Annotated in this window: 57 protein-coding genes (2 of these 57 running past the window's edge); 48 read left to right on the top strand and 9 right to left on the bottom strand. The window is 61.0% G+C overall.

Translation table 11 applies throughout. The features are described 5' to 3' along the window. Window positions 1–1037 carry the start of an acyl-CoA dehydrogenase gene (locus ACMDB8_RS20670; RefSeq protein ID WP_409078948.1) on the bottom strand. The gene continues 1411 nt to the left of window position 1, outside the view, so the window shows 1037 of its 2448 coding nt (coding positions 1–1037); the start codon lies at window positions 1035–1037; its stop codon lies beyond the left edge, outside the window. Window positions 1038–1241: 204 nt separating this feature from the next. Here ACMDB8_RS20670 and ACMDB8_RS20665 point away from each other — a divergent pair, with 204 nt between their 5' ends. From ACMDB8_RS20665 to ACMDB8_RS20650, 4 genes are all read left to right on the top strand, one after another. Beyond that, on the top strand, window positions 1242–1901 hold the full coding sequence (locus ACMDB8_RS20665; RefSeq protein ID WP_056727240.1) for a transglutaminase-like domain-containing protein: 660 nt from the start codon (window positions 1242–1244) through the stop codon (window positions 1899–1901). A 43-nt stretch (window positions 1902–1944) separates the two neighbouring features. Beyond that, window positions 1945–2568 carry a glutathione S-transferase family protein gene (locus ACMDB8_RS20660; protein WP_409078935.1) on the top strand — a complete coding sequence of 208 codons (624 nt, stop codon included), beginning with the start codon at window positions 1945–1947 and terminating at the stop codon, window positions 2566–2568. Window positions 2569–2700: 132 nt separating this feature from the next. Beyond that, a complete protein-coding gene (locus ACMDB8_RS20655) occupies window positions 2701–3633 on the top strand; it encodes an ABC transporter ATP-binding protein (protein WP_056727238.1) in 933 nt (310 codons plus the stop codon). Continuing rightward, window positions 3630–4409: an ABC transporter permease gene (locus ACMDB8_RS20650; protein ID WP_008054107.1), complete on the top strand. Its 780-nt coding sequence runs from the start codon at window positions 3630–3632 to the stop codon at window positions 4407–4409. The genes ACMDB8_RS20655 and ACMDB8_RS20650 overlap by 4 nt, the downstream gene beginning before the upstream one ends. A gap of 97 nt (window positions 4410–4506) precedes the next feature. Here the strand turns inward: ACMDB8_RS20650 and ACMDB8_RS20645 are convergent, their stop codons facing one another. Further along, window positions 4507–5022, bottom strand: a complete 516-nt coding sequence (locus ACMDB8_RS20645) for a DUF2062 domain-containing protein (RefSeq protein ID WP_409078934.1) — start codon at window positions 5020–5022, stop codon at window positions 4507–4509. 135 nt (window positions 5023–5157) lie between these two features. On the opposite strand from ACMDB8_RS20645, the gene ACMDB8_RS20640 reads away from it, so the two are divergent. From ACMDB8_RS20640 to ACMDB8_RS20585, 12 genes are all read left to right on the top strand, one after another. Then, a complete protein-coding gene (locus ACMDB8_RS20640) occupies window positions 5158–7392 on the top strand; it encodes a DNA internalization-related competence protein ComEC/Rec2 (protein WP_409078933.1) in 2235 nt (744 codons plus the stop codon). A gap of 98 nt (window positions 7393–7490) precedes the next feature. Further along, the gene (locus ACMDB8_RS20635) at window positions 7491–8126 is read left to right on the top strand and encodes a MotA/TolQ/ExbB proton channel family protein (protein ID WP_056727235.1); all 636 of its coding nucleotides are present in this window, start codon (window positions 7491–7493) and stop codon (window positions 8124–8126) included. After that, window positions 8123–8551 (top strand): ExbD/TolR family protein, encoded by a 429-nt coding sequence (locus ACMDB8_RS20630; RefSeq protein ID WP_056727234.1) that lies wholly within the window; start codon window positions 8123–8125, stop codon window positions 8549–8551. The genes ACMDB8_RS20635 and ACMDB8_RS20630 overlap by 4 nt, the downstream gene beginning before the upstream one ends. After that, on the top strand, window positions 8551–9561 hold the full coding sequence (gene lpxK, locus ACMDB8_RS20625; RefSeq protein ID WP_056727233.1) for a tetraacyldisaccharide 4'-kinase: 1011 nt from the start codon (window positions 8551–8553) through the stop codon (window positions 9559–9561). Before ACMDB8_RS20630 ends, lpxK begins: the two co-directional genes overlap by 1 nt. 24 nt (window positions 9562–9585) lie before the next feature. After that, the gene (locus tag ACMDB8_RS20620) at window positions 9586–9771 is read left to right on the top strand and encodes a Trm112 family protein (RefSeq protein WP_003179363.1); all 186 of its coding nucleotides are present in this window, start codon (window positions 9586–9588) and stop codon (window positions 9769–9771) included. After that, window positions 9768–10532, top strand: coding sequence for a 3-deoxy-manno-octulosonate cytidylyltransferase (gene kdsB / locus ACMDB8_RS20615; protein WP_056727232.1), 765 nt, complete (start codon window positions 9768–9770; stop codon window positions 10530–10532). The genes ACMDB8_RS20620 and kdsB overlap by 4 nt, the downstream gene beginning before the upstream one ends. Beyond that, window positions 10532–10996, top strand: a complete 465-nt coding sequence (locus ACMDB8_RS20610; RefSeq protein WP_056727231.1) for a low molecular weight protein-tyrosine-phosphatase — start codon at window positions 10532–10534, stop codon at window positions 10994–10996. The genes kdsB and ACMDB8_RS20610 overlap by 1 nt, the downstream gene beginning before the upstream one ends. Beyond that, window positions 10993–12012, top strand: coding sequence for a UDP-N-acetylmuramate dehydrogenase (murB, locus tag ACMDB8_RS20605; protein WP_056727230.1), 1020 nt, complete (start codon window positions 10993–10995; stop codon window positions 12010–12012). Before ACMDB8_RS20610 ends, murB begins: the two co-directional genes overlap by 4 nt. Before the next feature lie 249 nt (window positions 12013–12261). After that, the gene (locus ACMDB8_RS20600; RefSeq protein WP_015096391.1) at window positions 12262–12732 is read left to right on the top strand and encodes a (2Fe-2S)-binding protein; all 471 of its coding nucleotides are present in this window, start codon (window positions 12262–12264) and stop codon (window positions 12730–12732) included. Next, on the top strand, window positions 12729–15050 hold the full coding sequence (locus ACMDB8_RS20595) for a xanthine dehydrogenase family protein molybdopterin-binding subunit (protein WP_409078932.1): 2322 nt from the start codon (window positions 12729–12731) through the stop codon (window positions 15048–15050). Before ACMDB8_RS20600 ends, ACMDB8_RS20595 begins: the two co-directional genes overlap by 4 nt. Beyond that, complete coding sequence (locus tag ACMDB8_RS20590; protein WP_409078931.1) at window positions 15050–16033, top strand: XdhC family protein; 984 nt, start codon at window positions 15050–15052, stop codon at window positions 16031–16033. Before ACMDB8_RS20595 ends, ACMDB8_RS20590 begins: the two co-directional genes overlap by 1 nt. Further along, complete coding sequence (locus ACMDB8_RS20585) at window positions 16030–16620, top strand: nucleotidyltransferase family protein (RefSeq protein WP_409078930.1); 591 nt, start codon at window positions 16030–16032, stop codon at window positions 16618–16620. Before ACMDB8_RS20590 ends, ACMDB8_RS20585 begins: the two co-directional genes overlap by 4 nt. Before the next feature lie 139 nt (window positions 16621–16759). Here the strand turns inward: ACMDB8_RS20585 and rne are convergent, their stop codons facing one another. After that, complete coding sequence (gene rne, locus ACMDB8_RS20580; protein WP_056727226.1) at window positions 16760–19990, bottom strand: ribonuclease E; 3231 nt, start codon at window positions 19988–19990, stop codon at window positions 16760–16762. 702 nt (window positions 19991–20692) lie between these two features. Between rne and rluC the strand changes: the two genes are divergently transcribed. Genes rluC through ACMDB8_RS20565 form a run of 3 tightly spaced genes read left to right on the top strand, consistent with a single transcriptional unit; the run spans window position 20693 to window position 23318 of the window. Then, window positions 20693–21655, top strand: coding sequence for a 23S rRNA pseudouridine(955/2504/2580) synthase RluC (rluC, locus tag ACMDB8_RS20575; RefSeq protein ID WP_056727225.1), 963 nt, complete (start codon window positions 20693–20695; stop codon window positions 21653–21655). Further along, window positions 21642–22304, top strand: coding sequence for an HAD-IA family hydrolase (locus ACMDB8_RS20570; protein ID WP_056727224.1), 663 nt, complete (start codon window positions 21642–21644; stop codon window positions 22302–22304). Before rluC ends, ACMDB8_RS20570 begins: the two co-directional genes overlap by 14 nt. A gap of 24 nt (window positions 22305–22328) precedes the next feature. After that, window positions 22329–23318: a S49 family peptidase gene (locus tag ACMDB8_RS20565; protein ID WP_223541064.1), complete on the top strand. Its 990-nt coding sequence runs from the start codon at window positions 22329–22331 to the stop codon at window positions 23316–23318. 86 nt (window positions 23319–23404) lie between these two features. On the opposite strand, the gene ACMDB8_RS20560 is transcribed toward ACMDB8_RS20565, so the two are convergent. Further along, a complete protein-coding gene (locus ACMDB8_RS20560) occupies window positions 23405–23983 on the bottom strand; it encodes a Maf family protein (RefSeq protein WP_223541065.1) in 579 nt (192 codons plus the stop codon). Between the two features lie 105 nt (window positions 23984–24088). Between ACMDB8_RS20560 and ACMDB8_RS20555 the strand changes: the two genes are divergently transcribed. The 22 genes from ACMDB8_RS20555 (at window position 24089) to araH (ending at window position 44023) form a co-directional block, all read left to right on the top strand. After that, window positions 24089–24616 (top strand): YceD family protein, encoded by a 528-nt coding sequence (locus ACMDB8_RS20555; RefSeq protein WP_008050439.1) that lies wholly within the window; start codon window positions 24089–24091, stop codon window positions 24614–24616. A 13-nt stretch (window positions 24617–24629) separates the two neighbouring features. Next, on the top strand, window positions 24630–24812 hold the full coding sequence (rpmF, locus tag ACMDB8_RS20550; protein ID WP_003179396.1) for a 50S ribosomal protein L32: 183 nt from the start codon (window positions 24630–24632) through the stop codon (window positions 24810–24812). Between the two features lie 4 nt (window positions 24813–24816). Then, window positions 24817–25827 (top strand): phosphate acyltransferase PlsX, encoded by a 1011-nt coding sequence (plsX, locus tag ACMDB8_RS20545; protein ID WP_082563017.1) that lies wholly within the window; start codon window positions 24817–24819, stop codon window positions 25825–25827. 125 nt (window positions 25828–25952) lie between these two features. Continuing rightward, a complete protein-coding gene (gene fabD, locus ACMDB8_RS20540; protein ID WP_409078929.1) occupies window positions 25953–26891 on the top strand; it encodes an ACP S-malonyltransferase in 939 nt (312 codons plus the stop codon). A gap of 16 nt (window positions 26892–26907) precedes the next feature. Further along, window positions 26908–27648, top strand: coding sequence for a 3-oxoacyl-ACP reductase FabG (gene fabG / locus ACMDB8_RS20535; RefSeq protein WP_007987168.1), 741 nt, complete (start codon window positions 26908–26910; stop codon window positions 27646–27648). Between the two features lie 196 nt (window positions 27649–27844). Further along, window positions 27845–28081, top strand: coding sequence for an acyl carrier protein (gene acpP / locus ACMDB8_RS20530; RefSeq protein WP_003175607.1), 237 nt, complete (start codon window positions 27845–27847; stop codon window positions 28079–28081). Window positions 28082–28190: 109 nt separating this feature from the next. Beyond that, the gene (gene fabF / locus ACMDB8_RS20525) at window positions 28191–29435 is read left to right on the top strand and encodes a beta-ketoacyl-ACP synthase II (protein ID WP_056727219.1); all 1245 of its coding nucleotides are present in this window, start codon (window positions 28191–28193) and stop codon (window positions 29433–29435) included. Next, the gene (gene pabC, locus ACMDB8_RS20520; protein ID WP_223541066.1) at window positions 29435–30250 is read left to right on the top strand and encodes an aminodeoxychorismate lyase; all 816 of its coding nucleotides are present in this window, start codon (window positions 29435–29437) and stop codon (window positions 30248–30250) included. The genes fabF and pabC overlap by 1 nt, the downstream gene beginning before the upstream one ends. A gap of 3 nt (window positions 30251–30253) precedes the next feature. After that, window positions 30254–31486 (top strand): endolytic transglycosylase MltG, encoded by a 1233-nt coding sequence (mltG, locus tag ACMDB8_RS20515; RefSeq protein WP_056727217.1) that lies wholly within the window; start codon window positions 30254–30256, stop codon window positions 31484–31486. Window positions 31487–31505: 19 nt separating this feature from the next. Next, window positions 31506–32138, top strand: coding sequence for a dTMP kinase (gene tmk, locus ACMDB8_RS20510; protein WP_056727216.1), 633 nt, complete (start codon window positions 31506–31508; stop codon window positions 32136–32138). Then, entirely contained in the window at window positions 32131–33117 is a 987-nt protein-coding gene (locus ACMDB8_RS20505; protein ID WP_056727215.1) for a DNA polymerase III subunit delta', read from the top strand. The genes tmk and ACMDB8_RS20505 overlap by 8 nt, the downstream gene beginning before the upstream one ends. Window positions 33118–33189: 72 nt before the next feature. Beyond that, on the top strand, window positions 33190–33975 hold the full coding sequence (locus ACMDB8_RS20500; RefSeq protein ID WP_409078928.1) for a TatD family hydrolase: 786 nt from the start codon (window positions 33190–33192) through the stop codon (window positions 33973–33975). Between the two features lie 342 nt (window positions 33976–34317). Then, window positions 34318–34956 carry a TetR/AcrR family transcriptional regulator gene (locus ACMDB8_RS20495; protein WP_007977040.1) on the top strand — a complete coding sequence of 213 codons (639 nt, stop codon included), beginning with the start codon at window positions 34318–34320 and terminating at the stop codon, window positions 34954–34956. A gap of 137 nt (window positions 34957–35093) precedes the next feature. After that, window positions 35094–36062: a GTP 3',8-cyclase MoaA gene (locus ACMDB8_RS20490; protein WP_409078927.1), complete on the top strand. Its 969-nt coding sequence runs from the start codon at window positions 35094–35096 to the stop codon at window positions 36060–36062. A 168-nt stretch (window positions 36063–36230) separates the two neighbouring features. Then, a complete protein-coding gene (locus tag ACMDB8_RS20485) occupies window positions 36231–36839 on the top strand; it encodes a DUF4823 domain-containing protein (RefSeq protein ID WP_409078926.1) in 609 nt (202 codons plus the stop codon). Between the two features lie 16 nt (window positions 36840–36855). Beyond that, the gene (locus ACMDB8_RS20480; protein WP_056727211.1) at window positions 36856–37416 is read left to right on the top strand and encodes a DUF1285 domain-containing protein; all 561 of its coding nucleotides are present in this window, start codon (window positions 36856–36858) and stop codon (window positions 37414–37416) included. A gap of 140 nt (window positions 37417–37556) precedes the next feature. Continuing rightward, window positions 37557–38273, top strand: coding sequence for a FadR/GntR family transcriptional regulator (locus tag ACMDB8_RS20475; protein ID WP_056727210.1), 717 nt, complete (start codon window positions 37557–37559; stop codon window positions 38271–38273). A 45-nt stretch (window positions 38274–38318) separates the two neighbouring features. Beyond that, complete coding sequence (locus tag ACMDB8_RS20470) at window positions 38319–39194, top strand: SMP-30/gluconolactonase/LRE family protein (protein ID WP_409078925.1); 876 nt, start codon at window positions 38319–38321, stop codon at window positions 39192–39194. Between the two features lie 273 nt (window positions 39195–39467). Then, the gene (locus tag ACMDB8_RS20465) at window positions 39468–40286 is read left to right on the top strand and encodes an SDR family oxidoreductase (RefSeq protein WP_056727208.1); all 819 of its coding nucleotides are present in this window, start codon (window positions 39468–39470) and stop codon (window positions 40284–40286) included. Window positions 40287–40428: 142 nt separating this feature from the next. Continuing rightward, entirely contained in the window at window positions 40429–41433 is a 1005-nt protein-coding gene (locus ACMDB8_RS20460) for a substrate-binding domain-containing protein (RefSeq protein WP_056727207.1), read from the top strand. Between the two features lie 64 nt (window positions 41434–41497). Then, entirely contained in the window at window positions 41498–43042 is a 1545-nt protein-coding gene (araG, locus tag ACMDB8_RS20455; protein ID WP_056727206.1) for an L-arabinose ABC transporter ATP-binding protein AraG, read from the top strand. 12 nt (window positions 43043–43054) lie between these two features. Further along, window positions 43055–44023, top strand: coding sequence for an L-arabinose ABC transporter permease AraH (gene araH, locus ACMDB8_RS20450; protein WP_056727447.1), 969 nt, complete (start codon window positions 43055–43057; stop codon window positions 44021–44023). Window positions 44024–44184: 161 nt separating this feature from the next. On the opposite strand, the gene ACMDB8_RS20445 is transcribed toward araH, so the two are convergent. From ACMDB8_RS20445 to ACMDB8_RS20435, 3 genes are all read right to left on the bottom strand, one after another. Continuing rightward, on the bottom strand, window positions 44185–44565 hold the full coding sequence (locus tag ACMDB8_RS20445; RefSeq protein ID WP_056727205.1) for a Rho termination factor N-terminal domain-containing protein: 381 nt from the start codon (window positions 44563–44565) through the stop codon (window positions 44185–44187). A gap of 19 nt (window positions 44566–44584) precedes the next feature. After that, window positions 44585–44908 (bottom strand): hypothetical protein, encoded by a 324-nt coding sequence (locus tag ACMDB8_RS20440; RefSeq protein ID WP_056727204.1) that lies wholly within the window; start codon window positions 44906–44908, stop codon window positions 44585–44587. Between the two features lie 81 nt (window positions 44909–44989). Beyond that, complete coding sequence (locus ACMDB8_RS20435) at window positions 44990–46195, bottom strand: MFS transporter (RefSeq protein WP_409078924.1); 1206 nt, start codon at window positions 46193–46195, stop codon at window positions 44990–44992. 199 nt (window positions 46196–46394) lie between these two features. Here ACMDB8_RS20435 and ACMDB8_RS20430 point away from each other — a divergent pair, with 199 nt between their 5' ends. The 6 genes from ACMDB8_RS20430 (at window position 46395) to ACMDB8_RS20405 (ending at window position 52268) form a co-directional block, all read left to right on the top strand. Beyond that, the gene (locus ACMDB8_RS20430; protein WP_056727202.1) at window positions 46395–46877 is read left to right on the top strand and encodes a GNAT family N-acetyltransferase; all 483 of its coding nucleotides are present in this window, start codon (window positions 46395–46397) and stop codon (window positions 46875–46877) included. 214 nt (window positions 46878–47091) lie between these two features. Next, window positions 47092–48084 (top strand): 2-dehydro-3-deoxygalactonokinase, encoded by a 993-nt coding sequence (locus ACMDB8_RS20425; RefSeq protein ID WP_409078923.1) that lies wholly within the window; start codon window positions 47092–47094, stop codon window positions 48082–48084. 19 nt (window positions 48085–48103) lie between these two features. Then, window positions 48104–48724, top strand: coding sequence for a 2-dehydro-3-deoxy-6-phosphogalactonate aldolase (locus ACMDB8_RS20420; RefSeq protein ID WP_056727200.1), 621 nt, complete (start codon window positions 48104–48106; stop codon window positions 48722–48724). A 48-nt stretch (window positions 48725–48772) separates the two neighbouring features. Further along, complete coding sequence (gene dgoD, locus ACMDB8_RS20415) at window positions 48773–49921, top strand: galactonate dehydratase (protein ID WP_008047041.1); 1149 nt, start codon at window positions 48773–48775, stop codon at window positions 49919–49921. 172 nt (window positions 49922–50093) lie between these two features. Further along, window positions 50094–51404, top strand: coding sequence for an MFS transporter (locus tag ACMDB8_RS20410; protein WP_056727199.1), 1311 nt, complete (start codon window positions 50094–50096; stop codon window positions 51402–51404). Window positions 51405–51464: 60 nt separating this feature from the next. Beyond that, window positions 51465–52268, top strand: coding sequence for an IclR family transcriptional regulator (locus ACMDB8_RS20405; protein WP_056727198.1), 804 nt, complete (start codon window positions 51465–51467; stop codon window positions 52266–52268). Here ACMDB8_RS20405 and ACMDB8_RS20400 read toward each other — a convergent pair. Next, window positions 52265–53317, bottom strand: a complete 1053-nt coding sequence (locus tag ACMDB8_RS20400) for an NAD(P)-dependent alcohol dehydrogenase (RefSeq protein ID WP_409078922.1) — start codon at window positions 53315–53317, stop codon at window positions 52265–52267. The genes ACMDB8_RS20405 and ACMDB8_RS20400 overlap by 4 nt on opposite strands. Window positions 53318–53508: 191 nt before the next feature. On the opposite strand from ACMDB8_RS20400, the gene ACMDB8_RS20395 reads away from it, so the two are divergent. Then, a complete protein-coding gene (locus ACMDB8_RS20395) occupies window positions 53509–54399 on the top strand; it encodes an AraC family transcriptional regulator (protein ID WP_056727196.1) in 891 nt (296 codons plus the stop codon). Between the two features lie 198 nt (window positions 54400–54597). Here ACMDB8_RS20395 and ACMDB8_RS20390 read toward each other — a convergent pair whose 3' ends face one another. Next, window positions 54598–55928: the 3' portion of an electron transfer flavoprotein-ubiquinone oxidoreductase gene (locus tag ACMDB8_RS20390; RefSeq protein ID WP_056727195.1), read on the bottom strand. 334 nt of this gene lie beyond the right edge of the window; only the last 1331 of its 1665 coding nucleotides appear in the window; its start codon lies off the right edge, out of view; the stop codon is at window positions 54598–54600.

Raw genomic sequence — 55928 nt, 5'->3', positions numbered from 1 at the left:
TTGCCCGAGTTCGGGCCGTTCATGAAAGCCGCGCCCAACGGCAGATGCCGACGGCCGATGTCGACACCGGCGGTGTCGGTCGGAATCAGCGCCAGGCTGATGCCCAGGTCTTCCTTGTCGCCCAGCAGGTGATCCGGATCGTAGGCCTTGAAGGCCAGGCCGAGGAGGGTGGCCACCGGGCCGAGGGTGATGTAGCGCTTCTCCCAATTCAGGCGCAGGCCGAGGACTTCCTGGCCTTCCCATTGACCTTTGCAGATCACCCCGGAGTCCGGCATGCCGCCGGCGTCGGAGCCGGCCAGCGGACCGGTCAGGGCAAAACACGGGATGTCGTCGCCGCGCGCCAGGCGGGGCAGGTAATGGTTGCGTTGTTCGTCGGTGCCGTAATGCAGCAACAGTTCGGCCGGGCCGAGGGAGTTGGGGACCATCACGGTGGAGGCGAGGTCGCCGCTGTGGCTCGCCAGTTTCATCGCCACTTGCGAGTGGGCATAGGCGGAGAAGCCTTTGCCGCCAAACTCCTTGGGGATGATCAGGGCGAAAAAGCCGTTGTCCTTGATGAAGGTCCAGGCTTGCGGCGGCAGGTCCATGGTTTGACCGAGCTGCCATTCACTGACCATGGCGCAGAGTGTTTCGGTCGGCCCGTCGATGAAGGCCTGTTCCTCTTCATTCAATTGCGCCTTGGGATAGGACAGCAGTTTGCTCCAGTCCGGACGGCCACTGAACAGTTCGCCGTCCCACCAGACCGTACCGGCGTCGATGGCATCGCGTTCGGTTTGCGACATCGGTGGCAGGGTTTTCTGAAACCAGTTGAACATCGGCGCGCTGAACAATTTGCGGCGCAGGTCGGGCAGCAACAGGGGGGCTGCGACGGCGGCGATCAACACCCAGAAAACCAACAGCAACCAGCCCGGCGCGCGGCTGAAAGCGCCCATGGCCACGACATAGACGGCCACGATGATTAGGGCGGGCATCGGGGCGATGCGGCGGTGAGCCAAATAGGCAATTGCGACCAGCAGAACCAGTATCCACAACAACAGCATATTCATTCCTCCGTGAAACCAGGGCGAACCAGCCCACAGAGCTTAGACGGCATCCGCGAAACAGGCTGGTTGGAGCGACGTGATTGAAATCGTGGGAAAAGCGTTCATCGAGCAAGCGGCAAAGCGCCCATGTTTGGCCGAAACGTCGTTATCTCTGTGCTGAAGCTCTCGTTAGACTCAAGGCTTCCCCAGGAGATTATTCTGATGCACGAGTATCTGAGTCCCGGCCGCTTCATCGATAGTGACCATCCGTCCGTCGTGGAGTTCGCCGAACAACACCGTGGCGTCAGTCGCGATCCGCTGGAGCAGGCGATCAGTCTCTATTACGCCGTGCGCGAAGCGGTGCGCTACAACCCGTACACGTTCAGTCGCGATCCGCAGACCTTGCGCGGCAGTTATGCGCTGGCGACCGGTGAGAGTTACTGCGTGCCCAAGGCCACGCTGCTGGCAGGTGCGGCGCGGCATTGCGGGATTCCCGCACGGATCGGCCTGGCGGATGTGCGCAATCATCTGTCGACGCCACGGCTGCTCGAATTGCTCAAGAGCGACATGTTCGCCATGCATGGCTACACCGAATTCTATTTGCAGGATCGCTGGGTCAAGGCGACACCAGCGTTCAACCGCAAACTCTGCGACCTGTTCAATGTGGCGCCGCTGGAATTCGACGGGGTCAACGACAGCGTTTTCCATCCCTTCAACCGCGATGGCGCGAAGCTGATGGAGTACCTCGTCGATCACGGCCAGTTCGCCGACGTACCTGAAACGTTCTTTTTCGAACACCTGGAAAAGTGCTATCCGCACCTGTTCGGTGAGCAACAGCAACCGCTGCTGGGCGACATGCAGAGCGATTTGAGTCGCGCCTGATCCGGCGTATGCTGCCTGCCCACTTACCGAAAAAGAGGCGGTCATGCTGAAGATCTGGGGTCGGAAAAACTCGTCGAATGTCAGAAAGCCATTGTGGGCCGCCGAAGAACTGGGACTGGCCTACGAGGCTATCGATGCCGGTGGCGCCTTTGGTGTCGTCGATACGCCCGAGTACCGCGCCATGAATCCCAATGGTCGCGTGCCTGTCATTGAAGACGGCGGTTTTGTGTTGTGGGAATCCAACGCCATCGTGCGTTACCTGATGGCCTTACATGCTGACGACACGGCCTGGTACCCGAAAAATCCAAAGGCCCGCGCCACTGCCGACAAGTGGATGGACTGGACCACCTCGAGCTTTGCCGGCCCGTTCCGTACTGTGTTCTGGGGTGTGCTGCGTACCCCGGCAGACCAGCAGGACTGGCCCGCCATCAAGGCGGCGATCAAGGAATGCGACACGTTGCTGGCGATGGCCGATCAGGCGCTGGCCGCCACACCCTACCTGTCCGGAGACGAGATCGGCATGGGTGACATTCCCCTGGGCAGTTTCATTTATGCCTGGTTCGAAATGCCGATCGAGCGTGCACCGCAACCTCATCTGGAGGCCTGGTACGCGCGGTTGAAACAGCGTCCGGCGTATCAAAAGGCGGTCATGACCGCGTTGACTTAATACTCACTATCGACACGCTTGACTGTACTTGTGTGGCGGCGACAAGCACCATTGTGCCAGTTCGCTGCGGTTGTATTGTTCGCCGCCGCCCATACTTATTCCTTTCTTCCCTTCTTGGTGCGTAAATCAGATATGAGTTCCGCTCTGTCCATCCGGCAGCTAACCAAAACCTACGGCAACGGTTTCCAGGCCCTGAGTGGTATCGATCTGGATGTCGCCGAAGGTGACTTCTTCGCCTTGCTCGGCCCCAACGGCGCCGGCAAATCCACGACCATCGGCATTCTCTCGACCCTGGTGAACAAGACCAGCGGCACGGTGAATATCTTCGGTCACGACCTGGACAGGAATCCCGCGCAGCTCAAGCGCTCCATCGGCGTGGTGCCTCAGGAATTCAACTTCAACCAGTTCGAAAAGACCTTCGACATCGTCGTGACCCAGGCCGGCTACTACGGCATCCCGGCGAAAATCGCCAAGGAACGCGCCGAACAGTACCTGACCCAGCTCGGCCTGTGGGACAAGAAGGACGTGCCGTCACGCTCGCTGTCCGGCGGCATGAAGCGTCGCCTGATGATCGCCCGCGCGCTGGTTCATGAACCGCGCCTGCTGATCCTCGACGAACCGACCGCCGGGGTGGACATCGAACTGCGTCGTTCGATGTGGAGCTTCCTCACCGAGCTGAACCAGAAAGGCATCACCATCATCCTCACCACCCACTACCTGGAAGAGGCTGAACAGCTGTGCCGCAACATCGGCATCATCGACCACGGCACCATCGTCGAGAACACCAGCATGAAGCAGTTGCTCAGCCAATTGCATGTGGAAACCTTCCTGCTGGATATGAAGAACACGTTGCAAGTGGCGCCGCAGTTGCTCGGCTACCCGTCCCGGTTGATCGACAGCCACACCCTGGAAGTCCAGGTGGACAAGTCCATGGGGATCACCGCGCTGTTCACCCAGTTGGCGCAGCAGAACATCGAAGTACAGAGCCTGCGTAACAAAACCAATCGCCTTGAGGAGTTGTTCGTGTCCCTGGTGGAGAAAAATCTGTCGAAGGTGGCAGTATGAGTTCCGAACTGCGCCCCAACCTCGTTGCCCTCAACACCATCGTTTATCGTGAAGTCCGGCGTTTCACCCGGATCTGGCCGCAGACCCTGCTGCCACCCGCGATCACCATGGTTTTGTACTTCGTGATCTTCGGTAATCTGATCGGTCGGCAGATCGGCGACATGGGTGGCTTCACCTATATGGAGTACATCGTGCCGGGGCTGATCATGATGTCGGTGATCACCAACTCCTACGGCAACGTGGTGTCGAGTTTCTTCGGCAGCAAGTTCCAGCGGTCCATTGAAGAACTGATGGTCTCACCGCTGTCGCCGCACACGATTCTGATCGGCTACACCCTGGGCGGTGTGCTGCGCGGGTTGATGGTGGGGATCATCGTGACTCTGCTGTCGCTATTTTTCACCCATTTGCAGGTGCATCACCTGGGCGTGACCATTCTGGTGGTAGTGCTGACCGCGACGATCTTCTCGCTGCTGGGCTTCATCAACGCCGTGTTTGCGCGCAACTTCGATGACATTTCGATCATTCCGACTTTCGTGCTGACGCCACTGACCTACCTGGGCGGGGTCTTCTACTCGATCACCTTGCTGCCGCCGTTCTGGCAGACCGTGTCCCTGGCCAACCCGGTGCTGCACATGGTCAACGCGTTCCGTTACGGCATCCTTGGCGTTTCGGATATCCGCATCAGCGTGGCCATCGCCTTCATGCTGGTTGCGACCGTGGTGCTGTATCTCGGCAGTGCGCGGTTGCTGGTGAGTGGACGCGGGATGCGTACCTGACCCGCAGCAAACCCTTGTAGGAGCTGGCTTGCCAGCGATGGCGTCAGCCCAGCCACCGAAAAAAAACGGCCTCCCAAGTGGAGGCCGTTCTGCATTCTCACATCCGGCTTTTCTTGCGCCGCTTCCACTGCCTGGCCACCCACCAGCGCCAATACATCATCACCAGGAAGTAGGCCAGTGCTCCAAGTGCGAGCCCCGTCACTACCGAACCCAGCAGAAACGGTTGCCACAGGGTCGAGATTTCACCCCTGATCCATTCCCAGGTCAGTGAGTCCGGCAACTGCCGGGTGGGAACGTCCATCAGCCAGGCGCCGGTCTGGTAGGTGCAGAAGAACACCGCAGGCATGGTGATCGGGTTGGTCAGCCAGACCAGGCTCACGGCAATCGGCATGTTGCCACGCACGATGATGGCGAGGATTGCCGCCAGCAGCATCTGCATCGGGATCGGCAGGAACGCGGCGAACAGGCCCACCGCCATGGCGCGGGCAACGGAGTGGCGGTTGAGGTGCCACAGGTTCGGGTCATGCAGCAGCGTGCCGAGAAAGCGTAAGGATTTGTGTTCCCTGATACTCATCGGGTCTGGCATGTAACGTTTGAATAAGCGCCGGGGCATAAGGCTTCTCGGTCGGTCAAGGCGGCAAGTATGTCTGGATTCCATGAACTACCCATTCAGACTTTGTGACAATTAATAACGGCGCTGGCGCGATGGGCGGGCTAAGCCTTGGAGGGGACTTTCAAGGACGGGCTTATGCGCACAGGGATGATGGCGCTGGCGCTGGGTCTGTTGACCTTGCGTTTTTTACCGGTATTACCGCCGGTCTGGTTGTGGCTGGCGATGCCGGTGGCGGGTCTGATGTTGCTGCCGTTCAGGACCTATCCGGTGGCGTTTTACCTGTTCGGCTTGAGTTGGGCCTGCGCGAATGCGCAGTGGGCGCTGGATGACCGGTTGCCGCCGGCGCTGGATGGAGAAACCCGCTGGGTCGAAGGCCGGGTCACAGGCTTGCCCCGGCAGGACGATGGCGTCGTGCGTTTCGAATTGACCGACATCCAGTCCCGACGGACCCGGCTGCCGCGGCAAATGCGCCTGGCCTGGTATGGCGGACCGCCGGTGAGCGGTGGCGAGCGCTGGCGGCTGGCCGTCAAGTTGAAGCGCCCGGTCGGGCTCCTCAATCCGCAGGCCTTCGACTATCAGGCCTGGTTGTTGGCGCAACGCATCGGGGCCACCGGGACGATCAAGCAGGGCGAACGCCTTGCGCCAGCCCGATGGGCCTGGCGCGATGCCATCCGCCAGCGTTTGCTGGCGGTGGATGCCCAAGGGCGAAGCGGCGCGTTGACGGCATTGGTACTCGGGGACGGCGCCGGGCTGAGCCGCGAAGACTGGCAGGTATTGCAGGACACCGGCACGGTGCATCTGTTGGTGATTTCCGGGCAGCACATCGGATTGCTGGCGGGCGTGGTGTATCTGTTGATCGCCGGCCTGGCCCGCTTCGGGTTATGGCCGAACCGTCTGCCATGGTTGCCCTGGGCGTGTGGCCTGGCATTCGCCGCTGCGCTCGGTTACGGGATGCTGGCCGGTTTCGAGGTGCCGGTGCGGCGGGCCTGCCTGATGATTGCAATGGTGTTGTTGTGGCGTCTGCGGTTCCGTCATCTCGGTGCATGGTGGCCACTGTTGCTGGCACTCGACGGCATATTGCTGCTGGAACCGCTGTCGAGTCTCCAGCCTGGTTTCTGGCTGTCTTTCGCGGCCGTGGCAGTCTTGATATTGACCTTCGGCGGACGTTTGGGGCCTTGGCGCTGGTGGCAGACCTGGACCCGTGCCCAGTGGCTGATTGCAATCGGTCTGTGTCCGTTGTTACTGGCGCTGGGGTTGCCAATCAGTCTCAGCGGGCCGCTGGCCAATTTATTTGCGGTGCCCTGGATCAGTCTGGTGGTCCTGCCGCCGGCGTTGCTCGGGACACTGTTGCTGCCGGTGCCTTACGTGGGTGAGAAGTTGCTGTGGCTGGCCGGTGGCCTGATCGATGGCTGGTTCAGGGCGTTGGGGCTCGTCTCCGGCCAGGTTCCCGCGTGGGTGCCCGCGGCAGTCCCGCCATGGGCTTGGGTAATCGGTGCCATTGGCGCCTTTTTGCTATTGCTGCCGCGAGGCTTGCCGATGCGCCCGTTAGGTTGGCCCATGCTGTTGATGCTGGTTTTTTCGCCCAGGCCGATGTTGCAGGAGGGCATGGCCGAAGTCTGGCAACTGGATGTGGGGCAGGGCTTGTCAATCCTGGTACGCACTCGGCATCACACGTTGCTGTACGACGCCGGCCCGCGTTTCGGTGAACTCGACCAAGGGGAGCGGGTGGTGCTGCCGGCATTGCGCAAACTGGGGGTGAAGGGGCTCGACATGATGCTTATCAGCCACGCCCATGCCGATCATGCCGGCGGTGCCCCGGCGATTGCCAGGGGCTTGCCGGTGAAACAGGTGGTCAGTGGTGAACCGTCAGACTTGCCTGCGCAATTGCAAGCCGGGAGCTGTGAGAGCGGTCGGCAATGGACCTGGGATGAAGTCGATTTCCAGCTCTGGCACTGGCCATTGGCCGGCGACAGCAACCAGAACTCCTGTGTCTTGTTGATCGAAGCCAATGGTGAACGGTTGCTGTTGAGTGGCGACATTGATGCCGCCGCCGAAAGAGCCCTGCTGGACAGCGCGTTGGCCCGGCCCACCGATTGGCTGCAGGCGCCACACCACGGCAGTCGCAGTTCGTCGTCCAATGTCCTGTTGGATGTCCTGCGACCCAAAGGGGGGCTGATCTCTCGCGGGCAAGGCAATTCGTTTGGCCATCCGCATCCTACGGTCATCGCGCGTTATCAAAAACGTGGAATGGCAATCTACGACAGCGTCGAACAGGGTGCCATTCGTCTGCAACTGGGACGCTTCGAGTCGCCGTGGTCAATGCGCCAGGAACGGCGTTTCTGGCGCGATCCGCCGCCCTTGAATCCATAAACGAGCATTATAAAGGCACGACCGGATGCGACATCACGGTCTTCGGTGCTTGCACCCCCTATGTTAGAGTGGCGCACTTTTTCGAGGGGGCTGTCACTGTGTGGGAATTGGTCAAATCCGGCGGCTGGATGATGCTGCCGATCATTTTGAGTTCCATCGCGGCCATGGCGATCGTTGCCGAGCGTCTGTGGACCCTGCGGGCCAGCCGCGTGACCCCGGAGCACTTGCTCGGGCAGGTCTGGGTCTGGATCAAGGACAAGAAACTCAACAAAGACAGACTCAAGGAACTGCGCGCCAACTCGCCGCTGGGTGAGATCCTCGCCGCGGGCCTTGCCAACTCCAAGCATGGTCGCGAGATCATGAAAGAGTGCATCGAAGAGGCTGCTGCGCGGGTCATCCACGATCTGGAACGTTACATCAACGCCCTCGGCACTATTGCTGCCATGGCCCCGTTGCTGGGCTTGCTTGGTACCGTGCTGGGCATGATCGATATTTTCAGCGCGTTTACCGGCAGTGGCATGACCACCAACGCTTCGGTGCTGGCCGGTGGTATTTCCAAGGCCCTGATCACCACGGCCGCCGGTTTGATGGTCGGTATCCCGGCGGTATTCTTCCATCGATTCCTGCAACGCCGGATCGATGAGCTGGTGGTAGGGATGGAGCAGGAAGCGATCAAACTGGTCGAGGTAGTGCAGGGCGACCGCGACGTGGACCTGGCCGAGGGCAAAGCGTGAAATTCCGCCGCAAACCACGGGAAACGGTGGACATCAACCTCGCGTCGCTGATCGACGTGGTGTTCATCCTGCTGTTGTTTTTTGTCGTGACCACCACCTTCACCCGTGAAACCCAGCTACGCGTCGATCTGCCGGAAGCCGTCAGCGGCGCGCCGGCCGACGATCAGAACAAGTCATTGGACATCGCCATCAGCGCCGACGGCGTGTTCTCGGTGAACAACCGGATTTTGCCGAAAAGCGACCTGGCTTCGCTGATGGACGCGCTGCAAAAAGAAGCCAATGGCGACACCAGCCGACCGCTGTCCATCAGCGCTGACGGCAAGACTGCGCATCAGTCCGTGGTGACAGCCATGGATGCAGCCGGCAAGCTCGGCTTCAGTCATTTGCGCATGACCACCATCGAGGCGGCGCCCCCGGCGCCCTGATGGCCATGTCCGATCGATTGCTCGCCGCGTGGTACGCAGGTCATCCGGCCCTGAAACTGCTGCAGCCGCTGGAATGGTTGTACCGGCGCGTGGTCATGAACAAGCGCAAGCGCTTTCTGGCGGGTGAGGGCGAGATCTATCAGCCGCCGGTGCCGCTGATCGTGGTCGGCAACATCACCGTGGGTGGCACCGGCAAGACGCCGCTGATTCTGTGGATGATCGACCACTGCCAGCGTAGCGGCCTGCGGGTCGGCGTGGTCAGCCGGGGCTACGGCGCCAAACCGCCGCAATTGCCATGGCGGGTCGAGGCCGAGCACAGCGCCGACGTCGCCGGTGACGAGCCGTTGCTGATCGTCCAGCGCACAGGCGTGCCGCTGATGATCGACCCCAATCGCAGCAATGCCGTCAAAGCCTTGCTGGCCAGCGAGCCGCTGGACCTGATCCTGTCCGACGACGGCATGCAGCACTACCGCCTGGCCCGTGACCTGGAACTGGTGCTGATCGATGCCGCCCGCGGCCTGGGCAACCGCCGTTGCCTGCCTGCCGGGCCATTGCGTGAGCCGGTCGAGCGTCTGCAAAGCGTCGACGCGGTGCTCTACAATGGTGCCGCATCTGACCGAGATGATGGATTTGCCTTCCAGTTGCAACCCACCGCGCTGGTCAACCTGCGCAGCGGCGAACGACGTCCCCTTGACTACTTCCCCAGCGGCCAGGCCCTGCACGCGGTGGCCGGCATCGGCAATCCGCAACGTTTCTTCAAGACCCTCGAAACGCTACACTGGCAGCCGGTTCCACATGCGTTTGCCGACCACGCCGAATACAGCGTGCAGGCGTTGAATTTCACGCCGTCATTGCCGTTGGTGATGACGGAAAAGGACGCGGTGAAATGCCGTGCCTTTGCCGCCGCCGACTGGTGGTACCTGGCGGTCGATGCCGTGCCGTCGCCGGCCTTCGTGGCCTGGTTCGACACACAGTTGATGCGCCTGCTGCCGGCTCGTTTGTTGCCTTAACTCCGTTTTTTCCAGGGAATGCTCATGGACACCAAATTGCTCGATATCCTCGCTTGCCCGGTCTGCAAAGGCCCGCTCAAGCTCAGCGCCGACAAGACCGAGCTGATCAGCAAGGGTGCAGGCCTGGCCTACCCGATTCGCGATGGCATCCCGGTGATGCTCGAATCCGAAGCGCGCACCCTGACCACCGACGAGCGCCTGGATAAATGACCACAGCCTTTACCGTCGTCATTCCATCGCGTTACGCCTCCACCCGCCTGCCGGGCAAGCCGCTGCTGCTGATCGCCGGCAAGCCGATGATCCAGCACGTCTGGGAACAGGCGAGTAAAAGCAGCGCCGGGCGTGTGGTGGTGGCCACCGACGACGCGCGCATCGTCGAGGCCTGCAAAGGCTTTGGTGCCGAAGTGGTACTGACCCGTGAAGACCACAACTCCGGCACTGATCGCCTGGCCGAAGTCGCGATGAAGCTGGGCCTGGCGCCCGACGCCATCGTGGTCAACGTCCAGGGCGACGAGCCGCTGATCCCGCCGAGCGTGATCGATCAGGTCGCCGCCAACCTGGCGGCCCACGCCGAAGCGCGCATGGCCACCCTGGCCGAGCCGATCGAAGACGCGGACACCCTGTTCAATCCCAACGTGGTCAAGGTCGTCAGCGACCTCAATGGCCTGGCGCTGACGTTCAGTCGTTCCACTTTGCCTTGGGCGCGGGATGCATTCGCCGTGAACCCTGAGCAGTTGCCCGAAGGTGTGCCGTATCGCCGCCATATCGGTATCTATGCCTACCGCGCCGGTTTCCTCCAGGATTTCGTCAGCTGGGGCCCATGCTGGCTGGAAAACACCGAGTGCCTGGAACAGCTGCGTGCCCTGTGGCACGGCGTGCGGATCCACGTGGCCGACGCACTGATCGCGCCGCCAGCCGGCGTCGATACCGTTGAAGACCTTGAGCGCGTTCGTCGCCTGCTGGAGGCGTGATGCGGGTTCTGTTTGTCTGCCTGGGCAACATCTGCCGTTCCCCCACGGCCGAAGGCGTGCTGCGGCATAAACTGCGCGAGGCCGGCCTGGCCGATCAAGTTGAAGTGGCCTCCGCCGGCACCGGTGACTGGCATGTCGGCAAGGCGCCGGACAAGCGCAGTCAGGCAGCGGCGAAGCTGCGCGGTTATGACTTGTCCGCCCAGCGCGCCCGGCAAGTCAGCCGTGCCGATTTCGCCACCTACGACCTGATCCTGGCGATGGACAATAGCAACCTGCGCAACCTCAAGGCCTTGCAGCCGGCCAAGGGCAAGGCCGAACTCGACCTGTTCCTGCGTCGCTACCAGTCGCCGGTCGATGAAGTACCGGATCCGTACTATGACGGCGAGCAGGGCTTCGAGCAGGTGCTGGACCTGATCGAACGCGCCAGTGATTTGCTGGTGATCGAATTGAAGGGACGGTTATGAGTTTGCAGGTTCAATCGCAGGTTTCGCTCAAGCCGTTCAACAGCTTTGGCGTGGATGTCCAGGCCCGGTTCTTTGCCGAGGCCCATAGCGACGCCGATGTGCGCGAAGCCTTGGCCTACGGGCTGGAGCGCAAGGTCCCGGTGCTGGTGATCGGCGGCGGCAGCAACCTGCTGCTGACGGCGGATATCGATTCACTGGTGCTGCGCATGGCCACCCGCGGGAGTCGCGTGCTGAGCGATGAGGGCGGTAAAGTGGTGGTCGAGGCCGAGGCGGGCGAGCCCTGGCATCCTTTTGTGCAACACACACTGTCCATGGGTTTGTCCGGTCTGGAAAACCTCAGCCTGATTCCCGGCACTGTCGGTGCGGCACCAATGCAGAACATTGGCGCTTATGGGGTCGAGATCAAGGACGTCTTCGCCGGCCTCACTGCCCTCGATCGCCAGACCGGCGAACTGCGCGATTTCACATTGCAAGAGTGCAACTTCGCTTACCGCGACAGCCTGTTCAAACAGGAGCCGGGGCGCTGGTTGATCCTGCGCGTACGTTTCGCCCTCGACCGCGCCGCGCATCTGCACCTGGAGTACGGCCCGGTGCGTCAGCGCCTGACCGAACAGGGCATCGAGCATCCGACCGCCAGCGATGTCAGCCAGGCCATTTGCAGCATCCGCAACGAAAAACTTCCGGACCCGGCCGTACTCGGCAATGCCGGCAGCTTCTTCAAGAACCCTTTGGTGTCGGCGGCGCTGGCTGCACGACTCAAGGGCGAATACCCCGACCTGGTGGCCTATGCGCAACCCGACGGGCAGATGAAGCTGGCCGCCGGTTGGCTGATCGAGCGGGCAGGGTGGAAGGGGTTCCGTGAGGCTGATGCTGGCGTGCATAAATTGCAGGCGCTGGTGCTGGTCAATTATGGCGGCGCGACGGGCCTGCAACTGCTGAACCTGGCGCAGCGCATCCAGAAAGACATTTCCGAGCGTTTCCATGTCGATCTGGAAATGGAGCCAAACCGCTATTGAGAACGCCCCCTAAGCTTCCAGGACAGATCAAAAAGCCCTGCACAATGTTTATTGTGCAGGGCTTTTTTGTTAATGCTCGGTTAACTTAGTCAGCTAACGATGCACACTCTTGCTCCACCAAAGGCCCGGTGCAGACCGTTTTCGTCTGTACAAGAGAGCCCATTAGCCTGAGTCGATCTGCGTGCGACCCACCGAGATCCAGCGGCAGATTGCTCGACCCCATCACTCAAGATCTATGCGGGCGTGCCCATGATTACCCTGAAACTCAATGGTCAAGACCATCAACTCGACGTCACCGAGGACATGCCGTTGCTCTGGGCAATCCGCGATGTGGCCGGTTACAACGGCACCAAATTCGGTTGCGGCATGGGCCTGTGCGGCGCCTGCACCATTCATATCGAAGGGGCTCCGGCACGCAGTTGCATCACGCCCATCGGTTCTGTCGTCGGGCAGAATGTCAGCACCATCGACAACCTGCACGCCGACCCGATCGGCAAAGTCGTGCAGCAAGCCTGGCTCGACACGGCAGTGGCCCAATGTGGCTTCTGCCAGGGCGGGCAAATCATGTCGGCGACAGCGCTGCTCAAGACCCATCCGAACCCGAGCGACGAGCAGATCGAGGAAGCCATGGTCGGCAACATCTGCCGCTGCGGCACCTACAATCGCATCAAGACCGCGATCCGCCAGGCCTCCACTCACCTGAAGGAGGCCAAGGCATGAGCCGGTTACCGAATGATTTCGCCCTGAGCAACCTTAGTCGCCGTGGTTTTCTGAAAGGCGTGGGCGCCACCAGCGCGCTGGTTTTGGCGGCGAGCTGGGGCTGGCAAGACGCTTTTGCCGAGGACAAAGAGAAAAAGTTCGGTGCCGACGGCATGCCTCACGGTTGGGTCGACGATCCGAAAGTCTATGTGAGCATCGCCGCCGATGGCACGGTGACCGTGATCTGCAATCGCTCGGAGATGGGCCAGGGCGTGCGCACCAGCCTGACCATGGTGGTGGCCGATGAACTGGAGGCCGATTGGGCAAGGGTCAAAGTACAGCAGGCCCCCGGCGATGAAGTACGTTTCGGCAACCAGGACACCGACGGCTCGCGCAGCATGCGTCACTGGTACGAGCCGATGCGTCGCTGCGGTGCCGCTGCGCGGGCCATGCTGGAACAGGCTGCCGCCGACCAGTGGAAAGTGTCCGTCGGCGAGTGCCATGCGCAACTTCATAAAGTCATCCATAAACCGTCGGGTCGTGAGCTGGGCTATGGAGCCCTGGCCGCCGCTGCTGGCGCTTTGGCCGTGCCGGCGCGCGACAGCCTGAGACTCAAGCAACCTTCGGAATTTCGATATATCGGCAAGGAAGGCACCAAGGCCATCGACGGTGAAGACATCGTCAACGGTCGTGCGGTGTACGGCGCCGACGTGCATGTCGACGGCATGCTGTACGCGACCATTGCGCGGCCGACGGTGTATGGCGGCAAGGTCAAAAGCTTCGATGGCAGCGCGGCGATGAAAGTCCCCGGCGTGCTCAAGGTGCTGCAGATCGAAAGCCGTCCGTTGCCTTCGGAGTTCCAACCCTTGGGCGGTATTGCCGTGGTGGCGAGCAATACCTGGGCGGCGATCAAGGGCCGCGAGGCACTGAAAATCGAGTGGGACGACGGCCCCAACGCCAGCTACGACTCGATTGCTTACCGCAAGGAGCTCGAAGCTGCCTCGCTCAAGCCGGGCAAGGTGGTGCGTAATGCCGGCAACATCGAAGAGGCCATGGCCAGCGCCGATAGCACCCTGGAAGCCTCCTACTACTTGCCGCATCTGTCACAGTCGCCGATGGAGCCGATGGTCGCCATTGCGCGGTTCAAGGACGGTGCGTGCGAAGCCTGGGGGCCGAGCCAGGCGCCGCAGGTCACCCGGGAGCGGATCGGCGAGCGCCTGGGCCTGTCGTTCGACAAAGTCACGTTCAACGTGACCCTGCTCGGGGGCGGATTCGGGCGCAAGTCCAAGCCTGACTTCATCATCGAAGCCGCCATCCTCGCCAGGGAGTTCCCCGGCAAAGCGGTGCGGGTGCAATGGACTCGTGAAGACGACATCCACTGTTCCTACTTCCACACCGTGTCGGCCGAATATCTCAAGGCCAGCCTGAACAAGGATGGCCTGCCGTCCGGCTGGTTGCACCGTACGGTGGCGCCGAGCATCACTGCGTTGTTTGCGCCGGGCATGAACCATGAGGCGGCGTTCGAGTTGGGCATGGGGTTCACCAACATGGCGTATGCGATTCCCAACATTCGCCTGGAGAACCCCGAGGCAACGGTGCATACCCGGGTGGGTTGGTATCGCTCGGTGTCGAACATTCCCCATGGCTTCGCGATCCAGAGTTTTATCGATGAACTGGCGCACAAGGCCGGGCAGGACCCGCTGAAGTACCAGATCAGATTGCTCGGCCCGGACCGTCAGATCGATCCGCGCACCTTGAGTGAAGAGTGGAACTACGGCGAGTCCCCCGAGCGTTATCCGATCGACACCGCGCGCCTGCGCACGGTATTGGAGACCGCCGCCAAAGCCGCCGGTTGGGGGCGTGAGTTGCCCAAGGGGCGCGGCCTTGGCCTGGCGGTGCATTACAGCTTCGTGACCTATGTGGCGGCGGTGATCGAAGTCGAAGTCAAAGACGACGGCACCTTGGTCGTGCACAAGGCGGATATTGCGGTGGATTGCGGTCCGCAGATCAACCCCGAACGGATTCGCTCGCAGTTCGAGGGCGCCTGCGTCATGGGCCTGGGTAATGCCGTGCTGGGAGAGATCAGCTTCAAGGACGGCAAGGTCCAGCAGGATAACTTCCATATGTACGAAGTGGCGCGCATGTCCCTGGCGCCGAAGGAAGTGGCGGTGCATCTGGTGACGCCGCCGGGCAACGTGCCGTTGGGCGGTGTGGGTGAACCGGGTGTGCCACCGATTGCGCCGGCCCTGTGCAATGCGATCTTTGCTGCCACTGGCAAACGCATTCGCAATCTGCCGGTTCGTTATCAGCTGTCGGGTTGGCAGAAGGCCGACGCCTGATGGACAGCGCCGATCTGAACGTCCTGCGCAGCGTGTTGCAATGGCATCGCGCCGGTCAGCGGGTGGTGTTGTACAGCGTGGTCGAAACCTGGGGCACAGCGCCCCGGGCACCCGGCGCCATGCTGGCCTTGCGCGAAGACGGCATGGTGATTGGTTCGGTCTCGGGTGGGTGTGTCGAAGATGACTTGATTGCCCGGCTGCACGACGGGCGCCTCGCGCTTGACGGGCCGCCGGTGCAATTGATCACCTACGGCGTGACCCGCGAGGAAGCCGCACGTTTCGGCTTGCCCTGCGGTGGCACCTTGCGCTTGACCGAGGAGCGTATCGACGATGGGGATTGGGTCGAACAACTACTCGCTCGATGCGAGACCCATGAAATCGTTGCCCGTGAACTGAACCTGACCACCGGCAAAGTGATTTTGCAGCCGGCCGGTAAAGCTGACGTGTTGATGTTCGACGGGCAGACGTTGCGAGCGATCTATGGTCCGCGCTGGCGCTTGCTGCTGATCGGCGCGGGGCAGCTGTCGCGCTATGTGGCGGAAATGGCCCGGCTGCTGGATTTCGAGGTGCTGATTTGCGATCCGCGTAGCGAGTTCGTCTACGGCTGGGAGGAGCAGCACGGACGATTCGTTTCGGGCATGCCGGATGAGGCAGTATTGAACATCCAGACCGATGAACGCACGGCCATCGTGGCCTTGACCCATGATCCGCGTCTGGACGACATGGCGCTGCTCACAGCCCTGGATTCCAGGGCTTTCTACGTCGGGGCGCTGGGATCGCGGGTCAACAGCCAGAAGCGCCGGGAAAACCTGGCTCAACTGGGGTTGTCGCAATCGGCGATTGACCGCTTGCATGGTCCGATCGGTTTGCACATCGGCAGTCATAATCCGGCGGAAATTGCCTTGTCGCTCATGGCGGAAATCGTGGCGGTCAAAAACGGCATCGAACTGAAGCAGAAGAAAACCCTGCGGGAGGATGTATGAGCAAGTCCATTGGTGTCATCGTGTTGGCGGCGGGGCAGGGCAGTCGATTTCGCCAGGTGGCGGGTGCCGAAAAGGATAAATTGGTGGCCGATTGCACCGGGCGTGACGGCGTGGTGCGGTCCGTCATCGAGCACACGTTGGTCAACCTGCCGGCGGTGCTGGACAAGCGCGTGCTGGTGACCACTGCTGACCGCCCGCAAGTGATTCGCATGGCCCAGGCCTATGGCTGCGAGATTGTACTGATCGAATCGACGGGAATGGGCGACAGCATTGCCGCGGGAGTCGCTGCCTGCAAGCAGCTCGATGGCTGGTTGATGGTGCTGGGAGATATGCCGTTCATTCTGCCATCCAGTATCGAGCAGGTGGTGACAGGTATTGGCGATGACTGTATCAGTGTGCCCGTGCAGGACGGCGTATACGGGCATCCGGTCGGCTTCGGACGGGACTTCGCGGCGGGGTTGATGGCGCTATCGGGGGATCGCGGCGCCAAGCCGCTGTTCGCCCAGGGGCGGGTGGTTGAGGTTGCGGTGAATGATCCCGGGGTTTTGTGGGATGTGGATGTGCCGCAGAAATTGGTTTTTGAGTGAAGTCATAAAGATCGCAGCCTTCGGCAGCTCCTACGTCGATCATCTGTAGGAGCTGCCGAAGGCTGCGATCTTTTGATCTTTACTGAAATAAAAAGCCCCGCCTGGATCACCAGGCGGGGCTTTTCATTGGCCGATGGAATCAGACGAGAGGTTTAGGCTCGTGTTCTTTTTCCTCGGCTTGCTCGTGTTGCTCTACCGCTTCCTGAACGGAGCGCGGTGCTTCGTGGATCACCGACTCAACCGGCTCGGCAGTCACTTCGGCGGCCGGTGCAGGTTCGGCAGCGACAGCCGCTTCAGCAGGAGCCGCAGCGGCAGCCAGTTCAGCTTCCTTCTGCAGACGCTCGGCTTCACGCTTGCGACGACGCACTTCACGCGGGTCGTTAGGCGCACGGCCACTTGGCGTCAGGGAGCTGGCAGGCGCGGCTTCGACTACCGGAGCGGGTGCTTCGGCAACGACCGGCGCTTCAACGACTGGCGCTTCAATCACCGGCGCTGGAGCCGGTTCCGCGGCGGCAACCACCGGCTCGGAAACCATGGCTTCAGCCACTTGGGTCTCAGCGGCTGGTGCAGCGGCTTCAGCGACGGCTGGCTCGGCAACCCAGTTGAATGCGGTTTGCTCTTCGCGAACTTCACGCACGGTTTCAGTCACGGTTTCAACAACCGCGTCTGCAACCTGGGCAGGAGCTTCTACCACTGGCGCTGGCTCGGCAGCCGCTTCAACAGCTGGCTGAGCTTCCGGCGCTGGCGCTACTTCGATTTCCGGCGAGGCGGTGACTTCGACCGGAGTGGTCGCTTCAACGACTGGCGCTTCAACCGGAGCCGCTTCGAGCGTCGCGGCAGTGGCGCGTTCGGCTTGCACATTGGCTTCAGCTTCGGCTGGAGCGCTGATCACGCTGCTTGCAACGGCTGCGGTGACAGCCAGGCCGGCGGCCAGGTCAGCAGTGCTTGGCGCTTCAGCGTTTTCGCCGGATTCGGACTCTTCCGAACCTTCGATCACGTTGCCGTTGGCGTCACGCTGACGCTCGCGACGGTTGCTGCGACGACGCTGGCCGCGGGAGCGGCGGCGTGGACGATCGCCCTCGGCGCCTTCCTGACCGTCTTCCGGCAGTTGCTCTTCGTTGGTGACCAGTTCTTCTTCAGTTGTGGCTGCGGCAGCTTGTTCGGCACGTGGCTGGCGTTCTTCACGCGGTGGGCGTGGAGCGCGTTCTTCACGTGGCTGGCGAGCTGGACGCTCTTCAGCGGTAGCAGCCGTAGCAGCTGTAGCGGCGGCCGGAGCAGCCGGAGTGGCATCCAGGGGCTCGCGCAGTTCACGAACGCGTTCTTCACGCTCGCCACGCGGCTTGCGATCTTCACGCGGAGCGCGCGGTGCACGTTCTTCACGAGGCGCGCGTGGTGCGCGTTCTTCGCGGGCTACTGCTGGCGTTTCTTCGCGGGTCTCGCGAGGTTCACGCACTTCACGTGGCTGACGTTCTTCACGCGGCTCACGTGGTGCGCGCTCTTCACGCGGTGCACGTTCTTCACGAGGCTTGCGCTCTTCATCGCGGCGACCGTTACGGTTGCGGCTCTGCTGGCGACCGTTGCGGCGCTCTTCGTTGCGGGCTGGACGCTCGGTGGTCGCAGGCTTTTCAACCACGGCCGGAGCAACAGGCTCTTCCTTGGTGGCGAACAGGCTCACCAGCGACTTCACCAGGCCTTTGAACAGGCTTGGCTCAGGCACTGCAACCGGAGCAGGGGCTGGAGCGGCCACTTCGGTCGGAACCGGAGCGTTGGCGCGGGCCGGGGCCGTCTTGACCGCGGCTTCCTGGCGAACCAGGGTGCGGGTCGCAGCGGCTGGCTGGACTTCTTCGACTTCGGCAGCGGCAGCGGCGATTTCGTAGCTGGACTGGTTGGTCGCGGCTTCCGGGCTGTCATCACGCAGGCGCTGCACTTCGAAATGCGGCGTTTCGAGGTGATCGTTCGGCAGGATGACGATACGGGCACGGGTGCGCAGTTCGATCTTGGTGATCGAGTTGCGTTTTTCGTTGAGCAGGAACGCGGCCACCGGGATCGGCACTTGTGCACGAACTTCGGCGGTACGGTCTTTCAGGGCTTCTTCTTCGATCAGGCGCAGGATCGCCAGGGACAGCGATTCAACGTCACGGATGATGCCGGTGCCGTTGCAGCGCGGGCAGACGATGCCGCTGCTTTCGCCCAGGGACGGACGCAGGCGCTGACGGGACATTTCCAACAGGCCGAAGCGCGAGATGCGACCGACTTGCACGCGAGCGCGGTCGGCTTCCAGGCATTCGCGGACTTTCTCTTCCACGGCGCGCTGGTTCTTGGCAGGGGTCATGTCGATGAAGTCGATGACGATCAGGCCGCCGATGTCACGCAGGCGCAACTGACGGGCGATTTCTTCGGCGGCTTCAAGGTTGGTCTGCAGTGCGGTTTCTTCGATGTCGCTGCCTTTGGTGGCGCGCGCCGAGTTGATGTCGATGGACACCAGGGCTTCGGTCGGATCGATAACGATGGAGCCGCCGGAAGGCAGTTCGACGACGCGCTGGAAGGCGGTTTCGATCTGGCTTTCGATCTGGAAGCGGTTGAACAGCGGAACGCTGTCTTCGTACAGTTTGATTTTGCTGGCGTACTGCGGCATCACCTGGCGGATGAAGGTCAGGGCTTCGTCCTGGGCTTCAACGCTGTCGATCAGCACTTCGCCGATGTCCTGGCGCAGGTAGTCGCGGATCGCGCGGATGATCACGTTGCTTTCCTGGTAGATCAGGAACGGCGCGGCGCGGTCCAGCGAAGCTTCCTTGATGGCGGTCCAGAGTTGCAGCAGGTAGTCGAGGTCCCACTGCATTTCTTCGCTGCTGCGGCCCAGGCCGGCAGTGCGCACGATCAGGCCCATGTCGGCCGGGGCAACCAGGCCGTTCAGGGCTTCACGCAGTTCGTTGCGCTCTTCGCCTTCGATGCGACGGGAGATACCGCCGGCACGCGGGTTGTTCGGCATCAGCACCAGGTAACGACCGGCCAGGCTGATGAAGGTGGTCAGGGCGGCGCCCTTGTTGCCACGCTCTTCTTTTTCGACCTGAACGATGACTTCCTGGCCTTCGCTCAGGACGTCCTTGATGTTGACGCGACCTTCAGGGGCTTTCTTGAAGTATTCGCGGGAGATTTCTTTGAGGGGCAGGAAGCCGTGGCGCTCAGAGCCGAAATCGACAAAGGCAGCCTCGAGGCTTGGTTCGATGCGAGTAATCCGGCCTTTATAGATGTTGGCCTTCTTCTGCTCGCGTGCACCGGATTCGATGTCCAGGTCGTAGAGGCGCTGGCCATCTACCAGTGCAACACGCAACTCTTCGGGTTGAGTTGCGTTAATCAGCATTCTTTTCATGTAGTACCGTCGGTTTCCGGGCTGCCGGAAACGGCGTTCGGCACACACGACTTCTCACGGTCGGTGTCAGGTGCGTCGGGAGTGGTTGGCCATTTCCCGTGTCCAGCGAAGTCCGGCCAATGTGGGCCTTCATCGCGACGTACGCGTCCTGCTTGCTGTGGCTACTTAAGCACTCAGTCAGGAGGAGGAATCAACCAGCGGCTGTGGACGAGATGAAGCGTCTTGAGAAAGCCTGTTGCTACACAGTCCGGCGGTTGTGCATCTCCACCCTACACGTATCCCTGATAATTCGGGTGCTGCCGCGCGCAGAATCCGCAGCGGGTTGGCATTTACCGTGAGCTCCGAAAGGGGAGGTCACGCATCATGGCTAATTTAGGCGTTGTTTCCGATGCCTTCGCTCGGGGTCATTCGCAGCTGACTGCACTTTGTGAACTGGCCGTGAATATGGCTCGCAAAACGAGTGGAAAACTCTGCTTTGTGGCGTGATTCAGGCCTCATGTCACCTGCGCTCGTTACACCTGCAAACTCCACCGTTACGTAGCGAAAGCCCCGTAGGATGGCCTCGCGTCCTGGTGAATTGCGTTGGTCAGGGCCGGTTTTTGACCGTTGGTCCGCTGTCCAGGCCGCTTTTGGCGGCGTTCGCGACTATAGCAGCAATGATTAAGTGCTTCAATTCCATAAAAAATTGTTATCATCCGCGCCATGACGACGACTACCCCCCCGACTCCAGGCGTACAACTGCTTGAGGTCTCGCCGGAATATGCCGGCCAGCGCATTGATAATTTCCTTCTCGCCCGACTCAAAGGCGTGCCCAAGACCTTGATTTACCGCATTTTGCGCAAGGGCGAAGTGCGCGTGAACAAGGGTCGGATCAAGCCCGAGTACAAGCTGCAGGCGGGCGATATCGTGCGCGTGCCGCCGGTTCGCGTGCCCGAGCGCGACGAGCCGGTACCGCTGGCACAAGGCCTGCTGCAGCGGCTCGAAGCCTCGATTGTCTTCGAAGACAAGGCGCTGATCGTGATCAACAAGCCTTGCGGCATCGCCGTTCACGGCGGCAGCGGCTTGAATTACGGTGTCATCGAAGCCTTTCGTCAGTTGCGTCCCGATTGCAAGGAGCTCGAACTGGTTCATCGTCTTGACCGCGACACCTCCGGCTTGCTGATGATCGCCAAGAAACGCAGCATGCTGCGTCACCTGCACACAGCCTTGCGCGGTGATGGCGTTGATAAGCGCTATATGGCGCTGGTTCGCGGTAACTGGGCGTCCTCGATCAAGCAAGTCCGAGCGGCGCTCGGCAAGAGCAATCTGCGCTCCGGTGAGCGTATGGTCGAGGTCGACGAGGAGGAGGGCAAGGAGTCTGTGACCGTGTTCAAGGTCCTGCGTCGCTTTGGCGACTTTGCCACCCTGGTTGAAGCCAGGCCGATCACCGGCCGCACTCACCAGATCCGTGTCCACACGTTGCACGCCGGGCACTGCATTGCCGGCGACACCAAGTATGGCGATGACGATTTCAGTAAGGAAATCCGTGATCTGGGCGGCAAGCGCCTGTTCCTGCACGCCTACATGCTGACCGTGCCGCTCCCCGATGGCGGTGAACTGAAGCTGCAAGCGCCGGTTGACGATATGTGGGCCAAAACCGTGGAGCGATTGAGTGCGCCCATCTGATTACAAGCTGCTGATCTTTGATTGGGACGGCACCCTGGCCGACTCCATTGGCCGAATTGTCGAGGCGATGCACGTTGCCTCCCGGCGTTCCGGTTTTGAGCTGCGCGATGATCTGGCCGTCAAGGGGATCATCGGCCTGGGCTTGCCGGAAGCGATCCGCACCCTGTACCCCGAAATCGACGATGCCGGGCTGATCGCGTTCCGCGAGCACTATGCCGAGCATTACATCGCGTCGGAGGCTGTGCCTTCGCCGCTGTTCGAGGGTGTGGTCGAATCGCTCGAGGCGTTTCGTGCCGAGGGCTATCATCTGGCCGTGGCGACCGGCAAGGCCCGTCGCGGGCTGGATCGGGTGTTGAAGTCCCATGGTTGGGAGAATTACTTCGATATCACTCGCGCCGCCGACGAGACCGCCAGCAAGCCCCATCCGCTGATGCTCGAGCAGATCCTCGCCCATTGCGAGGTTCGCCCGGAGCAGGCGTTGATGGTCGGTGATTCGTCCTTCGATTTGCAGATGGCACGCAACGCCGGCATGGGTTCGGTGGCCGTCAGTTATGGTGCTCAATCGATCGATGCGTTGAAGTTGTATGAGCCGCGACTGGCCATCGACCGTTTTTCAGAATTGCATGCCTGGCTGAGTCAGCGGGCTTAACCGGTTGTTTTTGGGGTGGATGGCATGGCCGACGAATGGAAGGCGCCCGCCAAGGCGAGCGCAGAGAGCGGTGACGACAAGAGCTGGAAGCTGCTGGAAAAAACGCTGCTGGCTGGCGTGCAGGAGCAGCGCCGGTCCCGTCGCTGGGGGATATTCTTCAAATTACTGACTTTTGTGTATCTGTTCGGCGCAATTGCCCTGTTTTCGCCACTGATGGATATGGAGAAGGCCGCTACCCTCAGTGCCAATTACACGGCGCTGATCGATGTGACGGGCATGATTGCCGACAAGGAATCGGCCAGCGCAGACAATATCGTTGGCAGCCTGCGCGCGGCTTTCGAGGACAAGAAAGTCAAGGGCGTCATCCTGCGCATCAACAGCCCGGGCGGCAGTCCGGTGCAGTCGGGTTATGTCTATGATGAGATCCGTCGTCTGCGTGGCCTGCACCCGGATATCAAGCTCTATGCGGTTATTTCCGATCTGGGGGCTTCCGGCGCTTACTACATCGCCAGCGCGGCAGATCAGATCTACGCCGACAAGGCGAGCCTGGTCGGCTCCATCGGTGTGACGGCAGCCGGTTATGGTTTTGTCGGCACCATGGAGAAGCTGGGCGTCGAGCGGCGCACCTACACCTCTGGCGAGCACAAGTCGTTCCTCGATCCGTTCCAGCCGCAGAAGCCGGAAGAAACCGTTTTCTGGCAGGGCGTGCTCGATACGACCCACAAGCAGTTCATCAGCAGCGTCAAGCAGGGGCGTGGCGATCGCCTGAAGGACAAGGAGCATCCGGAGCTGTTCTCCGGCCTGGTCTGGTCCGGTGAGCAGGCGTTGCCGCTGGGGTTGATCGATGGGTTGGGCAATGCCAGTTCGGTTGCACGGGATGTGATCGGCGAGAAAGAGCTGGTGGACTTCACCGTTCAGGAGTCGCCATTCGATCGCTTCTCGAAAAAACTCGGTGCCAGCGTGGCTGAGCATTTGGCGATGTGGATGGGCTTTAACGGTCCGTCGTTGCGCTGATCCGGCCTTGGGTCAAAAGATCGCAGCCTGCGGCAGCTCCTACGCTAATTCGTGTGGGGGCTGCCGCAGGCTGCGATCTTTTGCTTTCAGGGGATTTGCACGCCTTCGGCCAGCAACATGTCGATCAGGCGAATCAGTGGCAGGCCGATCAGGCTGGTGGCGTCAGGGCCCTCGGTGCTGCGAAACAGGCTGACCCCCAGGCCTTCGGCCTTGAAGCTGCCTGCGCAGTCGTAGGGTTGCTCTGCGTGCAGGTAGCGTTCGATGCGGGTTGCGTCGAGTGTGCGCATGTGTACGGTGAACGGCACGCAATCGACCTGGCAGTACCCGGTCTGGCTGTTGAGCAGGGCCAGGCCGGTCAGGAACGTCACGCTGGCACCGCTGGCGGCCAGCAGTTGTTCGTGGGCCTTTTCGAAGGTGTGAGGCTTGCCGATAATCCGCTCTCCCAGCACGGCGACCTGGTCGGAGCCGATTATCAGATGAGCGGTATGGCTGTCGGCCAGGGCGCGCGCTTTCTCTTCGGCGAGGCGCTTGACCAGCTCGATGGCGGACTCACCCGGGCGATGGCTTTCATCGATATCCGGCGAGCTGCAAGTGAAAGGCAGCTGCAGGCGGGTCAGCAATTCCCGGCGATAGGCCGAGCTGGAAGCGAGTAATAAAGGCAGCATGCGCAACTCCATAAGGCGTGTGCGAATTCTAGCGAGGCTTCCAAGTGACGGACAGGGCTGAATTTCCTTTGACATGGGCGGGGGCATCCCTATAATGCTGCGCCTATGTTGAATGACCCGATTCCACCTCACGTTGACCCGCGCAAATTGGCTGATCGTGGCACCACCCTTCAAGGTGAAATGCTGCTGGCCGATTTGGAGAGACTCTGCGACCCGCTTTCCGACAATGTCGGTACGGTGCAGGCTAAATTCGTTTTTGAACGAGATGAACGTAAATCTGTGGTCATCCACAGCTTTATCGACACTGAGGTCAAAATGGTTTGCCAGCGTTGTCTTGAGCTGGTCACCCTGCCGATCCACAGCGAATGCAGTTACGCTGTGGTGAAGGAGGGTGCGAATACCCAGTCGTTGCCGAAAGGTTATGACGTGCTGGAACTGGGCGAAGATCCTTTGGATCTGCAGTCACTGATCGAGGAGGAGCTTCTGCTCGCCTTGCCCATTGTGCCTGCTCATCATCCGGAAGAATGCCAGCAGCCGGCGGGTCTCGATGAGCCCGAACCGAGCGAGGACGAGGTAACGCGGTCCAACCCGTTCAGTGTATTGGCGCAGTTAAAGCGTGACCCAAACGTTTAGGAGTTAATCAATTATGGCTGTTCAGCAGAACAAAAAATCCCGCTCTGCCCGTGACATGCGCCGTTCGCACGACGCTCTCGAGGCTAGCACCCTGTCTGTAGAAAAAACCACCGGTGAAGTTCACCTGCGTCACCACGTATCGCCAGAAGGCGTATACCGTGGCCGTAAAGTGATCGACAAGGGCGCTGACGAGTAATCACTTGTCCGCTCAAGTCATCGCGATTGACGCAATGGGCGGGGACTTCGGTCCCCGCAGCATTGTCCAGGCCAGCCTTGCTTGCCTGTCTGCTACACCCTCGCTGCACCTGACCCTCGTCGGTCAACCCTCCCTTCTTGAAGAATTGATCGCTGGCCATCCGGCTGTGGATCGCGCGCGCCTGTCGATTGCCCCGGCGAGCGAAGTCATCACAATGGACGAGAAGCCGGCCCAGGCCCTGCGTGGCAAACCCGACTCGTCGATGCGCGTGGCGCTTGAGTTGTTGCGTGACGGCAAGGTCCAGGCCTGTGTCAGTGCCGGCAATACCGGTGCGCTGATGGCGTTGTCGCGGTTCGTGCTCAAGACCCTGCCGGGCATTGACCGCCCGGCCATGGTGGCGGCGATTCCGACACAAAAGGGTTACTGCCAATTGCTCGACCTGGGCGCCAACGTCGATTGCAGTGCCGAGCATCTGCTGCAGTTTGCGGTCATGGGCTCGGTTGCGGCTGAGACCCTGGGTATCGCGCGTCCTCGGGTGGCGTTGCTGAACATCGGCACCGAAGACATCAAGGGCAATCAGCAGGTCAAGTTGGCAGCGACTTTGTTGCAAGGCGCCCGTGGCATCAATTACATCGGCTTTATCGAGGGCGACGGTTTGTACCGTGGCGAAGCGGATGTGGTGGTGTGTGACGGTTTTGTCGGCAACATCCTGCTCAAGTCCAGCGAAGGTCTGGCGACCATGATTGCCGGGCGCATCGAGGCGTTGTTCAGGAAGAACGTGGCCTCTCGCGTGGTTGGCGCACTGGCGCTGCCCTTGATGAAGCGCCTGCAGGCCGATCTGGCGCCTGCCCGACACAACGGCGCGAGCTTTCTCGGCTTGCAGGGTATTGTGGTGAAAAGCCACGGTTCTGCAGGGGTCCAGGGGTTTCAGAGTGCCATTGAGCGCGCCTTGATCGAGATTCAGGAGAATCTTCCCGAGCGCCTGCACGGTCGTCTGGAGGATTTGTTGCTTTAGGCGTTTTCGTCGGACAATGCTTAAATGTGACCGCTTGGTTCGATGGGCCATCCAACTGTCAGTTTCTTGCGTCCCCGAAGTGGGGCGCCAACTCTCCGACGACAAGATCATTAGGGGCTTGTTACATGTCTGCTTCCCTCGCATTCGTCTTTCCAGGACAGGGTTCGCAGTCCCTCGGCATGCTGGCCGAGCTGGGCGCGCAACATCCGGTTGTCCTTGAAACATTCAAAGAAGCTTCCGATGCACTGGGTTACGACCTGTGGGCACTGACCCAGCAAGGGCCGGAAGAGCAACTCAATCAAACCGATAAAACCCAGCCGGCCATTCTGACCGCCTCTATCGCCTTGTGGCGTCTGTGGCTGGCTGAAGGTGGCGCACGCCCGGCCTACGTTGCCGGGCACAGCCTGGGTGAATACAGCGCGCTGGTCGCGGCAGGCAGCCTGAGCCTGGGCGACGCGGTGAAACTCGTCGAGCGTCGTGGCCAGTTGATGCAGGAAGCCGTTCCGGCCGGGCAGGGCGGCATGGCCGCTATCCTGGGCCTGGACGATGCCGACGTACTGGCAGCCTGTGCCGAAGCGGCGCAAGGCGAAGTGGTCAGCGCGGTCAATTTCAACTCGCCGGGCCAGGTGGTCATCGCCGGTGCCAAGGCTGCCGTCGAGCGCGCCATCGAAGGCTGCAAGGCGCGTGGTGCCAAGCGCGCCATGCCGCTGCCGGTCAGTGTGCCGTCGCACTGCGAGCTGATGCGTCCGGCTGCCGAACGTTTCGCCGAATCGATCGCTGCGATCGACTGGCAGGCGCCGCAGATTCCCGTGGTACAGAACGTCAGTGCCCAGGTGCCGGCCGATCTGGAAACCCTCAAGCGCGATCTGCTCGAACAACTGTACAAGCCAGTACGCTGGGTTGAATCGGTCCAGGCGCTGGCCGCCAAAGGCGCGATCAACCTGGTCGAGTGTGGCCCGGGCAAAGTGCTCGCCGGTCTGAACAAACGTTGCGCCGAAGGCGTGTCGACATCCAACCTCAATACCCCAGACGCTTTCGCTGCCGCCCGTGCAGCGTTGGCCTGAATCAGGAGAAGCTTGCATGAGTCTGCAAGGTAAAGTTGCACTGGTCACCGGTGCAAGCCGTGGCATAGGCCAGGCCATCGCCCTGGAACTGGGGCGTCAGGGCGCTATCGTTGTGGGTACCGCGACCTCCGCGTCGGGTGCTGAGCGCATCGCCGCGACCCTGAAGGAAAACGGTATCCAGGGCACAGGCCTGGAACTCAATGTCACCAGCGACGAGTCCGTGGCAAGTGTTCTGGCGAGCATTCAGGAGCAGTTCGGTGCGCCGGCAATTCTGGTCAATAATGCCGGTATCACCCGCGATAACCTGATGATGCGCATGAAAGACGACGAGTGGCACGACGTTGTCGATACCAATCTGAACAGTCTGTTCCGCCTGTCCAAGGGCGTTTTGCGCGGCATGACCAAAGCTCGTTGGGGCCGAATTATCAGTATTGGCTCGGTTGTGGGTGCCATGGGCAACGCAGGCCAAGTAAACTACGCTGCCGCCAAGGCCGGCCTGGAAGGTTTCAGCCGTGCTCTGGCGCGTGAAGTCGGTTCGCGTTCGATTACGGTAAACTCGGTGGCCCCTGGGTTCATCGATACCGATATGACCCGTGAACTGCCCGAGGCACAGCGTGAAGCCTTGCAGACGCAGATTCCGCTGGGTCGTCTGGGGCAGGCTCAAGAGATCGCGTCCGTGGTCGCTTTTCTTGCGTCGGACGGTGCGGCTTACGTTACCGGAGCTACAATCCCGGTGAACGGCGGGATGTACATGTAATTCAAATGTGACGGATTGCTTCAAAAAAATGTCATACGAGCTGTCTAAAATCCGTTATAAAGCTGCAATCTATTTATAGGCAGAGGGTCACCGGGTACGAGGAGTGAAGCTTTCAGTTGAAAAGCTGAAAAGTCTTTCTATACACTTACCCACTGGCCAGCTGCCTGAATTTGTCCATTAGGAGTGAAAACAAGGTATGAGCACCATCGAAGAGCGCGTCAAGAAAATCGTTGCTGAGCAACTGGGCGTTAAAGAAGAAGAAGTGGTCAACACTGCTTCCTTCGTTGAAGACCTGGGTGCCGACTCCCTTGACACCGTTGAGCTGGTGATGGCTCTGGAAGAGGAATTCGAGACCGAAATCCCTGACGAAGAAGCCGAGAAGATCACTACTGTACAAGCTGCAATCGACTACGTTACTAGCCACCAGGCGTAATAGTTTGTAATCGTTGCTCGCTGTCATGGAAAAACCGCACTGCCATCAAGGCGTGCGGTTTTTTCTTTAGGCCTGATGCAAAGTCGTCATTTGAAAAAAGGAGAGTGCTGTGTCGCGTAGACGCGTCGTAGTCACCGGTATGGGTATGTTGTCGCCACTGGGCACGGATGTGCCGAGCAGCTGGCAGGGCATTCTGGCTGGCCGTAGTGGCATTGGTCTGATCGAACACGCCGACCTTTCTGCCTATTCCACCCGTTTTGGCGGCTCGGTAAAGGACTTCAATGTCGAGGAATACCTCTCGGTCAAGGAAGCCCGCAAGCTCGACCTGTTCATTCAGTACGGTCTGGCCGCAGGTTTTCAGGCGGTACGCAATTCCGGTCTGGAAGTCACCGACGCCAACCGTGAGCGTATCGGCGTGGCCATGGGCTCGGGTATTGGCGGTCTGACCAATATCGAAGAAACCGCCCGCACGCTGCACGAGACCGGCCCGCGACGGATCTCTCCGTTCTTCGTGCCAGGCTCGATCATCAATATGATTTCCGGTTTCCTGTCCATCCACCTCGGTGCACAGGGACCCAACTACGCCATCGCCACGGCCTGTACCACCGGTACCCACTGCATTGGCATGGCGGCCCGCAACATCATGTACGACGAAGCCGACGTGATGATTGCCGGCGGCGCCGAGATGGCGGCCTGCGGTCTGGGCATGGGCGGCTTCGGTGCCTCCCGCGCGCTGTCGACCCGCAACGATGAGCCGACCCGCGCCAGCCGTCCATGGGACAAGGGCCGCGATGGCTTTGTATTGTCCAATGGTGCCGGCGCGCTGGTATTGGAAGAACTCGAGCACGCCAAGGCCCGCGGCGCGACCATCTATGCCGAGCTGATCGGCTTCGGCACCAGTGGCGACGCTTACCACATGACCTCGCCGCCAGCTGATGGCGCGGGTGCTGCGCGCTGCATCACCAATGCACTGCGCGATGCCAAAATCAATGGCGATCAAGTGCAGTACATCAATGCCCACGGCACCTCGACTCCGGCAGGCGACCTGGCCGAAGTCAATGCGATCAAGTCGGTGTTCGGCGAGCACGCCTACAAGCTGGCCGTCAGTTCCACCAAGTCCATGACCGGCCACCTGCTGGGTGCGGCGGGCGCGGTCGAGGCGATCTTCAGCGTGCTGGCGATCAACGGCCAGGTGGCGCCGCCGACCATTAACCTCGATGAGCCGGATGAAGGCTGCGACCTCGATTTCGTGCCGCACACGGCGCGCAACATGGATATCGATGTGGTCGTTTCCAACTCCTTCGGTTTTGGTGGCACCAACGGCTCGCTGGTGTTCCGCCGGTTCGCAGGCTGATGGACAGCTGGGTCGACGGTCAGCCGGCTGACGCTTTGTCGCTGAAGGATCGCGGCCTGGCTTATGGCGATGGTCTGTTCGAGACCATCGCCGTGCGCAGTGGTCAGCCCGTGTTGCTGGACCGGCATCTGTCGCGTCTGGCGGATGGCTGCTCACGCCTGGCGATAACCGCCGAGCATGAGCTGATCCGCAGCGAACTGTTGGCCTACGCCGCGGCACTGGGTGACGGGGTGCTCAAGCTCATTCTCACCCGTGGCGACGGACTGCGCGGTTACGCCCCGGATCCTTCGGCCCAGGCCCGACGCATTCTGCAAGGCAATCCACCGGCGGCTTACCCTGGGGTCCACGGTGAGCAGGGTGTTCGTCTGTTTCCCTGCGTCACGCGATTGTCCAGGCAGCCATTACTGGCCGGCCTCAAGCACCTGAATCGTCTTGAGCAAGTCCTCGCCCGTGCCGAATGGCAGGACAGCGAGCATGCCGAAGGCTTGATGCTCGATCAGGCCGGGCGCGTGATTGAAGGCGTGTTCAGCAACTTGTTCCTGGTGCGTGATGGCGTGCTCATCACTGCCGACCTCAAGCGCTGCGGCGTGGCAGGCGTGATGCGTGCCGAAATATTGTTTCAGGCCAAGTCGCTGGGAATCCCCACGCAAATCACCGATATCCCCCTCGAGCAGCTGCAATGGGCTGACGAAGTCTTTGTCTGCAACAGCGTGTATGGTATCTGGCCGGTGCGCGCCTATGCTGCTCTTCACTGGCCGGTTGGGCCGCTCACCCGTAAACTCCAAACCATTGCCCGTGTGCTACTGGATGCTTGATACGTGAGACGTAAACTCTTGCTGCTGCTGGAAACCGGAGTGGTTCTGGCGGGGCTGCTGATGGGGGCTTCTGCCTGGAAGATTCATTCGGCGCTGGTACAGCCGCTGAACATTGCCCAGGAACAATTGCTGGATGTGCCCAAGGGCACCACGCCGACCCGCACCTTCTACCGACTCGAAGCCAATGGCGTCATCAAGGACGCATTCTGGCTGCGGGTGTATTGGCGCTTCAACCTGGCCAAACAACCTCTGCACAGCGGGGAATACCGCATTCAACCTGGCATGACCGTCGAAGGCCTGATCGATCTGTGGAAACGCGGGGAAATGGTTCAATACAGCCTGACCCTGGTCGAAGGCTGGAATTTCCGTCAGGTCCGCGCAGCGCTGGCCAAGGAAGAAAAACTCGATCATAGCCTCGACGGTTTGAGCGATAGCCAGGTCATGGACAAGCTCGGCCACACCGGGATTTTTCCGGAAGGGCGCTTCTTCCCTGACACTTATCGTTACGTAAGGGGCATGTCCGATGTCGAGGTGCTGAAAACCGCTTACGACCGCCTCGATGAAGTGCTCGCCAAGGAGTGGGAGAAGCGCGCTGCAGATACGCCGTACACCGAACCCTACCAGGCGCTGATCATGGCTTCGCTGGTGGAAAAGGAAACCGGTGTGCCACAGGAACGCGGACAGATTGCCGGCGTGTTTGTGCGCCGCATGGCAATAGGCATGCTGCTGCAGACCGATCCGACAGTGATCTACGGCCTCGGCGACCGCTACAGCGGCAAGCTGACCCGGGCTCACCTCAAGGAATCGACGCCCTATAACACCTACATGAATGCGGGCCTGCCGCCGACCCCGATTTCCATGGTCGGTCGCGAAGCCATCCATGCGGCACTCAATCCGGTGGAGGGCAACAGCCTTTACTTCGTGGCGCGTGGTGATGGCACTCACGTGTTCTCCGACGACCTGGATGCCCACAACAATGCCGTGAAGGAGTTCCAGATCAAGCGTCGCGCCGATTACCGCTCCAGCCCGGCACCCACTGCCACGCCAGAGACATCGCCGACCGATACTGAACAAAACGGTACGCAGGAGGCCAAGGCTTCGCAGGAACAAACACCGATTCCGGCCGCTTCACCGAATACGGCTCCCGAGGCGCTGCCGCAAGTGCCGGCGCAAGAACCTGCGCCAACCCCCGAAACGCCCGAACTCGATGCCAACGCACCGAAAAGCTCGCAATGACTCTGACTAAGGACTGCCTGTGACCGGCTTGTTTATTACTCTGGAAGGCCCCGAAGGCGCCGGCAAGAGCACCAATCGCGAATACCTGGCCGAGCGCCTGCGCGCCGCCGGCATCGAGGTGGTGCTGACCCGCGAGCCGGGTGGCACGCCGTTGGCCGAGCGCATCCGTGACGTGCTGCTGGCTCCGGTCGATGAAGTCATGAACCCGGACACCGAGCTGCTGCTGGTGTTCGCGGCGCGTGCCCAGCACCTGGCCGAGGTGATTCGCCCGGCGCTGGCTCGCGGTGCCGTGGTCTTGTGTGATCGTTTCACCGATTCGACATACGCCTACCAGGGTGGCGGTCGGGGCTTGTCGCTGGAACGCATCGCGACCCTGGAAGCCTTCGTCCAGGGCGATCTGCGCCCGGACCTGACACTGATTTTCGATCTGCCTGTCGAGGTCGGCCTGGCCCGCGCCAGCGCTCGTGGTCGTCTGGATCGCTTCGAGCTTGAAGGCCGGACCTTTTTCGATGCCGTGCGCAGTGCCTTTCTCGAGCGCGCCAAGGCGGATCCGGCGCGTTATGTGCTGGTCGATGCTGCCCAGCCGTTGGCAAAGGTCCAGCAATCGCTGGATGCCTTGCTGCCGCGCCTGCTGGAGTTGAACCGTGGCTGAGGCCTACCCGTGGCAGGAAGCCCTCTGGCAGCAACTGGCCGGTCGCGCCCAGCATGCGCACGCCTACCTGCTGCATGGCCCGGCGGGGATCGGCAAGCGGGCACTGGCCGAGCGCTTGATGGCCAGCTTGCTGTGCCAGCGCCCGAACGCACTGGAGGCCTGTGGCGAATGCAAATCATGCCTGCTGCTCAAGGCTGGCAGCCACCCGGATAACTACATCCTGGAGCCCGAAGAAGCCGACAAGGCGATCAAGGTCGACCAGGTTCGCGACCTGGTCGGTTTCGTGGTGCAGACCGCGCAGTTGGGCGGGCGCAAGGTGGTGCTGATCGAGCCGGTCGAGTCGATGAACATCAACGCCGCCAACGCCTTGCTCAAAAGCCTTGAAGAACCGTCCGGCGATACCGTCCTGTTGCTTGTCAGCCATCAGCCGAGCCGCTTGTTGCCAACCATCAAGAGTCGCTGCGTGCAGCAGGCCTGCCCGCTACCGGGCGAGGCCATGAGTTTGAAGTGGCTGGCCCAGGCGCTGCCGGAGTGTTCCGAAGACGAGCGCGTCGAACTGCTCACGCTGGCCGCCGGTTCGCCGCTGGCGGCGGTCAACCTCCAGGGGCAGGGCGTGCGTGAACAGCGCGCGCACGTGGTGGAAGGGGTGAAAAAACTCCTCAAGCAACAGCAGTCGCCGACGCAACTGGCCGAAGAATGGAAAAACATTCCGATGTTGCGCCTGTTCGACTGGTTCTGCGATTGGTCGAGCCTGATCCTGCGCTATCAGTTGACCCAGGACGAAGCCGGCCTCGGCCTGACCGACATGCGCAAGGTCGTGCAATATCTGGCGCAGAAAAGCGCCCAGGGCAAAGTCCTCGATATCCAGGACTGGATCCTCGCCCAGCGGCAGAAAGTCCTGAGCAAGGCCAACCTCAATCCGGCCTTGCTGCTGGAGGCATTGCTGGTGCAATGGGCGTCGTTGCCTGCCCAGCGATGACCGTCTGCGCCTAAACTCTGAGTATCGGTACATCCGACCGTCCCACCCATTCGATACAAGTTGCAGCCCCTTATGCTCGTAGATTCCCATTGTCACCTTGATCGCCTCGACCTGACCACCCACGACGGCTCCCTGGATGCTGCCCTTGATGCAGCCCGGCAGCGCGGGGTAGGGCACTTTCTGTGTATCGGTGTCAGCGCGGACAACGCGGCCGACGTCAAGGCCCTGGCCGAACGTTATGACGACGTCGACTGCTCGGTGGGCGTACACCCGCTGGATGTGCAGCCGGGTGCCGCGCCGGCGCTGGACTGGCTGTTGCAGGAACTCAATCACCCGCGGGTGGTGGCGATCGGCGAAACCGGCCTGGACTATCACTACGAACCGGAAGCGGCAGAGTTGCAGCAGGAGTCCTTCCGACTGCATCTGCAAGCGGCGCAACAGACCGGCAAACCGGTGATCATCCACACCCGTGGCGCCCGCTCCGATACCCTGGACTTGCTGCGTGAAGCAGCGCTGCCCCAGGCGGGCGTATTGCATTGCTTTACCGAAGACTGGGAGATGGCGAAGGCCGCGCTGGACATGGGCTATTACATTTCCCTATCCGGGATTGTCACTTTTCGCAATGCCGATGCGTTGCGCGATGTGGCCAGCAAGGTGCCGGCCGACCGATTGCTGGTGGAAACCGACTCGCCGTACCTGGCGCCGATTCCCTATCGCGGCAAGCCAAACCTGCCGCAGTACGTGCGTGAAGTTGCGGAATTTCTGGCAATGTTGCGTGGTGAGCCCTACGAGCGGTTTGCCGAGCAAACCACGGCGAATTTCAAGCGACTGTTCCCGCTGGCACACGTAAAAGGTTAAATCGCAGGCAAAAAAAACCCGGGTTCTGGGGGGTGAATCCGGGTTAAGACCATTAGGAGTAAAACAATGGCACGCGGTCCGTTGGTACCAATATCGGCGTGACACTTGGGGGAGATGCCCCGCCGACAGTTCAAGTATTGATCAGGATTGCGCCTCGTCCAGTTTAGCGGCACGGGTTTTTAAACAAATTTGGAATACGTGCGCTTCGGAAGAGTTCTCATCACCCTGTAAACGTACGCGGAATGACCAGAAAGCGCAGATATGGTCGGATGATCCGTGCATTTTTGCGCAAGTTAGGCATAATACGCGGCTTCGAATTTTGACCCCGACAGACCTTTTCTTATGCATAAAGAACCTCGTAAGGTCCGTGAATTCCGTCGCCGCGAGCAGGAAATTCTCGATACCGCGCTCAAGCTGTTCCTCGAACAAGGTGAAGACAGTGTCACCGTCGAGATGATTGCTGATGCCGTCGGTATCGGTAAAGGCACGATCTACAAGCACTTCAAATCCAAGGCGGAAATCTATCTGCGCCTGATGCTCGACTACGAGCGCGATTTGAACGCTCTTCTGCATTCGGCCGATGTCGACAAGGACAAGGAAGCCCTGTCCCGGGCCTACTTCGAATTCCGCATGCGCGATCCACAACGCTATCGCCTGTTCGACCGCCTCGAAGAGAAAGTGGTCAAGGGCAACCAGGTGCCGGAGATGATCGAGGAGCTGCACAAGATCCGTGCCTCGAACTTCGAACGCCTGACCCTGCTGATCAAGGGGCGGATCAGCGAAGGCAAGCTGGAAGACGTGCCGCCTTACTTCCACTACTGCGCGTCCTGGGCGCTGGTGCACGGTGCCGTCGCGCTGTATCACTCGCCGTTCTGGAGCAATGTGCTGGAAGATCAGGAAGGTTTCTTCCAGTTCCTGATGGACATCGGCGTGCGCATGGGCAACAAGCGCAAGCGTGACACCGACACTTCCGGCAGCTGAGCCATTCAGTTGCTTTATTGCGCCATGATTTCGCTACATGGCGCAGTACCGCAGGAATATACTCAGGTAGAGGACTTGCTAAAACTTGATTTCTGAGTCAAGTTTTAGCGGCCCGATATTCTTCCGCCGGAGTGACCATGATCGTTGACCGTCAAGGCAGGCGTTTTCGCAACTTGCGAATCAGTCTGACCTCAGCCTGCAATTACGCCTGTACCTACTGCGTGCCCAATGGCAAGCGGCTGGTGGCTGCGCAGGATGAATTGTCGGCCGAAGCCATGGCGCGCGGCGTGGCTTATCTGATTGATGCAGCGGGCATCGAGCGTCTGCGCATTACCGGCGGCGAGCCGCTGGTCAGCCCGAAACTCGAAGCGTTCATGACGGCGGTCGGACAGATGGGCCTGGAAGACATCAGCCTGACCACCAATGGCCAGTTGCTGGCGAAGAAACTGCCGCTGCTGGTGAACGCCGGCATTCGGCGCCTCAACGTTTCCCTCGATACCCTCGACGCCAGTGCGTTCCGCGGCATTGCCCGGGGCGGCGACCTGGCCACCGTGCTCGACGGCATGAACGAGGCCAGTGCGGCCGGCATGAAGATCAAGGTCAACATGGTGCCGCTGCGCGGACAGAACCTCGATCAAGTGATGCCGCTGCTCGACTACTGCCTGGAGCGCGGTTATGAACTGCGCTTTATCGAGCTGATGCGCATGGGCCATCTGGCCAACGACTCCAATGCCTTTTTGCAACAGTTCGTCAGCCTCCAGCAATTGCTGAGCCTGATCGGCGAGCGCTACGAATATCTGCAAGCCGACGCGCCCGTCGATGCGACAGCGGTGCGCTATGAAATTCCGGGGCAAGGCCATTTCGGCGTGATCGCCAACGAAAGTGTGCCGTTCTGCCGTACTTGCTCGCGCCTTCGTTTATCTTCCACCGGGTGGCTGCATGGCTGCCTGTCGTCGAGCAATCGCCATTACATCGGCGATCTGCTGGACAAGCCGCGCCATCAGGCGCTGCCGGCCTTGCAGCGGCTGCTGGTGAAAGCCTTGGGGGACAAGCAGGAAGTGGCGTTCTCCGGTGGTGCGACTGTCATGAAGATTATCGGCGGTTGATCCTTCGCAATCGCGAGCAAGCTCGCTCCCACAGGGGATCGCATATCATCTGTGGGAGCGAGCTTGCTCGCGATTCGGTCTGTCAGATGCTGATGTGAATGAGCTGGCGCAAAAGCTGCATCCTACGGCCATTCGCCGGTTTTCCGACACCGGCCTCTGGAGGATAGGATGCGTAGCCTGGTTTTGCTGCTGGCCGTTTTGGCACTTGGTGGCTGCATGAACGTCAGCGATATGGCCGAAGGGACTCGTTACCATATGAGCGATGCGGGGTTGCTCGACCACAGTGACAGCCGTCGTGTAAACAACCTGCGCATTCAGCCGGACTCGTTCGTCTACATCGCCCAGGGCGCTTTCATGCCGCCAGGCAGCGCCGTTTATCCGCGGCCCAACGTGATTGCCGAAGTCGCGTTCGATGGCTTCGTCGAATACTTCCCGATGGTCCGCCGTGCCCGCACGCCGGAAGGCCTCGACCAGGCCATGGGCGAGGCCCGTGCCGCCGGTGCGCACTATCTGCTTTACACCCGGTTTGCCCAGTCTGACGACCGTATCGGCAACTCGGACGAGTGGTTGGACCAGGAAGCTCTGGATCGTCTCGGCATCGACAGCGGTATGATTCAGATCATGTTGATCGAGACCAGCACCCAGTATTTGATTGATACTGCAACCATCAAGAGTCGTGGCGGTTTACTGACGTTCCACGATAAAAAACCCGAAGACCTGATGGGCCCGCCGCTGGAGCAATACGCGCGCAGCCTGTTGGGGCTCAGCGACCAGTAATTCCAAGGAGTACGCCATGAGTGACCCGCAAAAAGCCAACGACTTGCTGGGGCAAATCCCCAAGACCAAAGGCTTGCCGCCGGTGCACCTGTGGAATCCCGACTTCTGTGGCGACATCGACATGCGCATCGCCCGGGACGGCACCTGGTATTACCTGGGCACGCCGATCGGGCGCAAGCCGATGGTCAAACTGTTCTCCACCATCATTCGCCGTGACGGCGATGATTACTTCCTGATCACTCCGGTGGAAAAGGTCGGCATCAAGGTCGACGATGCGCCGTTCGTAGCAATTGCGGTGGACGTGGAAGGCGAGGGCGAGGCGCAGGTGTTGCGCTTTACCACCAACGTCGATGAAACCAGCGAGGCCGGTGCCGGGCATCCGATGCGCGTGGTCATAGACCCGGCAACACAGGAGCCAGCGCCTTACGTGCACGTGCGCAGCAATCTTGAAGCGTTGATCCATCGCAACGTGTTCTATCAATTGGTGGAGCTGGCGGTGAGTCGCGAGATCGACGGCCAGCGCTGGCTCGGTGTATGGAGTGGCGGCGAGTTCTTCCCCATCGGGCTTGAGCCTTGAAAAGATCGCAGCCTGCGGCAGCTCCTACAGGGGAATGTGGACTCCTGTAGGAGCTGCCGCAGGCTGCGATCTTTTTTATTTGACATCCAATCGTATGATGATTAGCGTGAGCTTCCATCACGTACGGCTTTGAGGTGTCCATGTCCAGCAGCTTTCATGCATCGACGGTTGACTGGTTGGGTTGCTGGCTCGCCACGGGGCAGGTCAAGCCGGGTGAGTCACTCAAGGTCGAAGCCGACCTTGGCGAACAACTTGGTGTAAGCCGCACGGTCATCCGTGAAGCCATCAAGACCCTGGTTGCCAAAGGCATGCTCGAGGTCGGGCCGAAAGTCGGCACGCGGGTTTTGCCGGTGCGGCGCTGGAACCTCTTCGATCCACAAGTCGTCGGCTGGCTGTCGCGCAGCGGCTTGCCGGAAAACTTCGTCGACGATCTGCTCGACCTGCGCCGCACCATCGAACCGATGGCCGTGCGCTGGGCCTGCGAGCGCGCAACCGGCGAACAGGTGAACGCGATCCTGTTGGCCTGCAATGCGCTGGAACGGGCGGTGGACAGCGGCATCGATTACAACCGTGCCGACCAGTTCTTCCACGAGTGCATCCTCGCCGCCAGCCACAACCAATTCATCGAACAAATGGTTCCTGCCCTCGGTGCGTTGCTGGCGGTGGCCTTTGAAGTGTCCGCCGCCGACCCGGATGAACTGCGTCGCACCCTGCCGATTCACCGGGACCTGGCCGAGGCTATCGCGGCCCGGGATACCGCCCGGGGTGTCTGGGCCTGCATGACCCTGATCGACAACGCGGACTTGGCGATCAAGCGTTACTACCCGCAAGTCATGGCGGATAAAAAGGCCAGCTGACAACGAAAATCCCCACATAAAAACAAGAACAATGCAGGAGGTTTCATGGCGTGGACCGCGGTGACCGAACATCGGGCACAACTGGGCGAAGGCCCGTTCTGGGATGCCCCCACCCAAGCCCTGTACTGGGTGGATATCGCCGGCAGACAGGCGCTGCGATTGATCGGTGCCAACGTGCAGATATGGCAGATGCCGGAGCACGTGTCGGCGTTCATTCCCTGTGAGAGCGGCGACGCCTTGGTGACATTGAGCAGCGGCGTGTATCGCCTCGATCTCGATTCACCCGGCCTGGCGCCGCGCCTGACATTGTTTTGCGTGGCCGATCCGCAACCGGGCAATCGCCCCAACGAAGCCCGCTGCGACGCCCAGGGCCGGCTCTGGCTCGGCACCATGCAAAACAACATCGGCGTAAACGGCGAAGACCTGCCCATCGTCCGTCGTTCCGGTGGGCTGTTCCGCATCGATCGCGACGGGCGGGTTGCGCCGTTGCTGCGCAATCTGGGCATTCCCAACACGCTGCTGTGGAGCGATGACGCCACCAGCGTGTATTTCGGCGACAGCCTCGACGGCACCTTGTATCGACATTTCATCCGTACCGACGGTGCCCTCGATGCGCCGCAGGTCTGGTTTGGTCCGCACGGGCGTGGCGGCCCGGACGGTTCGGCGATAGATGCCGAAGGTTTTATCTGGAATGCCCGTTGGGACGGCAGCTGCCTGCTCAGGTTGAGCCCGGACGGCAAGGTCGATCGAATCATCGAGCTGCCGGTCAGTCGCCCCACCAGCTGTGTGTTTGGCGGTGCAGACCTGAAAACCCTGTACATCACCAGCGCGGCGAGTCCGCTGGGCCATCCGTTGGACGGGGCGGTGTTGTCGATCCCGGTAGATGTGCCCGGGAAGCACTGTACTCGCTTCGTTGGGTAAATCCCAAAATATGGGATGTAAATATATATATTGAGATTTTCTGCGTGCCGGGTTTATAGTCGGCCCCACCAGTTACATGCACTCACACTTAAAAAAACAAAACAGGTGAAGTGATGCAGCGAAGTTTCCCCGTGTTCCCTTGCGGAGCCAGTGCCTCAGGGCGTTTCCGAGCTGAAACGTTTTCGCACTCACCTGTTTCCTACCCAGCGCCTTTTGACCGGACATCGACAGATGCCCGGTTTTCGTCGTGTCTTCGAACAGGAGTCTTGATCCATGGCTGAACCACTGTCATTGCCACCAGTGCCCGAACCGCCCAAGGGCGAACGCCTGAAAGGCAAGGTCGTATTGCTGACCGGTGCCGCCCAGGGGATTGGCGAAGCGATTGTGGCGACCTTCGCGTCCCAGCAGGCCAGGCTGATCATCAGCGACATTCAGGCCGAGAAAGTCGAGAAGGTCGCGGCGCACTGGCGGGACCAGGGCGCCGATGTGGTGGCAATAAAAGCTGACGTGTCGCGTCAGCAGGATCTGCACGCCATGGCCCGGCTGGCGATCGACCTGCACGGCCGGATCGACGTGCTGGTCAACTGCGCCGGGGTCAACGTGTTTCGCGATCCGCTGGAAATGACCGAAGAAGACTGGCGTCGTTGCTTCGCCATCGACCTCGATGGCGCCTGGTACGGTTGCAAGGCAGTGCTGCCGCAGATGATCGAGCAGGGCATCGGCAGCATCATCAATATCGCATCCACCCATTCCACCCACATCATTCCGGGGTGCTTCCCGTACCCGGTGGCCAAGCATGGCCTGCTCGGCCTGACCCGTGCGCTGGGCATCGAATATGCGCCCAAGGGTGTGCGCGTCAACGCGATCGCGCCGGGCTACATCGAAACCCAGTTGAACGTCGATTACTGGAACGGTTTTGCCGACCCCCACGCCGAACGCCAGCGCGCGTTCGACTTGCACCCGCCGCGCCGCATCGGGCAGCCGATCGAAGTGGCAATGACCGCCGTGTTCCTGGCCAGTGATGAAGCACCGTTCATCAATGCCTCGTGCATCACCGTCGATGGTGGTCGCTCGGTGATGTACCACGACTGAGTGATCGGGCTTTCAGGCGCCTTGGTACGTCTGAAATCCAATCATCATACGATATGACTATTGGCGGTGTGTTTTTACTGCCCGCTGGTTAACAAAGAACGCTTTCAAAGAACGCTCAAGAAAAATAACAAGGAGTCAGCTTATGAATCGTCGTCATGCTATCCGTTCCCTCTGCTGTGCCGCGTTGGCGGTCTCGGCGTTCAGCCTGAGCAGCACGCTGCTGGCAGCCGAAGAAGTGAAGATCGGTTTCCTGGTCAAGCAGGCGGAAGAACCCTGGTTCCAGACCGAGTGGGCCTTTGCCGAAAAGGCCGGGAAAGAGAAGGGCTTCACCCTGATCAAGATCGCCGTGCCGGACGGCGAGAAAACCCTTTCGGCCATCGACAGCCTCGCGGCCAACGGCGCCAAGGGGTTCGTGATCTGCCCGCCGGACGTGTCCCTGGGACCTGCGATCATGGCCAAGGCCAGGCTCAACGGGTTGAAAGTGATCGCCGTCGATGACCGTTTCGTCGATGCCGGCGGCAAGTTCATGGAAGACGTGCCGTACCTCGGCATGGCCGCTTTCGAAGTCGGCCAGAAACAAGGCCATGCCATGGCGACCGAAGCGAAGAAGCGCGGCTGGGACTGGAAAGACACCTATGCGGTGATCAACACCTACAACGAACTCGACACCGGCAAGAAGCGCACCGACGGTTCGGTCAAAGCGCTGGAAGATGCCGGTATGCCGAAAGACCACATCCTGTTCGCGGCCCTCAAGACCCTCGACGTGCCGGGCAGCATGGACGCCACCAACTCGGCCCTGGTGAAACTGCCGGGGGCGGCGAAGAACCTGATCATCGGCGGCATGAATGACAACACCGTCCTGGGCGGTGTGCGCGCCACCGAGAGCGCCGGTTTTGCCGCGGCCAACGTGATCGGCATCGGCATCAACGGTACCGATGCCATCGGCGAGCTGAAGAAACCCGACAGCGGCTTCTACGGTTCGATGCTGCCGAGCCCGCACATCGAGGGCTACAACACCGCCAGCATGATGTACGAATGGGTCACCACTGGCAAAGAACCGGCGAAGTACACCGCCATGGATGACGTGACGCTGATCACCCGCGACAACTTCAAGCAGGAACTGGAAAAGATCGGCCTGTGGAACTGACAGCCGTTTGATTTCAGCGGTGGCCCCGGCGGCGGGGCTGCCTGATCGGTGTGAAGAGGTGGTTATGCACGCGCAAACAATCCAACAGGAACACAGCCTTACCGGCAGCTTGCGCTTCAACGGGATCGGCAAGACCTTTCCCGGGGTGAAGGCGCTGGACAACATCAGCTTCGTCGCCCATCCGGGGCAGGTTCATGCCTTGATGGGCGAGAACGGCGCCGGCAAGTCGACACTGCTGAAAATCCTTGGCGGGGCCTACACGCCTTGCAGCGGTGCCTTGCAGATCGGCGAGCGGACGATGGACTTCAAGTCCACCGCCGACAGCATCGGCAGTGGCGTCGCGGTGATCCACCAGGAGCTGCATCTGGTGCCGGAAATGACCGTGGCCGAGAACCTGTTTCTCGGGCATCTGCCCGCCAGTTTCGGCCTGATCAATCGCAGTACCCTGCGCCAGCAGGCACTGGCCTGTCTCAAAGGCCTGGCCGATGAAATCGACCCCCAAGAGAAAGTCGGACGCCTGTCTCTCGGCCAGCGGCAACTGGTGGAAATCGCCAAGGCGTTGTCCCGTGGCGCCCACGTGATTGCCTTCGACGAACCCACCAGCAGCCTTTCGGCACGGGAGATCGACCGCTTGATGGCGATCATCGGCCGGCTGCGGGACGAGGGCAAAGTGGTGCTCTACGTATCCCACCGCATGGAAGAAGTGTTCCGCATCTGCAACGCGGTGACAGTGTTCAAGGACGGGCGTTACGTGCGCACCTTCGACGACATGAACCAGCTGACCCACGATCAACTGGTCACCTGCATGGTCGGGCGCGACATCCAGGACATCTACGATTACCGCCCACGCCAGCGCGGCGCGGTGGCTCTCAAGGTCGATGGCCTGCTCGGGCCGGGGTTGCGCGAACCGGTGAGTTTTGAGGTGCACAAAGGTGAAATCCTCGGGCTGTTCGGGCTGGTCGGTGCCGGTCGCACCGAGCTGTTGCGCCTGCTCAGCGGCCTGGCGCGCAACAGCGCCGGACAGCTGAAACTTCGAGGCCATGAACTGAAGCTGCGTTCACCCCGGGACGCGATTGCCGCCGGGATCCTGTTGTGTCCCGAGGACCGCAAGAAGGAAGGCATCCTGCCGCTGGCCAGCGTCGCCGAGAACATCAACATCAGTGCGCGCGGCGCTCACTCCACCTTCGGTTGCCTGTTGCGCGGCCTGTGGGAGAAGGACAACGCCGAGCAGCAGATCAGGGCGCTGAAAGTGAAGACGCCCAACGCGGCGCAGAAAATCATGTACCTGTCCGGTGGCAATCAGCAGAAGGCCATTCTCGGCCGCTGGCTGTCGATGCCGATGAAGGTGCTGCTGCTCGACGAACCCACTCGCGGCATCGACATCGGTGCCAAGGCCGAGATCTACCAGATCATCCATAACCTGGCCGCCGAGGGGATCGCGGTGATTGTGGTGTCCAGCGACCTGATGGAAGTCATGGGCATTTCCGACCGCATCCTGGTGCTGTGCGAAGGCGCCCTGCGTGGCGAGCTGAGCCGCGAGCAGGCCAACGAATCCAACCTGCTGCAACTGGCTTTGCCGCGCCAACGCGCCGACGGCGTGGCGAACTGAGAGGTGACTATGATGACAACCCAAAACAACACCCTGCCGACTACACGCAAACCGCTGGACCTGCGACGCTTCCTCGATGACTGGGTGATGCTGCTGGCTGCGGTCGGCATTTTTGTCGCCTGCACCTTGCTGATCGACAACTTCCTTTCACCGCTGAACATGCGTGGCCTGGGCCTGGCGATTTCCACCACCGGGATTGCTGCGTGCACCATGTTGTATTGTCTGGCGTCCGGGCATTTCGACTTGTCGGTGGGTTCGGTGATTGCCTGCGCCGGGGTGGTTGCGGCGGTGGTGATGCGCGATACCAACAGTGTGTTTCTCGGTGTCTGTGCGGCGCTGGTGATGGGCCTGATCGTCGGGCTGATCAACGGGATAGTGATCGCCAAGCTGCGGGTCAACGCGCTGATCACCACGCTGGCGACCATGCAGATCGTGCGTGGCCTGGCCTACATCTTCGCCAACGGCAAAGCGGTGGGGGTGTCCCAGGAATCGTTTTTCGTGTTCGGTAACGGCCAGATGTTTGGCGTGCCGGTACCGATCCTGATCACTATCGTCTGCTTTCTGTTCTTCGGCTGGCTGCTGAACTACACCACCTACGGGCGCAACACCATGGCTATTGGCGGCAATCAGGAAGCGGCGCTGCTGGCCGGTGTGAATGTCGACCGGACCAAGATCATCATCTTCGCCGTGCACGGTGTGATCGGCGCGTTGGCCGGGGTGATCCTGGCGTCGCGCATGACCTCCGGCCAGCCAATGATCGGCCAGGGTTTCGAGCTGACGGTGATCTCGGCCTGCGTGCTGGGCGGGGTGTCGTTGAGTGGCGGGATCGGCATGATCCGGCACGTGATCGCCGGGGTGTTGATTCTGGCGATCATCGAAAATGCGATGAACCTGAAGAACATCGATACGTTTTATCAGTATGTGATTCGGGGTTCGATTCTGCTTTTGGCCGTTGTGATTGACCGCCTGAAGCAGCGTTGACCACCGAAGTCTGAAGGTACAGATGATCTCCTGTGGGAGCGGCGGTGCGACGATTCGACTTGCTCGCGAAAGCGATCTGTCGGTCACATCGATGTTGGATGTGCTGACGTCTTCGCGAGCAAGCCCGCTCCCACATTGGACCGTGTACAAAACAGTTGGCCTTAACCCGCCTTGCGCAACGCCTCGATCAACTCCTGCTTGCGCATCCCCGATCTTCCCGGAATACCCTTGGCCCGGGCTTCCTTCCTCAAGCTATCGACCGTCTGGGTCTCTCTGGAGGCCCTGCTGCCACGCGAGTGTCCCTCACGAGTGGCCACCGCCCGACGCGCCGACTCCTTGCGATCGGCCGATTTTGCACTGGCCGGCTTCTTGCGTCCCGAACCGCCGGCCCGCTCGCCGCCGCCGGACTGCTTGTTGACTGTCGCCCAGGCGCGGGCTTCTGCTTCGTCTTTTGAGACGCCTTTGTTTTCGTAACTGTCTTCGATGTGTTGCGCCTTGCGTTTTTGCTCAGCGGTGTATTTGGTTTTGCTTCCACGAGGCATGGGATTTCTCCTGGCTTCATTACTGGCTCATGTTGCTTTCCTCGTCCTCGGTGGTGCTTGAACCGAGGCCACCACTGCCGGGTGTTTTTTTCTCCGGCAGGTTCGGCCCGCCCTTACGTCCCGCGTCATTGCCTTGAATCCGCGGGTCGGTGCCGGTGGCGGGCGGCAGGTTATGGTCGATCGTCGTGCCATCGGTGTTCATGCCGGGGGCACTCTGGATGGCGGGAGCCCTGGGTTTTTCCACCGGATTGGTCGGGCCGGTGCTCGAGCCGATGGTCCCGGCGAAGGAGGCTGCGGACAAAAGCGCAGTGAGAACGAGGGCGGTCAACCTGGACAGGGTCATGGCGGTGTCTCCAACGAGTAGAGTCCTTACCTGATTAGTCCGCCCTCGATCCGGATGGGTGCATTGTCAGCGACGAACGGCTCAAGCCTGTTCCAGTGCCCTGACTGCTGTGGCCCTGCGCCAGATCAATCGGCCCACGGTGATCAGCCAGTTGAGCGAGGCAACCGCCAACACCGTGAGCAACAGCGTGGGCATGCCTTGTTCGACGATGATTTTCCCGGCCAGCAATGGAAAACCGAACACGCCGATGAAGTACGACAGGCTGAACAGCAGCAGGGATTGCGCGGTGCTGCCGTTCGGCGCTTCATTGGCGGCCAGGCCGTTGATCACCGAGTAGGTCAGGCCATAACCGATCCCGAGCATCACCGCCGCGAGCACATAGCTGAAGCTGCTGTCGACGACAAAACCGAACATCACGATCGATGCCAGCATCAACCCCGAAAGTACGCATGACGCACGGAACGGATCGCGCTTGACCACGAACCCGGCAACCAGCATGCGGCCGCTGATCGCCGCGCTCATGAAGCCGAGGAAGAACAGCGAATAGTCGAGTGAGTGCGCCGCCGCGTAACTGGTTTGAAAGCTCGACAGACCACCGAACACGCAGCCGCCGAGGCCAACCATGATGATCGGGAAAACGGCCCTGGACGACAGCACCTGAGTCGCTGCACGCCAGGAAATCCGCGACACGCTGCCAGATTGCGCGGGCGTCTGTTTCAGTTGTCGATCCAGGCGCCAGAACAGCAAAACGCCGATCAGGCTGGCCAGCGCCGCCAGGTAAAACGCCGCCGTCACCGGATAACCGAGCGCACTCGCCGCGCGGCCGAGCAAAGGGCCGCTGCCGATTCCGATCATCATGCTGCCCGACAACAGGGCGAAGTATTTGGCGCGCTGCGCGGGAGTCACAAGACTCGCGACGATGATCGGCCCCAGGGTGTAGAACACGCCCCAGCCCAGGCCCAGCAGCAGCCCGAAAAACAACAGCAGGTGACCGAAGCCCGGGGTCAGGGCGAAGCCCAGGCTGGCTGCTACCAGCAACACACCGAACAACGCCACCGATCGGGCGGCGCCGAGCAAGTCGGACAAATGACCGGAAACAATCACCGCCGCAAAGGTGCTGAGCATCGCCGCCGAAATCACACTGCCGGCGTCGTGTTCGTTACCGCCGCGCGAACCAATCAACAACGACAGCAAAAACGTCGAACCGTAGGACAACGACAACAGGTAACTGGCGAGGCAGAACAGGCCGAACAGCTTGCTTGAAACTGGGGGTATTGCGGTAGACATGACGCGGTTCCTTGACCGGCTGAATGAGCAGCGCGGCTATCTAACCACGCAGTGCCCAAATGTTAGGTCCGAGGTTATCGATTCCAGGGTTAGTGTTGGCCGGAGTAATGAGCGCATTTGTGGCCAGTGAGCAAGCTCTCTCGCCACACGTCACGCGCCGACTTAGTATGGCGTTTTCCACTTTTGACAAGGCACGTCCATGACGATCGAAATCCGCCCGGCGACCCCCAGTGACGCACCGCAAATCCTCGCGTTCATCACTGAACTGGCCGACTACGAACGTGCCCGCCATGAAGTCATCGCCAGCGTTGCCGATATCGAGCGCAGCCTGTTCAGCGAAGGTGCCACCGCCCATGGCCTGATTTGCCTGCGCGACGGTGCCCCCATCGGTTTCGCGGTGTTTTTCTTCAGCTATTCCACCTGGCTTGGCAGCAACTGCCTGTACCTCGAAGACCTCTATATCACCCCGGAACAGCGCGGCGGCGGTGCGGGCAAGACCCTGCTGCGGCAACTGGCGAAAATCGCCTGCGCCAACGACTGCGGCCGTTTCGAGTGGAGCGTGCTGGAGTGGAATACACCGGCCATCGATTTCTACAAATCCCTGGGGGCGCAGCCGCAGGAGGAGTGGGTGCGCTATCGGATGGATGGGGCGGTGTTGCGGGATTTTGCTTCGGGTAACTGAAACTTCTTAAAAGATCGCAGCCTTCGGCAGCTCCTACGGATCGATGTACACCGCCAAACCGCGGCGGACGATCCCGTGTAGGAGCTGCCGAAGGCTGCGATCTTTTTTTTGTCGTGTCTCACAATATGGGATTGATATTTATATATTGAGATATGTCCCGTCTCAGGTTTATAGTCCCGCTCACTCACTGCCAAAAACCAAAACAGGTGAAGCGATGCAGGCGCAATTGATCGCGCTCGACTGGGGGACAACCTCATTACGTGCTTACAAACTGGCTGAAGGCGGCCAAGTGCTCGAACAGCGTTCGCTGTCGTCGGGGATCATGCAGCTGCCGAAAGCGCCGCGAATCATTGGCGGCCGGGAATGCGCCGATGGTTTTGAACTGGCCTTCGATGAGGCTTGCGGCGACTGGCTCGATGCCCAGCCGGATTTGCCGGTGATTGCCTGTGGCATGGTCGGCAGCGCCCAGGGTTGGCGCGAAGCGGCCTACCGCGATACGCCGGCGAATGTCGCCACGCTCGGTACTGCCTTGCAAACCGTGCGCAGCCTGCGCGGCGTCGATGTGCACATCGTGCCCGGCGTCATTGAGCGTTCGTCTTTGCCGAATGTGATGCGCGGCGAAGAAACCCAGGTGCTCGGCGTGCTGCAAAACCTGGCGAGCGAGGCGGGCGCTGATCTGCTGATCGGCTTGCCGGGCAGCCACTCGAAATGGGTGGAAGTGGCCGACGGCTGCATCATGCACTTCGACACTTTCATGACCGGCGAAGTCTTCGCTGTGCTGAGTCAACACAGCATTCTCGGACGCACCCAGCAATGTGGCGGGTCTTTCGATGGCGATGCGTTTGATCGCGGCGTGCGGGTCGCGTTGTCGGCGGACGGTGACATCGGTCCGCTGTCGACCCTGTTCAGCGCCCGCAGTCTCGGGCTGACCGGCGAGTTGAGCGCCACCGCCCAGGCGGACTATCTGTCCGGCCTGCTGATCGGCCACGAGCTGGTGGCGCTGGCCAACGTGCAACGGCGCCGGCGCAACAGCGTGCATCTGCCTTCGATCATCCTCATCGGTAACACCCAACTCTGTGCCCGCTACAGCCGTGCGCTCGACGCCTGCGGTTTTGCCCGGGTGATCCTGGCCGAACAGGCCACCGAACGCGGGTTGTGGCAACTGGCGCTGGCTGCCGGCCTGGTCACGTGCACCGCATCCCGTTAAACCTGACTGGAGTCCTGACATGCTCAAACAAGCCCTGGCGCAAAACGGCCTGATCGCGATCCTGCGTGGCCTGCGTCCGCAGGAAGCGGCGGACATCGGCGAAGTGCTGTACGCCGCCGGATTTCGCGTCATCGAAGTGCCGCTCAATTCCCCTGAGCCCTACGAAAGTATCCGCATCCTGCGCAGTACCTTGCCCGCCGATTGCCTGATCGGTGCCGGCACTGTGTTGACCCCGGAGCAGGTCGAACAAGTGAAAGCCGCGGGCGGCCAGGTGATCGTCATGCCCCATAGCGATCCGAAGGTTTTGCGCGCGGCGAAAGCGGCAGGGCTGTACCTGTCGCCGGGAGTCGCCACACCGACTGAAGCCTTCGCGGCACTGGCTGAAGGCGCCGATGTGCTGAAGCTGTTTCCGGCCGAGCAGATGGGCCCGGCAGTCGTCAAAGCCTGGCTCGCGGTGTTGCCGGCCGGAACCCTTCTGGCGCCAGTCGGCGGGATCACGCCGGACAACATGCAGTCGTTCATCGACGCCGGCGTCAAAGGTTTCGGCCTCGGCTCCGGCCTGTTCAAACCGGGCATGACGCCAGCGCAAGTAGCGGCCAATGCCGAGGCCTACGTCGCTGCCTGGAAAGCCCTTCGCTAAGACTTCTTTGAGCGCCGAGCGCGCTGCATCTAATAAGAGAGCCAAAAGATGAAAATCACCAAACTGACCACCTTCATCGTTCCGCCGCGCTGGTGCTTCCTCAAGGTCGAAACCGACGAGGGCGTCACCGGTTGGGGCGAGCCCGTGGTCGAAGGCCGCGCCCACACCGTTGCCGCTGCCGTTGAAGAATTGTCCGACTACCTGATCGGCAAGGACCCGCGCAACATCGAAGACATCTGGACCGTGCTCTATCGCGGCGGCTTCTACCGTGGCGGCGCGATCCACATGAGCGCCCTGGCCGGTATCGACCAGGCCTTGTGGGACATCAAGGGCAAGGCGCTGGGCGTGTCGGTCAGCGACCTGTTGGGTGGCCAGGTGCGGGACAAGATCCGTGTGTATTCGTGGATCGGTGGCGACCGTCCGGCGGATACCGCGCGGGCGGCGAAAGAAGCGGTCGAGCGTGGTTTTACCGCGGTGAAAATGAACGGCACCGAAGAACTGCAATTCCTCGACACCTTCGACAAGGTCGACCAGGCCCTGGCCAACGTCGCTGCCGTGCGCGATGCCGTCGGCCCGAACGTCGGCATTGGCGTGGACTTCCATGGCCGGGTGCACAAGCCCATGGCCAAGGTGCTGATGAAGGAGCTTGATCCGTACAAGCTGATGTTCATCGAAGAGCCGGTGCTCAGCGAAAACTACGAAGCGCTCAAAGAACTGGCGCCGCTGACCAGTACGCCGATTGCCCTGGGTGAGCGCCTGTTCTCGCGCTGGGATTTCAAGCGTGTGCTCAGCGAAGGCTACGTCGACATCATCCAGCCGGATGCCTCCCACGCTGGCGGCATCACCGAAACCCGCAAGATCGCCAACATGGCCGAAGCCTACGACGTGGCGCTGGCGCTGCATTGCCCGCTGGGCCCGATTGCCCTGGCGGCGTGCCTGCAACTGGACGCGGCTTGCTACAACGCGTTCATCCAGGAACAGAGCCTGGGCATCCATTACAACGAGAGCAACGACCTGCTCGACTACGTCAAAGACCCACGGGTGTTCGACTACGACAAAGGCTTCGTGAAGATCCCGAACGGTCCGGGCCTGGGCATCGAGATCAACGAGGAATACGTGATCGAACGCGCCGCCATCGGCCACCGCTGGCGCAACCCGATCTGGCGCCATGCCGATGGCAGTTTTGCCGAGTGGTGAGTGCCTGACACACCACTGAACCCCTGTGGGAGCGAGCTTGCTCGCGATAGCGTCCTGTCAGTCACATCAATGCCGGATGTGCCGCCGTCATCGCGAGCAAGCTCGCTCCCACAGGGGGGGTAGTGCAAGTCTTCAAAATTGACCTCAATAACCATAAGAAGAGGCACCCCTCATGCAACCGCAAACCCTCACCGGGCAGGCGTCGTTGGTGACGCCCAGCCGCAAGCGTTTTTTCATCATGGTGCTGTTGTTCATCACTGTGGTGATCAATTACCTGGACCGCAGCAACCTGTCGATTGCCGCCCCGGCATTGACCAGTGACCTGGGCATCGACCCGATCCACGTCGGCCTGATCTTCTCCGCGTTCGGCTGGACCTACGCCGCCATGCAAATCCCCGGCGGCTGGCTGGTGGACCGCGTGCCGCCACGGATTCTGTACAGCGTCGCCTTGCTGCTGTGGTCGGTGGCCACGGTGATGCTCGGCTTTGCCGCCAGCTTCATCGCGCTGTTCGTGTTGCGCATGGCGGTCGGTGCCCTGGAAGCGCCGGCCTATCCGATCAACAGCCGGGTGGTCACCACCTGGTTCCCGGAGCGCGAGCGCGCCACGGCCATCGGTTTCTACACCTCCGGGCAGTTCGTCGGCCTGGCCTTCCTGACGCCGGTGCTGGCCTGGCTGCAGCACGAATTCGGCTGGCACATGGTGTTTGTCGCCACCGGAGCGGTGGGCATTGTGTGGGCGGTGATCTGGTACGCGGTGTATCGCGAACCACGGGATTTCAAAGGCGCCAATGACGCAGAGATTGATCTGATCCGCGAGGGCGGCGGGCTGGTGGATATCCAGGCCGAACAGGCCAAGGTCAAAGCCAGGTTCAGTTGGACCGACCTGGGGATCGTCCTGACCAAGCGCAAGCTGTGGGGCATCTACCTTGGGCAGTTCTGCCTCAACTCGACCCTGTGGTTCTTCCTCACCTGGTTCCCGACCTACCTGGTGAAGTATCGCGGCATGGACTTCATCAAATCCGGCCTGCTGGCGTCGCTGCCGTTTCTCGCGGCCTTTGTCGGTGTGCTGTGTTCCGGGTTCTTCTCGGACTTTTTGATCCGTCGCGGCTACACGGTGGGTTTCGCCCGCAAGTTGCCGATCATCAGCGGCCTGCTGATTTCCACCTCGATCATTGGCGCCAACTTTGTCGAGTCGACGCCCTTGGTGATTGCCTTCCTCGCGCTGGCGTTCTTCGGCAATGGCCTGGCCTCGATTACCTGGTCGCTGGTGTCGACCTTGGCTCCGGCGCGCTTGCTCGGGCTGACCGGCGGGGTGTTCAACTTCATCGGCAACCTGTCGGCAATTGCCACGCCTATCGTGATCGGCTTCCTCGCGACGGGTGATTCTTTTGCCCCTGCAATCACCTACATTTCGGTGCTGGCGTTGATTGGCGCACTGTCCTACATCTTGCTGGTGGGCAAGGTCGAGCGTATCAAGTTGTAGTCGTGGCATTCGGGCGACCATAATGCCGCCCGTTCACTCGCTCAACGGTAAAGGCTGGATATGCAGGAAGACGCCCCAAAAATCGCCAAGGACGCCGCGCCGACCGGCACCCAGACCCTGCTTCGCGGTTTGGGTGTGGTTCACGCCGTGGCCAGCGGCGCCCGGGATCTCAAGGAAATCGCCCGGCTGATTGGCACCACGCGCAGCACCACCCATCGCCTGGCCAGTTGCCTGGTGGATGAGCGTTATCTGCGGGTGGTGCCGCAAGTCGGTTATCTGCTGGGGCCGAAACTGATCGAGTTGGGCTTTCAGGCCCGTGAAGAGTTGCCGTTGGTGACCCTGGCCGGGCCGTATCTGGATGAGTTGTCGGCGTTGACCGGCGACACCATTCACCTGGCGATTCGTGAGGGTGACGAAGTGCTGTACCTGCACAAGAATCCGGGGCGCAATGGTCCGGAAATGCGTTCGCGGGTCGGCCATCGCATGCCGTTGGCGCGCACCGGGATCGGCAAGGCGCTGATGCTCGATGATTCGCCGCAAGAGTGGCAGCGCCTGTACGAAGTCAGCCTGCCGGTGGGTGGGAAAAACCAGTTCTGGCCGCAGCACCCGGAGCAATCCTGGGAGCAATTCGAGCAGCGCATGGTCGAGTACGTGGCCGGCGGTTATGCCTTCGACCTGGAAGACAACGAGCCGTCGATCCGCTGCGTAGCCGCGCCGATCCGCGATGCCAGCAAACGCATCGTCGCCGGTATCAGCATCGCCAGTACCGTACCGTATATGCCGCTGGAAAAAATGGCCGAGCTGATTCCCCTGATCAAAGGGGTCACGGCCCGGCTGTCGGCGGAGCTTGGCCTTAAGGTTTAAACCTTGAGGGTCGCCATGTCGATGACGAAGCGGTATTTCACGTCACCGGCGATCATGCGGGCGTAAGCCTCGTTGATCTGGCGGATGTCGAGCATCTCGATGTCGCAGGTGATGTTGTGCTCGGCGCAGAAATCCAGCACTTCCTGTGTTTCGGCGATGCCGCCGATCAGCGAGCCGGCGAGCACGCGACGCCCCAATACCAGTTTGGCGGCATGCACCGGTGGCTCCACCGGTTCGATCAACCCCACCAGGATATGCACGCCGTCGAAACGCAGCGTATCGAGGTATGGGTTGAGGTCGTGCTGCACCGGAATGGTGTCGAGCAGGAAATCGAAGTGACCGGCGGCAGCCTGCATCTGCGCGTCATCGGTGGACACGATCACATGGTCCGCACCCTGGCGGCGAGCCTCTTCGGCCTTGCTTGCCGAGCGGGTGAACAGCGTCACTTGCGCGCCCAGGGCCTTGGCGAACTTGATACCCATGTGGCCCAGGCCACCCATGCCGAGAATCCCGACCTTGTCACCGGCCTTCACGCCGTAGTGCTTGAGCGGCGAGTAGGTAGTGATGCCGGCGCACAGGATCGGCGCGGCGCTGGCCGGGTCCAGTGACTTGGGAATGCGCACCACGAAGTGCTCGCTGACCACGACGCTGTCGGAATAGCCGCCCATGGTGTTGCTACCGTCGACCCGATCCGGGGTGGCGTAGGTCAGGGTCGGGCCTTCGAGGCAGTATTGCTCCAGGTTGGCCTGGCAGGCTTCGCAGCTGCGGCACGAGTCGACCATGCAGCCGACACCGACCAGATCGCCGATTTTGTGCTGGGTGACTTTCGCACCGACGGCGGTCACCTTGCCTACGATTTCGTGGCCGGGCATCAGCGGGTAAACGGCAATGCCCCACTCGTTGCGGGCCTGATGGATGTCGGAATGGCAGACGCCGCAGTAGAGAATCTCGATGGCAACGTCGTCAGGCCTTGGGCTGCGACGTTCGAATTTCACGGGGGCAAGGGGAGTGGTGGCCGACTGGGCGGCGTATCCGATGGCGGTGTACATGGTGAACCTCGCAAAAGCGCTGACGGGTGAGGTGGCGCATTCTGGGCGCCGAACCCTGTACCGGCCATGGTGATTCCTCCGGGTGTCATGCCTATTCCTCCGGCATGCGGGTGTGAGCCGTCGCATTGGTCAGCGGATCTGCGATGATGCTTTCGTCCCTTTTTCCGCGATTTTTTCTGTGAAGTGCCCCGATGCTGTTAACCCGTCACCTTGATGCCAATGCCACCCTGGTTTCGCTGATCGAGCCGCTGTCCACTCGCGACGGTTTCGTCCCGACTGCCTTGCCGGGCGTGCAGGTTCTGCGGGCCAGCTGCGATGTGGCCCGTGGGCCGCAGATCTACGAGCCGAGCCTGGTGATCATCGCCCAGGGCAGCAAACTGGCGTACCTGGGGCCGCGCACCCTGGAATATGGCGCAGGGCACTACCTGATTCAGGCGCTGCCGGTGCCGTTCGAGTGTGAAACCTTTGCCGCGCCGGACGGGCCGATGCTCGGGGTGTCGGTCGCGATCGACCGGGTGATGCTGGGCGAGTTGGTATTGGCGATGGGCCTGGCGCCGGGGCGGCATATTCCGGCGCAAACACCTGAGTCCATGACCTGCGCAGTGCTCGATGATGCGATGCGTGGTTGTGTCGAACGATTGTTGCGTTGCCTGCACGATCCGCTGGAATGCCAGATCATGGGGCAAGCGCGTTTGCGTGAGCTGCTGTTCGTCGCATTGCGCGGTCCGCAAGCCGATGTATTGCGAGCACTGGTGGAGCAGCAGGGGCAGTTCGCCCGGATCGCGGCCTCCCTCAGTCATCTGCATGCGCATTTTGCCGAACCGTTGAACGTCGAGACCCTGGCCAGTTGCGCGAACATGAGTGCATCGACCTTTCACGAGCATTTCAAGCGCAGCACCTTGTTGTCGCCGGTGCAGTATCTGAAGCGATTACGTCTGCTGCGGGCGCAGCAGTTGTTGGTGGGGGAGGGGTTGGGCGTGGCGCAGGTGGCGCATCGGGTGGGGTATCAGAGCACTTCGCAGTTCAGTCGCGAGTACAAAAGGTACTTCGAGCGTAATCCTGGCGACGAGCGTGCAGCCTGACTCACCGCCAATCCCCTGTGGGGGCGGCGGTGCGGCGATCCGACTGCTCGCGAAAACGGTGTGTCAGTCAGTATAAATGGTGAAGGATCAACCGTATTCGCGAGCAAGCCCGCTCCCACATTTGTCTTGTGGTGTGGCTTGAATCGCGGGCAACAAAAAGGCCCCCATGTTGGGAGCCTTGATGTTCAGCGGTTCGGCTTACATGTTCGGGTAAGTCGGGCCGCCAGCGCCTTCCGGTGTCACCCAGGTGATGTTCTGTGCAGGGTCCTTGATGTCGCAGGTCTTGCAGTGAACGCAGTTCTGGGCGTTGATCTGGAAGCGCTTCTCGCCGTCTTCCTTGGTGATCACTTCATACACGCCGGCCGGGCAGTAACGCTGTGCCGGTTCATCGTATAGCGGCAGGTTCTTGCTGATCGGGATGCTTGGGTCGGTCAGCTTCAGGTGGCACGGCTGTTCTTCTTCGTGGTTGGTGCCGGAGATGAACACCGAGCTCAATTTGTCGAAGCTGAGTTTGCCGTCCGGTTTCGGGTAGTCGATCTTCTTGCAGTCGGCCGCGAGCTTGAGGCAAGCGTAATCCGGCTTGGTGTCGTGCAAGGTGAAGGGCAGTTTGCCGCCGAAGATGTTCTGGTCCAGCCAGTTGAAACCGCCACCGACGATGGCGCCGAACTTGTGGATCGCCGGGCCGAAGTTGCGGCTGGCGAACAGTTCTTCGTAGAGCCAGCTCTTCTTGAACGCGTCGACGTAGGTGGTCAGCTCTTCGGTGCCATCCTTCTCGGCGAACAGCGCGTCAGCCACGGATTCAGCGGCGAGCATGCCGGACTTCATCGCAGTGTGGCTGCCCTTGATCTTGGCGAAGTTCAGGGTGCCGAGGTCGCAACCGATCAGCGCGCCGCCCTTGAATACCATTTTCGGCAGCGAGTTCAGGCCGCCCTTGCTGATGGCACGTGCGCCGTAGCTGATGCGCTTGCCGCCTTCCAGGTACTGGGCAAGCACCGGGTGATGCTTGAGGCGCTGGAACTCGTCGAACGGCGACAGGTAGGTGTTGCTGTAGGACAGGTCGACGATCAGGCCAACCACGACCTGGTTGTTTTCCAGGTGGTAGAGGAACGAGCCACCGGTGTTCTCGGTGCCCATGATGTCCATCGGCCAACCGGCGGTGTGCACCACCAGGCCAGGCTGGTGCTTGGCCGGATCGACTTCCCAGATTTCTTTCAGGCCGATGCCGTAGTGCTGGGCATCAGCGTCAGTGTCCAGGTTGAAGCGCTTGATCAGTTGCTTGCCGATGTGGCCGCGGCAACCTTCGGCGAACAGCGTGTATTTGCCACGCAGTTCCATGCCGGGGGTGTACAGGCCTTCCTTCGGGTTGCCTTCGCGGTCGACGCCCAGGTCACCGGTGATGATCCCGCGAACCACGCCGTTCTCATCGATCAGCGCTTCCTGAGCGGCGAAGCCCGGGTAGATTTCCACGCCCAGGTTCTCGGCCTGCTGGGCCAGCCAGCGGCACAGGTTGCCCAGGGAGATGATGTAGT

The organism is Pseudomonas monachiensis (genome assembly GCF_047345015.1).
Lineage (GTDB): Bacteria > Pseudomonadota > Gammaproteobacteria > Pseudomonadales > Pseudomonadaceae > Aquipseudomonas > Aquipseudomonas monachiensis.
This window is presented reverse-complemented; position numbering and strand designations above follow the sequence as displayed.

Coding starts and splice junctions, on each gene's coding strand:
- ACMDB8_RS20560 (WP_223541065.1), bottom strand. CDS start 23,983: ATGCTGCCTTTATTACTCGCTTCCAGCTCGGCCTATCGCCGGGAATTG.
- fabG (WP_007987168.1), top strand. CDS start 26,908: ATGAGTCTGCAAGGTAAAGTTGCACTGGTCACCGGTGCAAGCCGTGGC.
- ACMDB8_RS20485 (WP_409078926.1), top strand. CDS start 36,231: ATGCGTAGCCTGGTTTTGCTGCTGGCCGTTTTGGCACTTGGTGGCTGC.
- fabD (WP_409078929.1), top strand. CDS start 25,953: ATGTCTGCTTCCCTCGCATTCGTCTTTCCAGGACAGGGTTCGCAGTCC.
- ACMDB8_RS20395 (WP_056727196.1), top strand. CDS start 53,509: ATGCTGTTAACCCGTCACCTTGATGCCAATGCCACCCTGGTTTCGCTG.
- araG (WP_056727206.1), top strand. CDS start 41,498: ATGCACGCGCAAACAATCCAACAGGAACACAGCCTTACCGGCAGCTTG.
- ACMDB8_RS20405 (WP_056727198.1), top strand. CDS start 51,465: ATGCAGGAAGACGCCCCAAAAATCGCCAAGGACGCCGCGCCGACCGGC.
- murB (WP_056727230.1), top strand. CDS start 10,993: ATGAGTTTGCAGGTTCAATCGCAGGTTTCGCTCAAGCCGTTCAACAGC.
- ACMDB8_RS20480 (WP_056727211.1), top strand. CDS start 36,856: ATGAGTGACCCGCAAAAAGCCAACGACTTGCTGGGGCAAATCCCCAAG.
- ACMDB8_RS20445 (WP_056727205.1), bottom strand. CDS start 44,565: ATGCCTCGTGGAAGCAAAACCAAATACACCGCTGAGCAAAAACGCAAG.
- rluC (WP_056727225.1), top strand. CDS start 20,693: ATGACGACGACTACCCCCCCGACTCCAGGCGTACAACTGCTTGAGGTC.
- ACMDB8_RS20425 (WP_409078923.1), top strand. CDS start 47,092: ATGCAGGCGCAATTGATCGCGCTCGACTGGGGGACAACCTCATTACGT.
- ACMDB8_RS20660 (WP_409078935.1), top strand. CDS start 1,945: ATGCTGAAGATCTGGGGTCGGAAAAACTCGTCGAATGTCAGAAAGCCA.
- ACMDB8_RS20610 (WP_056727231.1), top strand. CDS start 10,532: ATGCGGGTTCTGTTTGTCTGCCTGGGCAACATCTGCCGTTCCCCCACG.
- ACMDB8_RS20410 (WP_056727199.1), top strand. CDS start 50,094: ATGCAACCGCAAACCCTCACCGGGCAGGCGTCGTTGGTGACGCCCAGC.
- ACMDB8_RS20650 (WP_008054107.1), top strand. CDS start 3,630: ATGAGTTCCGAACTGCGCCCCAACCTCGTTGCCCTCAACACCATCGTT.
- ACMDB8_RS20640 (WP_409078933.1), top strand. CDS start 5,158: ATGCGCACAGGGATGATGGCGCTGGCGCTGGGTCTGTTGACCTTGCGT.
- acpP (WP_003175607.1), top strand. CDS start 27,845: ATGAGCACCATCGAAGAGCGCGTCAAGAAAATCGTTGCTGAGCAACTG.
- ACMDB8_RS20600 (WP_015096391.1), top strand. CDS start 12,262: ATGATTACCCTGAAACTCAATGGTCAAGACCATCAACTCGACGTCACC.
- ACMDB8_RS20645 (WP_409078934.1), bottom strand. CDS start 5,022: ATGCCCCGGCGCTTATTCAAACGTTACATGCCAGACCCGATGAGTATC.
- ACMDB8_RS20500 (WP_409078928.1), top strand. CDS start 33,190: ATGCTCGTAGATTCCCATTGTCACCTTGATCGCCTCGACCTGACCACC.
- ACMDB8_RS20620 (WP_003179363.1), top strand. CDS start 9,586: ATGGACACCAAATTGCTCGATATCCTCGCTTGCCCGGTCTGCAAAGGC.
- dgoD (WP_008047041.1), top strand. CDS start 48,773: ATGAAAATCACCAAACTGACCACCTTCATCGTTCCGCCGCGCTGGTGC.
- ACMDB8_RS20435 (WP_409078924.1), bottom strand. CDS start 46,195: ATGTCTACCGCAATACCCCCAGTTTCAAGCAAGCTGTTCGGCCTGTTC.
- ACMDB8_RS20420 (WP_056727200.1), top strand. CDS start 48,104: ATGCTCAAACAAGCCCTGGCGCAAAACGGCCTGATCGCGATCCTGCGT.
- pabC (WP_223541066.1), top strand. CDS start 29,435: ATGGACAGCTGGGTCGACGGTCAGCCGGCTGACGCTTTGTCGCTGAAG.
- lpxK (WP_056727233.1), top strand. CDS start 8,551: ATGGCCATGTCCGATCGATTGCTCGCCGCGTGGTACGCAGGTCATCCG.
- ACMDB8_RS20495 (WP_007977040.1), top strand. CDS start 34,318: ATGCATAAAGAACCTCGTAAGGTCCGTGAATTCCGTCGCCGCGAGCAG.
- ACMDB8_RS20400 (WP_409078922.1), bottom strand. CDS start 53,317: ATGTACACCGCCATCGGATACGCCGCCCAGTCGGCCACCACTCCCCTT.
- ACMDB8_RS20655 (WP_056727238.1), top strand. CDS start 2,701: ATGAGTTCCGCTCTGTCCATCCGGCAGCTAACCAAAACCTACGGCAAC.
- ACMDB8_RS20465 (WP_056727208.1), top strand. CDS start 39,468: ATGGCTGAACCACTGTCATTGCCACCAGTGCCCGAACCGCCCAAGGGC.
- ACMDB8_RS20470 (WP_409078925.1), top strand. CDS start 38,319: ATGGCGTGGACCGCGGTGACCGAACATCGGGCACAACTGGGCGAAGGC.
- ACMDB8_RS20590 (WP_409078931.1), top strand. CDS start 15,050: ATGGACAGCGCCGATCTGAACGTCCTGCGCAGCGTGTTGCAATGGCAT.
- ACMDB8_RS20585 (WP_409078930.1), top strand. CDS start 16,030: ATGAGCAAGTCCATTGGTGTCATCGTGTTGGCGGCGGGGCAGGGCAGT.
- ACMDB8_RS20595 (WP_409078932.1), top strand. CDS start 12,729: ATGAGCCGGTTACCGAATGATTTCGCCCTGAGCAACCTTAGTCGCCGT.
- rne (WP_056727226.1), bottom strand. CDS start 19,990: ATGAAAAGAATGCTGATTAACGCAACTCAACCCGAAGAGTTGCGTGTT.
- ACMDB8_RS20460 (WP_056727207.1), top strand. CDS start 40,429: ATGAATCGTCGTCATGCTATCCGTTCCCTCTGCTGTGCCGCGTTGGCG.
- ACMDB8_RS20440 (WP_056727204.1), bottom strand. CDS start 44,908: ATGACCCTGTCCAGGTTGACCGCCCTCGTTCTCACTGCGCTTTTGTCC.
- ACMDB8_RS20490 (WP_409078927.1), top strand. CDS start 35,094: ATGATCGTTGACCGTCAAGGCAGGCGTTTTCGCAACTTGCGAATCAGT.
- ACMDB8_RS20430 (WP_056727202.1), top strand. CDS start 46,395: ATGACGATCGAAATCCGCCCGGCGACCCCCAGTGACGCACCGCAAATC.
- ACMDB8_RS20475 (WP_056727210.1), top strand. CDS start 37,557: ATGTCCAGCAGCTTTCATGCATCGACGGTTGACTGGTTGGGTTGCTGG.
- araH (WP_056727447.1), top strand. CDS start 43,055: ATGACAACCCAAAACAACACCCTGCCGACTACACGCAAACCGCTGGAC.
- ACMDB8_RS20565 (WP_223541064.1), top strand. CDS start 22,329: ATGGCCGACGAATGGAAGGCGCCCGCCAAGGCGAGCGCAGAGAGCGGT.
- rpmF (WP_003179396.1), top strand. CDS start 24,630: ATGGCTGTTCAGCAGAACAAAAAATCCCGCTCTGCCCGTGACATGCGC.
- ACMDB8_RS20555 (WP_008050439.1), top strand. CDS start 24,089: ATGTTGAATGACCCGATTCCACCTCACGTTGACCCGCGCAAATTGGCT.
- kdsB (WP_056727232.1), top strand. CDS start 9,768: ATGACCACAGCCTTTACCGTCGTCATTCCATCGCGTTACGCCTCCACC.
- ACMDB8_RS20665 (WP_056727240.1), top strand. CDS start 1,242: ATGCACGAGTATCTGAGTCCCGGCCGCTTCATCGATAGTGACCATCCG.